Raw genomic sequence first — 56,851 nt, forward strand, 5'->3', positions numbered from 1 at the left:
CGCTTCGCGTGTGGCTGCGACTGCTCCAGGTGTCTGACACCCTGGTGCGATCCACGTCATGCCAAGCGCATCTCCCTAGGGTGTCAGACACCGGCAGAAGAACGAAAACCGTCGCGCATTCCGGTGTCCGGACCCAACTGCAGATAGCGGTCGGCTCGCCATTAAGCGTCACTTGAACTGCAGTGCCCGATGGGGGGGCCGCCCAGGCAAGTCCAGAGCGAAGGCTCCGGGCCGCAATCGTGGGCGATCGTGCCCACGGTGACCGCGGCGTCGGGCGACCCACGAAGAACAACCACCAACATCAAGTCTTCACAGACCGATGCCGACTGATACTCATCATGATCCCAAACGCAATCCCCATCGTGAACAACGCCGTCCCCCCGTAGCTCATGAACGGCAACGGCACCCCCACCACGGGCAAGATCCCCGTCACCATGCCCACGTTCACGAATACGTAGATGAACAGCATCATCGTCAGCGCACCCGCCAGCAACCGGCCGAATTGCGACGCGGCCCGGGATGCGATCGTCAAACCGCGCGCCATCATCAGCCCGTACAGCACCAGGATCGCAATTCCGCCGTACAGGCCAAATTCCTCGGCGTACACGGCAAAGATGAAGTCAGTCGTGCGCTCCGGGATGAAGTCCAGGTGCGTCTGCGTCCCCTTCATGTAGCCTTTGCCGTAGACGCCGCCCGAGCCCACCGCGATCATCGATTGAATCGTGTGAAAGCCCTTGCCCAGCGGGTCCGAACTGGGGTTGAGCAGCGTGCAGACCCGGTGCTTCTGGTATTCGTGCAGCACTACCCAGTCCACGTCCGGCTCGCATAGCTGGTCTTCGTAATAGACCAGCGTGCCGATGGCAATGACGCCGGCCAGCATGACCGGCACCAGCAGTTTGAACGACAGACCCGCGAAATAGATCACGAAAAAGCCCGCGCCGAACACCAGCAGTGCCGTGCCCAGGTCAGGCTGCAACACGATCAGGCCGAAGGGTGCGGCCAGCATCGCGGCGGCGGCCAGGAAGTCGCGCACGCGGACCGCGCCTTCGTGGCGCTGGAAATACCAGGCCAGCATCATCGGCACCGCGATCTTCATCATCTCGGACGGCTGGATGCGGGTCACCCCCAGGTTCAGCCAGCGGGTCGCGCCCTTGCTGGTCTCGCCGAAGAATTCGACGCCCAGCAGCAGCACCACGCCCACCACGTAGAACGGCAACGCCAGCTTCATCAGCAGCTTGGGCGGAATCAGCGCCATCGTCCACATCGCGAAGAACGCGATGATGAAGTTGCGCGACTGTTCCGCGAAGCGCCAGTCAGTGCCGCCGACGGCCGAGTGCATCACCGTCAGGCCAAGCGCCGCGAACATCATCAGGATCGCGAGCAGCGGCCAGTCGAAGGCCGTGAACACACGCAGCAGGATCAGGCCAAGACGTTTCATTGTTGGCGCACCAGGTCGGAGGCGATGTCGTCGACCGTCGCCATGGTGTCCGCGCGCTCGGGCCGGACGATCTTGTCCTGGCGATCCTTGGCCAGCCAGTAATCGAAGACCTTGCGCGCGACCGGAGCCGCCACGCTGGCGCCCCAGCCGGCGTTCTCGACGATCAGCGCCACGGCGATGCGCGGCTGCTCAAGCGGCGCGAAGCCCATGAACAACGCGTGGTCGCGCAGGCGTTCGTCGATCGCGCTGGCGCGGTAATGGCCGCCTCGCAGGCTGAACACCTGCGCGGTGCCGGTCTTGCCGGCGGCCTGGTACGGCGTGTTGGCGAACGCGCGCCGCGCCGTGCCGGCACGCACCACGTCGGCCATGGCGTTCTTGATGACGTCCACGTTGGCCTGCTTGAGTGGAATGCGGTAATCGGGTGGCGCCTCGGTCGGCTTGGCCACGCCCGAGCGCGGATCGCGGACCGCATGCACCAGGTGCGGGCGGCGGTACAGGCCATTGTTGGCCAGTGTGGAGGTGCCCTGCGCCAACTGCAGCAGCGTGAAGGCGTTGTAGCCCTGGCCCACGGCCACGGAAATGGTCTCGCCCGCGTACCAGCGCTGGCGTTCCTTGTCTTTGTAGGCTGCACGCTTCCAGTCGGTGGACGGCAGCACGCCGCGCTTCTCGCCTTCCAGGTCGATGCCGGTGATCTGGCCGAATCCGAACTGCTTGGTGAAATCGTGCAGCGCGTTCACGCCGATTTCCGGTCCAAGGGAGTAGAAATAAGTGTCGGACGACACGACGATGGCCTTGTGCATGTCCGTCATGCCATAGGCTGCGCCGCCCGCGTTGCGGAACTTCTGCCCGCCGAATTCGTAATAGCCCGGGTCCGAGATGCGGTCGGTGGCGCGGCGCTTGCCCAATTCCAGCGCGGCCAGTCCCACGAAGGGCTTGTACGTGGAGCCGATGGGATACGTGCCGTACAGCGGACGGTTGATCAGCGGGTGGTCCGGCGATTCGTTCAGCATGCGCCAGTTGTCGACATCAATGCCGTCCACAAACAGATTGGGATCGAACGACGGCTGCGAGACGAACGCCAGTACTTCACCCGTGTCCGGGTCGATGGCGACGAGCGCGCCACGCTGTCCCTCGAAGGCCTCTTCAGCCACCTTCTGCAGGCCCATGTCGATGGACAGCATGATGTCCGAGCCCGGAACGGGATCGATGCGGCGCAGCGTGCGCATGGGCCGGCCGCCAGCGGTGACCTCGACTTCTTCGAGACCCGTGCGGCCGTGCAGCTGCTCTTCCCAGGTCTTCTCGATGCCCTTCTTGCCGATGACTTCAGTGCCGCGGTAGTTGCCGAGCTGACCGGCGCGGTCCAGCTCCTCGATATCGTTGTCGGCGATGCGGCCAATGTAGCCGACCACGTGCGCGGCCGACACGCCCTGCGGGTATTCGCGCACCCAGCGGGCGCGCAGCTCGACACCCGGAAACTGGAATGCGTGCGCGGCAAACCACGCGGCCTCGGTTTCGTTCAGGTTGTTGCGCAACTGCAGGCTGGCGTAGCGGCTGGATTCGGCCGCACGGCGCTTGAAGCGGCGCTGGTCGGACGGACTGATGTAGACGACTTCGGTCAGGCGCTCGAAGAGTTCGTTCATGTTGCCCGCGTGGGCCGGCACAACTTCGAGCGTGTAGGTACGGTAGTTGCGGGCCAGGACCTCGCCGTTGCGGTCCAAGATCTCGCCGCGGCGCGGCGGAATTGGCACGACCGCGATGCGATTGCGGTCGGCGCGTTCGGACAGGCCCTCGTAGCGGTCGACCTGCAGGTACCAGAAGCGGCCCACCAGCACGCCGAAGCAGACCAGCGCGAAGGCGCCGCCCACCCAGGCGCGCAGGCGAAAGCGCTGCTTCTGCTGCTGGCCGGTTTTCTTGAATTCAAACATGACGCAACGCCGCCGTCAGGCGGACGAAGATTCGGCGTCGTCGACACCGCGTTGCGGCAGGTGCAGCACCCAACCCGCCAGCGGCCACAGCGCAGCCGTCAGCAGCACGCTGATGCCCCAGTCCCAGCCCGGCCATTTTCCGGCCAGCCACGCGTGGATGATCTGGGTGACAAAACGCGCAATGAAGAACACAGGCAGCATGTGCATCGCCTGGCTCCAGAGATCGAAACGCTGCAGCCGGCGGTGCAGGACGACCGCGCCGTAGGCGACGAGCGTGTACGACAGCGCGTGCTCGCCCAGGAGGCCCGCGTCGTGCACGTCCATGAGCACGCCAAAGAAGAACGCGGTGAACAGGCCCACGCGGCGCGGCTCGTGCACGCACCAGAAGGCGATGATGAGCAGCAGCACGTCGGGCGCGCCTTGCCACAGGCGCCACGGCAGTAAAGACACCAGCCAGGCAAGCAGGACGGTGCCCCACACGAAGAAGGCATGCGCGGGACCCGACAGGCGGTCGGGCTGCACGTTGCTGGGCGTGCCGAGGCGGCGCGGCGATTGCCCCGCCGCTTGTTGATTAGTCCGATCCACCGGAATCGACCTCCTGACGGTTGGACTCGGCGCGATCCACATCTACCTGCAGAACCAGGAAGTGGCGATAGCGTTCGGGATGGGCCAGCGGTTCACACACGGCACGCGCGAAACCGGATGCGGTATCACGTTCCACCGAGGTCACTTTGGCCACGGGCAGGCCGGCGGGAAAGAGGCCGCCGACGCCGCTAGTGACAATAGTATCCCCTTCCTTGATGTCCGCATTGGCCGCCAGGTAGCGCACTTCCATCTTGCCGGGCGAATTGCCGCCGAACGCGATGAGGCGCAATCCGTTGCGCAAGAGTTGCACGGGGATGGAGACCTGCTCGTCGGTGACGAGCGCCGCCTCGGCGGTCATGGGCGTCACCCGGACAATCTGGCCGACCACCCCGCCTTCGTCGATGACCGGCATGCCGGGCGCAAGACCGGCCTTGCTGCCCTTGTTGAAAACCAGGCGCTGGGTGAACGCGTTGGTGGGTTCGTACATGACTTCGACCACCACGGCGGACTGCGCCACGGTGTCCGTCACGCCAAGGAGGCGGCGAAGCTGGGAGTTTTCGGCGGCAAGCTGCGCCGCGTGGGACGCGACCTGCGCGAGTTCGATGCGCTGGCGCTGCAGCGCTTCGTTTTCGCTGCGGATGAGGTTGGCCGCGTTAACCCATTCGTTGACTTGCTGGACGAGATCGCGCGGCGCCATGACGGCACGCTGGAACGGATAAAGCCCTACGGCAATCGCGCGGCGCGCCGGCTCCAGCATGCGCCATTGGGAATCCATGACGATCAGGGCCAGGGCAAGGACGACCAGAACGACGAGCCGCACCTCTGCCGGTGGGCCGCGCCTGAATAGGGGAGGAGTCCCTTGTCGTTGCATGAATCTCAGCCCGGGCGCCCGCGTCCGAGGCTCCCGCAGCGGCCGGAGCCAGAATAAAGCGGGGCTCCGGGCTGGCGGGCAATATTAGTCGTTGATGAAGATGGCGCCCAGTTTCTCAAGGTGTTCCAGCGCTTCGCCGCAACCGCGCACGACGCAGGTCAGGGGATCGTCGGCCACCACGACCGGCAGGCCGGTTTCTTCTTGCAGCAGGCGGTCCAGGTCGCGCAGGAGCGCGCCGCCACCGGTCAGGGCGATGCCCTTGTCGGTGATGTCCGCGCCCAGTTCGGGCGGCGTCTGTTCAAGCGCGATCTTGACGGCGGAAACGATCTGATTCAGCGGATCGGTCAGCGATTCCAGGATCTCGTTGGACGAGACCGTGAAGCTGCGCGGCACGCCTTCGGCCAGATTGCGGCCCTTGACTTCGATTTCGCGGACTTCGGAACCCGGGAATGCCGAGCCGATTTCCTTCTTGATCAGTTCGGCCGTGGGTTCACCGATCAGCATGCCGTAGTTGCGCCGGATGTAGTTGACGATGGCCTCGTCGAACTTGTCGCCGCCGACGCGCACGGAACCCTTGTAGACCATGCCGCCCAGCGAGATGACAGCCACTTCGGTGGTGCCGCCGCCGATGTCGACGACCATCGAGCCGCTGGCATCGGACACGGCCAGGCCGGCGCCGATGGCGGCGGCCATGGGTTCTTCGATCAGGAAGACGTGGGAAGCGCCGGCGCCGAGCGCCGATTCGCGGATGGCGCGGCGTTCAACCTGGGTGGAGCCGCAGGGCACGCAGACAATGATCCGCGGGCTGGGCGCCAGCATGTTGCGGGGGTGCACCATGCGGATGAACTGCTTGAGCATCTGCTCGGTGACCGTGAAGTCGGCAATCACGCCGTCCTTCATGGGCCGAATGGCTTCAATGTTGCCGGGGACGCGGCCGAGCATCTGCTTGGCTTCGTGCCCGACGGCTTGAATGATCTTCTTGCCGTGGGGGCCGCCTTCATGACGGATTGCGACCACGGAAGGTTCATCGAGAACGATGCCCTTGCCGCGGACGTAAATCAGCGTATTGGCGGTACCGAGGTCAATCGCCATATCGCTGGAAAAATAACTGCGCAGGAATCCGAACATGGGAGCTCAGCTAAATTCTGGGGGGAATTGGGGTCAGGCCGCGGGGCGTTTGGCCCGTAAAACAACGGGTCCGCCTGTCATCACGGCGATTAAACCGTGAATCATAACTTATAATTTCCCCGGAAATAGCGCATAAATGCAGGCTATTCAAGCTTTGTAACGGGTTTGGCGTATGCATACTGCCCTCTCCCGCCCCTCGGCCTTCGCTTATCGATTTTTGCAATCCCTCATGGCGCTCAACGACAAAGATGTGGCCCGCATTGCCCTGCTGGCCAGAATCGAACTGACCCCCGACCAGCGCACCGTCGCGCAGGCCGAACTCAACGGCATCCTCCATCTGATCGAACGGCTTCAGTCCGTCGATACCCAAGGCGTCGAACCCCTGGCCCATCCCTTGTCCGCCCACGAGGACATCGTATTGCGCCTGCGTGAAGACGCCGTGACCGAAGCCGGTTCGGAAGCCCGCCGCCAGGAATTGCTGGCCAATGCTCCCGATGCCCAGGACGGCCTGTTCCTGGTTCCCAAGGTCCTGGAATAAGTCATGACGAAACCTGCCCTGCACACCCAATTCGAGGGGATCGCCGCTCTGCGTGCGGCCCTCGCGCAACGCGAAGTCAGCGCTGTCGAGCTGGCGCAAAGCGCCTTATCGGCCGCCGAAGCCGCCAGCGGCCTGAATACCTTTTTACATATTGACGCCGAATTGACGCTGGCCGAGGCCCGCGCTGCCGACGCCGCCCTGGCGGCCGGCACCGCCGGTCCGCTGGCTGGCATCCCGATCGCCCACAAGGACGCGTTCGTGACGCGCGGCTGGCGCACCACCGCGGGCAGCAAGATGCTCGAAGGCTACGTCAGCCCGTTCGACGCGACCGTTGTGGAACGTCTGGGCGCGGCCGGCGCGGTCTCGCTGGGCAAGCTGAACTGCGACGAATTCGCCATGGGCTCCGGCAACGAGAACTCGGCTTATGGCGCCGTGAAGAACCCCTGGGATCACGCTGCCGTGCCCGGCGGCTCGTCGGGCGGTTCGGCCGCCGCCGTGGCCGCCCGCCTGGTGGCCGCCGCCACCGGCACCGACACCGGTGGCTCGGTCCGCCAACCCGCCGCGCTGTGTGGCGTCAGCGGCATCAAGCCCACCTACGGCACCGTGTCGCGCTACGGCATGGTGGCCTTCGGCTCCAGCCTGGACCAGGCCGGCCCGCTGGCTCCCAGCAGCCGCGACCTGCTTGAACTCCTGGACGTCATCAGCGGCTTTGATCCGCGCGACGCCACCAGCCTCGAAAAATGCGACGGCGCCGTCAACGAGCCCGGCCGCGTGCGCCGCGACTTCGACGCCGCGCAGGCTCGTTTCGACGCCGCCGGCAGCCAGCCCCTGAAGGGCCTGCGCATCGGCGTGCCCGAAGAATATTTTGGCGACGGCCTGGCCCCCGATGTCGCTGCCGCCGTGCAGGCCGCGCTTGCGCAGTTCGAGGCGCTGGGCGCCGTGCGCGTGCCGGTGTCGCTGCCTCGCACCGAGTTGGCCATTCCGGCCTACTACGTGATCGCCCCCGCCGAAGCGTCCAGCAACCTGGCCCGCTACGACGGCGTGCGCTATGGCCACCGCGCCAAGCAGTACGGCGACCTGAACGAGATGATCAGCCGCTCGCGCGCCGAAGGCTTCGGCGACGAGGTCAAGCGCCGCATCCTGATCGGCACCTACGTGCTGTCCCACGGCTACTACGACGCCTACTACCTGCAGGCCCAGCGCCTGCGCCGCCTGATCGCGCAGGACTTCCAGCGCGCCTACGCGGATCAGTGCGACGTCATCATGGGACCGGTCACGCCCACGGTCGCCAAGAACATCGGCGACAACCGCGACGACCCGACCGCCGACTGGCTGGCCGACGTCTACACGCTGGGCGTCAGCCTGGCCGGCCTGCCCGCCATGTCGATTCCTTGCGGCTTTGGCGGCGAGAACGGCTTGCGCCCCATCGGTCTGCAGATCATCGGCAACTACTTCGACGAAGGCCGCCTGCTGGCCATCGCCGACCGCTACCAACACGAGACGGACTGGCATCAGCGTGCCCCTGTCCAGCAAGGCTGAGAACATGAACTGGGAAATCGTCATCGGCCTGGAAACGCACACGCAGCTTTCCACGGATTCCAAGATTTTTTCGGGCAGCAGCACGCAATTCGGCGCCGCGCCCAACACGCAGGCCAACGAAGTCGACCTGGCCCTGCCGGGCAGCCTGCCGGTCATGAACCGCGGCGCGGCCGAACGCGCCATCCGCTTCGGCCTGGCCGTCGGCGCCAAGATCGCGCCGCGCTCGGTTTTCGCGCGCAAGAACTACTTCTACCCTGACCTGCCCAAGGGCTACCAGATCAGCCAGTACGAGCTGCCGGTGGTGGTGGGCGGTTCGCTGTCGTTCTTCGTCGGCGAAGAAGAAAAGACCGTCAACCTGACGCGCGCCCACCTTGAAGAGGATGCCGGCAAGTCTCTGCACGACGACTTCAACCTGGGCAATGGCAGCCCGGCCAGCGGCATCGACCTGAACCGCGCCGGCACCCCGCTGCTCGAAATCGTGACTGAGCCCGAAATGCGCTCCGCCGCTGAGGCCGTGTCCTACGCGCGCGCGCTGCACAGCCTGGTCGTGTGGCTGGGCATCTGCGACGGCAACATGCAGGAAGGCTCGTTCCGCTGCGACGCCAACGTGTCGGTCCGCCCGGTGGGCCAGAAGGAATTCGGCACCCGCACCGAGATCAAGAACGTCAACTCGTTCCGCTTCCTGGAACGCGCCATCATCTATGAAGCGCGCCGCCAGATCGAACTGATCGAGGACGGCGGCACCGTCGTCCAGGAAACGCGCCTGTACGACGCCGACCGCGACGAAACGCGCAGCATGCGCAGCAAGGAAGACGCGCACGACTACCGCTACTTCCCCGATCCCGACCTGCCCACGCTGGTGATCTCCAGCGCGTGGGTGGACGAGGTCCGCGCCGCCATGCCCGAACTGCCGGCCGCCCAGCGCGCCCGCTTCGAAACGGAATACGGCCTGCCCGCCTACGACGCCGCCCAACTGACCGTCAGCCGCGACCTGGCCGCCTACTTCGAAGCCGTCGCGCACGCGCTGCCGGCAGGCCAGGCCAAGCTCGCGTCCAACTGGGTCATGGGCGAAGTGGCCGCCGTGCTCAACAAGGAAGAAAAGACCATCGCCGAATCGCCCGTCGCGGCGCCGGCGCTGGCGGCCCTCATCGGCCGCATCATCGACGGCACGATCTCCAACAAGATCGCCCGCGAGGTCTTCGGCGCCATGTGGGCCGGCGAGAACGGCGGCGATGCGGATGCCATCATCGAATCGCGCGGCTTGAAGCAGATCAGCGACACGGGCGCCATCGGCGCGATGATCGACGAGGTGCTGGCCGCCAACCCGGCCATCGTCGAGGAGTACCGCGCCGGCAAGCAGAAGGCGTTCAACTCCCTGGTCGGCCAGATCATGAAGGCTGCACGCGGCAAGGCCAACCCGCAGCAGGTGAATGATCTGCTGAAGCAGAAGCTGGATAGTTGATCGGCGCCCGGTTCTCCTCGCGGGGACCGGCGCAATATCAGACTGAATCAAGGGCCGCGGCAGATTGCCGCGGCTTTTTCTTTGGCGAAGAATGGAAGGGTCAAAGTCTGATGGGAAGACGACCATGTCTCCGTACTTCGAAGTGCCTCTGGAACAGATGCCCCAACGTGTAGATTCGCTTATTGAAGCCGCACACCAAGGGGCTCGCATCGTCGTATTGCGCGACGGCAAGCCCTACGCCCAGATCCGTCCAGTTAATCCCATGATGAGCGAAAACGCGCATTGGGCGCTGGAGTCGATAAGGACGTTTCCAGCTGTCCAGCACGACAGCTATGAAAGCTGGTGGGCGGCGGTAAAGCCGGTGCACGAATGAAACTCGTCCTTGACGCCTCGGTGGCCCTCAATTGGCTGGGCCTGCCCAGCCAGCCCTTCCGCGATGCCGCATTTCGCATTCTGGATGGGCTGGACGATTACGCCACCTACGTGCCGACGATCTGGCACTTGGAAGTCGCCCATGGGGCGATGCGTGCGGAGCGCGCTGGAATGGCAAGCGCGGGCCACCGGCGCAACGCTCGCCACCTTCGATCAGAAGCTCTGTGTCGCGGCACAAGCGTGCGGCATACCCGTGCTTGGTCCGCCGCCGCATCTGGCCGAACCGCTGGCGCACTATGGTTCGGCCGCCGTGCGCGGCTTTGGCCGATGTCGGGCAGCCACGCAATGGCGCCCGCGCCCTTACTTCACCCCTTACTTCACCCCTTACTTCACCCCTTACTTCACCCCGTACTTCGTCCGATACGCCAGTACGGCATCCCGGTTCTCGGCAAACGCCGCGTCGTCCTGCAGCAGGGCCAGGATGTCCGTCAGCGAGGCAATCGCGACCACGGGGATGCCATAGGTCTTGGCCACGTCCTGCACGGCCGAGTGCGGCGACAGGGCGTCGTCCGGACCGGCGCGCTCCATGCGGTCCATCGCGATCAGCACGGCGGCCGGTTCAGCGCCGGCGGCGCGGATGATTTCCACAGACTCGCGCACCGAAGTACCGGCCGTGATGACGTCGTCGATGATGACGACCTTGCCCTTGAGCGGCGCGCCGACCAGGGTGCCGCCTTCGCCGTGGTCCTTGGCTTCCTTGCGGTTGTAGGCAAACGGCACGTCGCCGCGGCCCTGCATGTCCGGGTGGCCCGCCAGCGCCACGGCGGTGGCGGTGGATAGCGGGATGCCCTTGTACGCGGGGCCGAACAGCATGTCGAACTCGACGCCGGAATCCAGCAGCGCCTGCGCATAAAACTGCGCCAGCTTGCCGACCGAGCGGCCATTGTTGAACAGGCCCGCATTGAAGAAATAGGGGCTGATGCGGCCCGACTTGACCTTGAAGCTGCCAAAGCGCAGAACGCCCTCGTTCAAGGCGAAACGGACGAAATCCAGGGCGGTGACGGAGGACTGGGCGGCGGGCATGCAGGGAGATCCGGTAGGTGGCAGACCCCGCATTTTATCCGCTGTCGGGGCCGTTCCCGGCTGCCGTTGCAGAGTCGGTTAAATTCCTGGCATTGTCCGCCTCCTCTGCGGCCGAATTTCAGGAGTTTCGCTTTGCTGCGCATCACGTCGATCAACCTCAATGGCATCCGGTCCGCCTTTAAGAAGGGCCTGCAACCGTGGATGGAAAAGCACGCCGCCGACGTGCTGTGCCTTCAGGAAATCAAGATTGCCCACGACGACCTGACCGACGAGCTGCGCCATCCGCCCGGCTACACCGGCCACTTCCACCACGCGGTGAAAAAGGGCTACAGCGGCGTGGGCATCTATTTGCGAGATCCGGCCGAGCGCGTGAACCATGGCCTGGACTGCGAAGAGTTCGACCCCGAAGGCCGAATCATCCGCGCCGACTGGAAGGACCTGTCCGTCATCAGCGCCTACCTGCCTTCCGGCTCCAGCGGCGACGAACGCCAGCAGGCAAAGTATCGTTTCCTCGACCGGTTCGGGCCCTGGATCGATGCCTTGATGCACGAACACAAGACGACAGGCCGTGAATTCGTCATCTGCGGCGACTGGAACATCGCTCACAAGGAAATCGACCTGAAGAACTGGAAGGGCAACATGAAGAACTCGGGCTTTCTGCCCGAAGAGCGCGCGTGGCTCACGGACGTTTTCGACAAGCGCGGGTTTGTGGACGTGTTTCGTACCATCGACGACCGTCCCGACCAGTACACCTGGTGGAGCAACCGGGGCCAGGCCTGGGCCAAGAACGTCGGGTGGCGCATCGACTACCAGATCGCCACGCCGGGCATCGCGGCCAAGGCGCGCAGCGTTGCCATCTACAAGGACGAGCGCTTCTCGGATCACGCACCGCTGACGATCGACTACGACTTCACTCTGCGCGCGTGATTTTTCTCAAGATAAAAATAGGGACGTAACAATGGCGCTTGACCGGCAGCCGCCCCCGCTTGCGGCCGCTGGACGCGCCTGTTGCCTAGGGCGACGCGCCACTTTCCCTATGAGGGCTCATCGAAAACTAACGGGGACATATTAATTTCCCCTGGAAATTCAAGCCTTACCGTTCGAAAGGCATCTTTCCGCCCGGCATCCGCCAGCACATCCAATTAGATACGACCCCAATTATCTACCGGAAAATTCCGTTTGATATCAACGTGATGGCGCGGTTTTTCGCTTTGCGCAGGGCAACATTTTGCCCCTACAATCCCCGCACCATACGGGTGCAGCCATGCACCAAAACAAACTGAACGCGCCCCAATCTGGCGCAATTTCCGCACCTATTCGAAGCACCCCCGAGGAGATCATGGTGAAAGTGCAGAGTCTGGACGACTTCCTGCGTGGCGTCGCCGCGCGCGACCCGCAGCAACCCGAGTTCATGCAAGCCGTCCAGGAGGTGATGCTCAGTTTGTGGCCCTTCGTCGAGAAGCATCCCCATTACGCTGAGCACGCCCTGCTGGAACGCCTGGTTGAACCGGAACGCGTCATCCAGTTCCGCATCTGCTGGACCGACGACCAGGGCCGCGCCCAGGTCAACCGCGGCTTCCGCATCCAGCACAGCTCCGCCATCGGCCCGTTCAAGGGCGGCATGCGCTTTCACCCGTCGGTGAACCTGTCGATCCTGAAATTCCTCGCCTTCGAACAGACCCTGAAAAACTCGCTGACCACCCTGCCCATGGGCGGCGGCAAGGGTGGCTCGGACTTCGACCCCAAAGGCAAGTCCGACGCCGAAGTCATGCGCTTCTGCCAGGCGCTGATGATCGAGCTATATCGCCACCTGGGCCCGGACACCGACGTACCCGCCGGCGACATCGGCGTGGGCGCGCGTGAGGTCGGCTTCATGGCCGGCATGATGAAGAAGCTGTCGAACTCGACGGCCAGCGTCTTCACCGGCAAGGGCCTGACCTTCGGCGGCAGCCTGATCCGCCCCGAGGCCACCGGTTACGGCACCGTCTACTTCGCCGAGGAAATGCTCAAGCGCGTCGGCAAGTCCTTCGACGGCATGCGCGTGTCCGTGTCGGGCTCGGGCAACGTGGCGCAGTACGCCATCGAGAAGGCCATGGCGCTGGGTGCCCGCGTCATCACCGTGTCGGATTCGAACGGCACCGTCGTCGACGAAGCCGGCTTCAACCACGAGAAGCTCGTGGCGCTGATGCACATCAAGAATGACTTGCGCGGCCGCCTGGACACCTATGCCCGCCAGTTCGGCTTGCAGTACGAGGCCGGCAAGCGCCCGTGGCACGTGCCCGTCGACGTCGCGCTGCCCTGCGCCACGCAGAATGAGCTGGAACTGTCGGATGCGCAGACGCTGATCAAGAACGGCGTGCTGGCGGTTGCCGAAGGCGCCAACATGCCCGCCACGCTGGACGCCGCCAAGGCCTTCATTGCCGCGCGCGTGCTGTACGCGCCGGGCAAGGCCAGCAACGCCGGCGGCGTGGCCGTGTCGGGCCTGGAAATGGCTCAGAACTCGGCCCGCCTGTCGTGGACCCGCGAGGAAGTGGACACCCGCCTGCATGCCATCATGCGCGACATCCACGAAAACTGCGTGCGCCACGGCCATTCGGCGCGCGAATACGTGAACTACCTGGACGGCGCCAACATCGCCGGCTTCGTCAAGGTCGCCGACGCCATGCGCCAGCAAGGGCTGTATTGATCGCCGCCTGCTGAACCGCGCGCCGCGCGGGCACAGCATGCAACAGGCCGACTCGGATGAGTCGGCCTGTTGCATTGCGGCGATGACGCGCCGCGGGCTGCCCGATGCCTGCGCCACTGCAGGGGCGCAGACTGGCCGGATGCCGCAAAGATCAGTGCTTCATCGCGCCATGATCGTGGCTCATGCCGGGATTATGCGAAGCCGGCATGACCTTGAACTGCACCGCCACTTCGCCCGCCTTTTCAAACTTGAGCGTGGCGGGCACGGTGGCGCCATCCTTGAACGGCGCCTTCAGTTTGATGAACATGACGTGGTAGCCGCCCGGGCTGAGCTTGACCTCGGTGTCGGCGGGCAGCGCGATGCCGCCTTCGACCTGACGCATCTTGGAGACGCCGTTTTCGGTCTGCACGGTATGCAGCTCGACGCGTTCCGCGGCGTCCGACGACACGGACAGCAGGCGGTCCGGCGCCTTGGCGTCGTTGTCGATATCCATGTACCCCGCGCCGTTGGCCTGTCCGGGCGCGGAAGCGCGGACCCAGAGATCGTCGACTTCGACCTGGCCGACCTTGTAGTCCTTGGCCCACGCCGAACCGGCGGTGCACAGGCCGATCGCGGCAACAACGGCAAACTTGCGGATGTTCATGGGTGTCCTCCTGAGACGTTAGCGGCGCCTGACCAGGCTGCGGGCGGCTGACAACACCGAGTCGGTCAAGGCTTCCATGGCCTCGGAGTTTACCCGCCAATGCTGCCAGTAGAGCGGCACGTCCTCCCAGGCCCGGCCGCGCAGCAGGACGAGTTGACCGGCATCAAGGTGCTCCTGCACGAGCGGCAGCGGGTTCATGGTCCAGCCCAGTCCGCCCAGCGTGGCCTGCACGAAGGCCCGCGTGGACGGCACCCACCAGACCGGCGGTTCCCACGGTGCGGGGTCTGCGATCTTGTGCGCAAAGCGCGCCTGCAGCGCGTCCTTGCGGTTGAAGACGAGGACGGGCGCCTGCGCCAGCGTCTGCGCGTTGACGCCTGAAGCGAAGTAGCGCTTGTGGAAGTCGGGCGTGCAGGTGGCCACGTAGCGCATGCTGCCCAGCGCGTGGATGCGGCAGCCCTGGACCGGATCGGCCAGCGTGGTCACGGCGCCCAGCACGGAGCCATTGCGCAGCAGGGCGGCCGTATGGTCCTGGTCTTCGGACAGCATGTCCAGCGTGGCGCGGGTGCGCGCCGCGAACTGCAGGGCGGCGTCGACGAACCAGGTTTCCAGGCTGTCGTGGTTGACCGCGATGGGAATGCTGGCGTGGGGCACGTCGTCGTCGGCCACGCCCAGCCGGTTCAGCGCGTCGTGCTCGAGCAAGGCGGTCTGCTCGGCCAGCTGCACCAGCACCTGGCCGTCTGCCGTGGCGGCGGCCGGCACCGTGCGCTGGACCAGCAGCCGGCCCATCCGGTCTTCCAGAGCCTTGATCCGTTGCGACACTGCCGATGGCGTGACGCTGAGCGATAGCGCCGCGCGCTCGAAACTGCCTTCGCGCACCACCGCCGCCAGTGCGCGCAGGTTGCCGTGATCGATTTTCATGAGATTAGAAATTCTTAATATAGTGAAGGAAAATTAGCTGTATTTCATATACATGGCAAGGGAAAATGACGCATTGCCGACCGCTCTCAGCGCTCGGCCACCCATCAAAGCGCCGCCACAGGCGTTGCAGTCACAGGTACACCTTCCATGTTCGCCACCTTGTCATCCCCCGCCTTCCTCACCGCCTGGGCCAGCGGCACGGCCACGGGCCTCGGCCTGTTCGCCGTCGTGGGCGCGCAAAGCGCGTTCATCCTGCGCCAGGGCCTCATGCGCGCGCATCTGCTGAGCGTCGTCGCCATCTGCGCGCTGATCGACGCCGTCTTCATCTTCGCCAGCGTGTCCGGCCTGCAGGCGCTGACCGCGTGGTTCCCCTGGCTGACGACCGCCGTGCTGTGGTTCGGCGTGGCCTTCCTGACCTGGTACGCGGCGCAATCCGCGCGCCGCGCCTGGACCGCCACGGGCGGTTTGGCCGCCGCCCGCGACGTGGTGCCGTCGCGCCGCGCCGCCATGCTCGGCGCGCTGGGGTTCTCGCTGCTCAACCCGCACTTCTGGCTGGACATGGTGGTGGTCGGCTCGCTCGCGCACGGCTTCGACGACGCGCGCATGGCCTTCGCGGCCGGCGCCTTCACGGCCAGCCTGCTGTGGTTGGCGGTGCTGGGCATCGGGTCGCGGCTCTTCGCCCCCTTCTTTGCCAGCGCGTCGGCCTGGCGGGCCCTGGACGGCATCATCGCCGTGATCATGGCCGGTTTGGCGATCAGCCTGGCGGTCAAGGGCGTCTGAGGCCCGCAGGCCAACAGTCGATCTTCTCTGGAAGGTGTCTGACGCCCATGAGTAGCCGTCACAAGGTGACCGCCCTCTCACACGGGTGTCAGACACCGTTGCAGATCGCCCAAGTGCTGCGCCAGTATGGGCACGGCGCCCGCACTTTTATAATCGGCGCCTCACCACTTTTCTGTCGGGCGCCGGGCCGGCCCGCCACCGCTCCATGCGCGGACCTTCCCCTTCCAAAGACGTGCGCCTGCCGCCGCTTGCCGCCATCCAGGCGTTCGAAGCGGCCGCGCGGCTGGGTTCCTTCGAGCGTGCCAGCGAAGAGCTCTTCGTCACCGCCAGCGCCATCGGCAAGCGCATCGCCTCGCTGGAAACCCTGCTGGATGTCACGCTGTTCATTCGCAGCAGCCGTGGCGCGACGCTGAGCGCGGCCGGGCGCGAATACCTGGAACAAGTCCGCACAGCGCTCGATCTGCTGTCCGACGCCTCGCTGCACAAGCGCAACGAGCCCAAGCTGGAAACGCTGCGCGTGGTGTCCACGCCCACGTTCGCCCGGCAGGTGCTGATCCCTGCCCTGCCCGGTTTCACCGCGGCGCATCCCGACGTCGAACTCGAAATCATGCTGTCCATTCCGTACCTGGACATCATGCCGCCCAACGCCGACGTCTGGATCCGCTTTGGCAGCGGCAAGTATCCCGGTCTGCATGCGCACCCGCTCACGCATGATCCGGTGTTCGCCGTGTGCGCGCCCGGCTACCAGGCCGCGCGCGGCCCGTTCAAGCGGCCCGTCGACCTGGCGCGCGCCGACCTGCTGCGTTGCCCGATGGAGCCCTGGCGTCCGTGGCTGGCGGCGGCGGGACTGGATTGGCCCGAGCCGTCGCGCGGCGTGTGGCTGGTGGATCTGGGCATGATGCTCGCCGCCGCGCGCGCCGGCCAGGGCGTGGCGCTGACGCGCCGGTCGCTGGCCGCCGAGTGGCTGGACGAAGGCAAGCTCGTTCGCGTACTGGACGTGGAGATCCCCGGCGAGTCGCAGTACTACCTGTGCACCGAAGCCACACGCGCACCGGGCGGCGCGGCCCAGGCGTTTTCCCTATGGCTCACCGAGGTCTGCAAACGCGCAGCTCAATGGCCATGCGGGCCACAGGCCAGTCAGGAATAAATTTCCAGTTATGTACGGAATGAATTTCCGCACGACGCCGCATCCTGATCGCTAGGATGCGGCCAGCGTGACTGCGCGCGTTTCGGGACGCCTTGCGTGGCCGAACGCCGGCGGACGCAGTGCCAACGCATTGCCCACGCGCGCTTAACGCAGCGCCCCTCCATCGCGCCGCATTCAGCAAGCTGAAAGGAACCTTGCATCCGCACTAGGTATTTACGCGGAAAAGCACCGCCGGGTCAGATTCGCGTAAGCGATTAAGCAGACAGTCACGACACGCAACAAAGGAGCGCGCCAACAGAACATCACTCCGCCGACTGGCGCCGGCACACGGCTTTCCACGCAGTTCACCCAATTACAACGGAGACATCCATGGATTTTCGTTTGAAGCTGCTTGCAGGAACCCTTGCATTTGCCGTATCGGCCGCGTCCCACGCCGCCGACCCCATCAAGATCGGCGTGGCCGGCCCCTACACCGGCGGTTCGTCATCCATGGGCGTCAGCATGCGCGACGGCGTGCGCCTCGCCATCGAAGAGATCAACAAGAACGGCGGCGTGCTCGGCCGCCAGCTCGTCGCCGTCGAACGCGATGACGAAGCCAAGAACGAGCGCGGCGTGCAGATCGCGCAGGAACTGATCAACAAGGAACAGGTAACCGCCACCGTCGGCTACATCAATACCGGCGTCGCATTGGCCTCGCAACGGTTCTACCAGGATGCCAAGATCCCGGTGTTCAACAACGTGGCCACCGGCAGCGTGATCACGCATCAGTTCAAGGCGCCGGAATACCCCGACAACTACGTGTTCCGCAATGCGGCCCACGACAGCATCCAGGCCCCGATGATCGTGGAAGAAGCGATCACGCGCCGCGGCTTCAAGAAAGTCGCGATCCTGGCCGACTCCACCAACTACGGCCAGCTCGGCCGCGAGGATCTGGAAAAGGCCCTGGACGCCAAGGGCATCAAGCCGGTGGCCGTCGAAAAGTTCAACATCAAGGACGTCGACATGACGGCCCAGCTGCTCAAGGCCAAAGCCGCGGGCGCCGAGGCCGTGCTGACCTACGGCATCGGTCCCGAGCTCGCCCAGGTTGCCAACGGCATGACCAAGCTGGGCTGGAAGGTGCCGATCATCGGCAGCTGGACGCTGTCCATGGCGAACTACATCGACAACTCCGGCGCCAACGGCGAAGGCGCGCGCATGCCGCAGACCTTCATCCAGGATCCGGACACGCCCAAGCGCAAGGCGTTCATCGACGCCTATCTGGCCAAGTTCAAGCCCAAGAACAACCGCATCGACTCGCCGGTGTCGGCGGCGCAGGGCTATGACTCGATCTTCCTGCTGGCCGCGGCCATCAAGCAGGCGAACTCCACCGACGGTCCCAAGGTGCGCGAAGCGCTGGAAAACCTGCAGACCCCGGTCGAGGGCGTGGTGATGACCTACAACAAGCCCTTCTCGCACGACAACCACGACGCGATCACCGCGAAGGAAGTGGTCATCGGCGAGGTCAAGGGCGGCCGAGTCATCAAGGCCAACTAAATCCCGACAAGCAGGAAGGCGGCGGCTGCCCGGCCGCCGCCGCCCGCGCCCGAAGCTTCGGGCGCGGGGCATGCAGCCGCCTGAAAACAGCGTTCTGCCCAAGGGGGTTGGGACGGAACACAGCGCCTCAAGACACACACCATGATTCTTCTACAGCTCATCTATAGCGGTATCGCGCTAGGCATGATCTATGCGGTCATTGCGTTCGGCTACCAGCTCACCTTTGCCACATCGGGCACCTTGAACTTCGGCCAGGGCGAAGCCCTGATGCTGGGTGCGCTCGTCGGCCTCACGCTCGTCGGCCTCGGCGTGAACTACTGGGTCATGATTCCCATCGTCTGCATCTTCGGCTTTGCGCAGGGCGCGCTGGTCGAGCGCGTGGGCGTGCGGCCCGCCATCAAGACGCGATCGGAATTCGGCTGGATCATGGCCACCATTGCGCTGGGCATCATCTTCAAGAACGTGGCCGAGAACATCTGGGGCCGCGACGACCTGCGCTTTCCCTCGCCGCTGCCCGAGGCGCCCATCCAGGTGCTGGGCGCGAACGTGTTGCCGATGGAACTGCTGGTGGTGTTCGGCGCGCTGGGCATGATGATTTTGGTCGAAATCTTCAACCGCAAATCCATTTACGGCAAAGCCTTCGTCGCCACATCCAACGACCGCGACGCGGCCGGCCTGATGGGCATCAACACCGGCATGGTCATCACGTTCTCGTACGCGCTGTCGTCGCTGACCGCGGCGTTCGCCGGCGTGCTGGTCGCGCCGCTGACGCTGACCGGCGCCACGATGGGCGCGGTGCTTGGCCTGAAGGCGTTTGCCGTCGCGATCATTGGCGGCCTGTCCAGCGGGATGGGCGTCGTGGTGGGCGGGCTGATCCTGGGGATCGCCGAAACGACCACCGGTTTCTATCTATCAACGGGATACAAAGACGTGCCGGGATTGGTATTGCTGCTGCTCGTTCTGACCTTCAAGCCCGCCGGCCTGTTCGGCAAGACCGCGATCAAGAAGGTGTAAGCGATGAAACCCCTGCACCTGCTCCTTTCCATCGTGGCCGTGGCGTGCCTGGCCGCCGTGCCGCTGGGCGTGACCAACACGTATTACCTGCACTTGATTGAAACCATCATGATCTATTCGATCCTGCTGTTCGGGCTCGATATCGTGGTGGGCTACACCGGCCAGGTGTCGCTGGGCCACGCCGGCCTGTTCGGCATCGGCTCGTACGTGGCCGGCGTGCTGGTCTTTCACCTGCAGATTCCCATCTGGCTGACGCTGCCCGCCGCCATCGTCATCGCCGCCGCCTTTGGCGCGGTGCTGGCGCTGCCGGCGCTGCGCGTCACCGGCCCCTATCTGGCGATGGTGACGCTGGCGTTCGGCACGATCATCCAGATCCTGATCAACGAGATGACGTTCCTGACCGAAGGTCCGCTGGGCATCAAGATCGCCAAGCCGTCCATCGCCGGCCACGTGCTGACCAAGGCCGAATACTTCTGGCTGGTCGCCGCGCTGCTGGTGATCTCGCTGATCGTGGTGCACCGGATCCTGAAGTCGCACCTGGGCCGGTCTTTCGAAGCCTTGCGCGACAGCCCGATCGCGTCCGACTGCATGGGCGTGTCGGTGTACCGGCACAAGGTGATCGCCTTCGTCATCAGCGCCGGCTTTGCCGGCCTGGCGGGCGCGCTGTATTCGTATTCGGAGCAGTACATTTCGCCAAACACGTACAACTTCGAACTGACGATCCTGTTCCTGCTGGCGATCATCATGGGCGGACGCAAGAGCCGCACCGGCGCGCTGCTGGGCGCCTCGATCATCGTGCTGCTGCCCAAGATGCTGGACGACATCGGCACGTTCCGCCTGATCGCGCTCGCCGTGGCGATCCTGGTGACGGTGGGTAGCGCCGTGGCCATCTCCAAGGGCCGCACCGAGCCGCGCAAGGTCGCGGTGCCGGTGATCGGCACGATTGTGCTGGCCATCTTCTCGTACTGGCTGGAAGCCGTCACCGACTGGCGCCTGACCATCTTCGGCGCGATGATCCTGTTCGTCGTGTATTACCTGCCTGACGGCATCGTGGGCTTCGTACGCAACCTGTTCTTCTCGACGCGCCGTGCGGCGCTGGCGGTGAAGAAGGACCTGGTTAAGGAACAGGACGCCGTGCCGGACGCGGTGGCGGGCAAGGGCGAAACCTTGCTCGCGGCCAAGAACGTGCTGATGCAGTTCGGCGGGCTGAAGGCGCTGAATGAGGTGGACCTGACCGTCAAGCGCGGCACCATCCACGGCCTGATCGGACCCAACGGGTCGGGCAAGAGCACGATGATGAACGTGCTGACCGGCATCTATGTGCCGACGGCCGGCGCCGTGGAGTTCGGCGGCAAGTCGCTCGTGGGCCTGCCGCCGGCCGACATCGCCGAAGCCGGCATCGCCCGCACGTTCCAGAACGTGCAGCTCTTTGGCGAAATGACCGCTCTGGAGAACGTGCTGGTGGGTCTGCATCACACCTTCACGACGGGTCTGGCGGGCATTGCGCTGCGCACGCCCAAGTGGAAGACCGAAGAACAGGGCGCACGGGCGCGGGCCATGGCGCTGCTGGAGTTCGTTGGCCTGGAATCGCTAGCCAGCGAAGAGGCGCGCAACCTGCCCTACGGCAAGCAGCGCCTGCTGGAGATCGCCCGCGCGCTGGCGCTGGATCCGCAACTGCTACTGCTTGACGAACCGGCCGCGGGCCTGACGGCGCCTGACATCGTGGAGCTGCTGGCGATCATCCGCAAGGTGCGCGACCACGGCATCACGCTGATCCTCATCGAGCACCACATGGACGTGGTGATGGGGGTCTGCGACACCGTATCGGTGCTGGATTTCGGCCAGAAGATTGCCGAGGGCCTGCCTAATGAAGTGCAAAGCAACGCCAAGGTGATCGAGGCGTATCTGGGCGGCGCGCCCGCCTGACGCCAAGGGGACAAGAAGATGCTATCGATCAAGAATCTGGAAGCAGGCTACGGGAAGGTGAAGGTGCTTCACGGCATCAGCATGGAGGTGCCCAAAGCCAAGGTGGTGACGCTGATCGGCTCGAACGGGGCTGGCAAGACAACGACGATGCGGGCGTTGTCGGGGATGATCCGGCCGACGGCGGGAGAGATCACGCTGGGGAGCAAGCGGATCGATGGGATGGAGTCGCATCGCATCGCGCGGCTGGGGTTGGCGCATTCGCCGGAAGGGCGTCGGGTGTTTCCGACGCTGTCGGTGACTGACAACTTGCTGCTGGGCGCTTTTCCGCGTCTGACGGGGAGCCGGCCGAAGGGTGATGTGCAGGCGGATTTGGGGCGGGCGATGGATCTGTTCCCGCGCTTGAAGGAACGGCGCGATCAGCTGGCTGGGACGCTTTCGGGCGGTGAACAGCAAATGCTGGCGATGGCGCGTGCGGTGATGCTGAATCCGGAACTGGTGCTGCTGGACGAGCCGTCGATGGGACTGGCGCCGATTCTGGTGGAAGAGGTGTTCCGGATCATTGCGCGGCTCAAGGAGGAAGGGGTGACGATGTTGCTGGTGGAGCAGTTTGCGGCGGCGGCGTTGAATGTGGCGGATTATGGGTATGTGCTGGAGAACGGGCGGATTTCTGTGCATGGGAGTGCGGAGAAGTTGAAGCATGATCCGGCTGTGGTGGCGGCTTATTTGGGTGGGGGGCATTGAAGGGTGTAGCAGTAAGTCGGGTGGCGGTTTTTGGTGGCCGGGGTTGTGGGTTTGGCGTTGAGTTCTTAAGACGCCCGCCGCAGCGGGGGCCGGGGTGCGCGGGGCTACAATTGCGGTCCGGAGCCTTCGCTCCGGACTTCCCCTTCGTCAACCTCGTCCGCCTTCGGCTCCCTACGGTTTCCCTCGGGCGCATCTACACGCCCCGCGCACCCCGGCCCCCGCTGCGACGAGCTTTTTTGGTTTCAGCTTTACGGGCGGCGGGGCGAATTGGGTTCTTTAGGTTCTTGCCCACGGTGGGGAGAGAGAGAAAAATCTTGCGGGGCCCGCCCCCGGCCGGCCGCGCGGGCGGCCTTTGGGGGCTTACGCGGCGTCTTGCGTCGGAGCGATGACGCTGCGCGTGTGGCTGCTTTATCTCTAGGTGTCTGACACCCTGGTGAGATTCGTTTCATACCCAGTGCATCTCCCAAGGGTGTCAGACACCGGCAGCGGCAGATGCTCTTGGCAGGTTCAGGCGAAGACGGCAGTAATCGTCACTTCAACTCCAGTGCCCGATGGGCGGCGCGTATGGGTCGGGAAGTTGTGGCTGCTCGTCGCCGCGCCGCCCATCATCGCTCTCCCCCGACTGATGAACGCCATTCGCAAACCGATTCCCAACAGCGCGAAGCGCACCCAACAACGACGAACCACGGCTCCGATGCCGATTGCCGCCGCCCGGGCGGCAGCAATTCGGCGGCCCCGCAGATCTCCTGCCCTGATCACAGGTCTTGCAGCGCGCAAACCAAAGACCCTAGCAGCACGGCGTCGCGGTCACCGTGGGTGCGAGCGCCGTCGATGCGCCCGAGGGAATCTGAAGGGAAGGCCGAAGGCCTGGACGAAGATGACGAAGGGGGAGTCCGGAGCGAAGGCTCCGGACCGCAATCGTGGGCGATCGTGCCCACGGTGACCGCGGCGTCGGGCGACCTACGAAGACTTTCGCGGCACGAAGATAGACGACCAACGAAGAATCTGGCGCCAAGAAAATCAACGAGCCATAAAGAACCTGACGCAGCATCAAAAAAAATGGGCCACACAGGCAACCGACCAAATCAGTCTTCACCTGCAAGGCCCACTCTCACCTCACATTGATCTCAATGCGACGTCGATCTCAAACAAATCGTCAACGTCACACTACTCTCAATGCGACGTCAACCTCAAACGATCGTCAGCGTCACGTCAATGTTGCCGCGCGTGGCGTTCGAGTACGGGCACACGATGTGTGCGGCCGCGACCAGCTTTTCGGCTTCTGCGCGGTCCAGGCCCGGCAGCGAGATCTTCAGTTCCGCTTCGATGCCGAACCCCGTCGGGATTGCGCCGATACCAACGATGCCGTTCACGGACACGTCCGCCGGGATTGCGATCTTGTCGCGGTTGGCGACGAATTTCATCGCGCCCAGGAAGCAGGCCGAGTAGCCGACGGCGAACAGTTGTTCCGGGTTCGTGCCAGCGGCGCCAGCGCCGCCCAGTTCGCGCGGGGTGGTCAGCTTGACGTCGAGGTTGCCGTCGTCGCTGACGCCACGGCCTTCGCGGCCTCCGGTGGCGGTGGCGTTGGCGCGGTAGAGGACTTTTTCGATCGACATGGTGTGGTTCCTTTGAATGAGAGTTTGAACTGCTTGCCTTGCGGGACCCTTCCCGTGTTGGCGGTCAACGATGAACTTGCGACTTGCCTGAAACTTTAAATAGTGAACAACAAAATCGTGCGCTACTTATAAAACCGGATGATGACAGTCATCACCCACAACCTCAAAGACTTTCGGCCAGCTTCTCCCGCAACGCGTGCAGCATCTTCGTCATGCCCTGCGCTTCGTCCAGCGAACACTGCGCTGCCGCGCCAACTGCATGCGGCACCGCTTCGGCCTTTTCGCGCAGATCGCGGCCCTGCTTCGTCAGGCCCACGATCACCTGGCGTTCGTCCGCCACGGCGCGCTTGCGCGTTACCAGGCCCGCGGCCTCCAGGCGCTTGAGCAGCGGCGTCAGCGTGGCCGAATCCAGAAACAGGCGGCTGCCGATATCCGTCACCGTAACTTCGTCGCCTTCCCACAGCACCAGCATCACCAGGTATTGCGGGTAGGTCAGGTCCAGCCCGCTCAGCAGCTTGCGGTACACCTTGTTCATCGCCAGCGAGGTCGAGTACAAGGCGAAGCACAGCTGGCTGTCCAGCAGCAGCGGGTTGAAAGCGGCTTTGGTCTTGTTTCTGGATTTCATTGCGCAATATTAAATAGCGCGCGATTTATCGTCAACACATTTTTTTCGATCCCCGTAACGCTTACGCCGCCTGCTCTGCTTCCACCGCGCCGCGGTCCGACCCGTATTGCTTCAGCCCGTCCAGGTCCAACACCCGTACCGCCCCGTATTCCACATTCAGCAACCCCGCCTCCTCCAGCTTGCGCAGCGCCTGGTTCGCACGCTGGCGCGAGACCCTCGCCAGATAGCCGACTTCTTCCTGCGTAATCGTCAGTCGCATCCCCATGCCCGGATACAGCAAAGGATTGAACAGCTCGGCCAGACAGCGGGCCACTCGCGCATCCGGATCCAGCAGACGGTCGTACTCCGCCTTGCCGATGAACTGCGCCACGCGTTCGTTCAATTGATGCAGCAAATATCGGTTGAACGGAATACTGGTATCCAGCAACCAGTCGAACGTCGCACCCGGCAGACGCGCCACCACTGAATCGCGCAGCGCCACGATATCGTACTTGCGGACCTCGCGTTTCAGCAGCGAGCCCTCGCCGATCCAGCCGCCGGCGGGCACACCTGTCAGCGATGCCACCTTGCCTTCCGAATTGCCCACCGATACCTTGACCAATCCCGCCAACACGCCGATCCATGCCTGGGCGAGTTCGCCTTTGCGCTCTATGATCGATCCAGCAACGACCTGCTGCACGGAAAGGTCCCGCTCCACGCGTGCTTGCTGTTCCGCGTTGAGCACGCGGAACCAGGCGGCGGCGAGTTGCAGGGAGTCGGATAGCTGCATCGGGAATACCCTAAAAGGTCCTTGAATGTCGCGATGGTGACAGTTGGTAGCAACCCAACCTTATACCTTAACTCCTGCCGTAAATCTAAAACCAACTGGTCAAGCACGCCGCCGCATCCGCCGCTTCATTGCAGGCACTGCGCGCGATGCGCCCAAACCGGAGGAGACAACGTGGCACATTCATCGCCCGCATCTGCACAGGTGCCGGCGGCGCCGGACACCTTTCCGGCGCTGCTGCTCGCGCATGCCAACGTTCGTGGGTCGCGGCCCGCGATACGAGAGAAAGACCTGGGGATCTGGCAAACCCTGACCTGGTCCGAAGTGGCGGAGCATGTCCGTCACGTCGCGCAGGGTCTTGCATCGCTCGGCATTCTGCCCGGCATGCACGTCGCCGTCATCGGTGAAAACCGCCCGCGTCTCTACATGGCCATGATGGCCGCGCAATCGCTCGGCGCCATTCCTGTTCCGCTCTATCAGGATGCGGTCGCGCAGGAAATGGTTTACGTGCTGCAGGATGCGGAGATCAGCGTTGCGATCGTCGAGGATCAGGAGCAGGTCGACAAGATGATCGAGGTGCGCGAACAGTGCCCTGCGCTCAAGCATGTCGTGTTCGATGATCCGCGCGGCCTGCGGCATTACGCCGATCCCATGCTGCTGTCTTACGAGCAACTGGAAGCGCGGGGCAGCGAGTACGCCGCGAAGCATCCCGACTTCTACGCGCGCGCCGTGGCTGCCGTGCAGCCGCACGACGCCGCGGCCATGTTCTATACGTCCGGCACGACGGGCAAGCCGAAGGGCGTGGTGCTGACGCACCATGCGCTCATCGACCGCGCGCGCGCCGTGTCCGAGATGGAAAAGCTGACCGATCAGGAAGACGTGCTGGCCTATCTGCCGCCCGCCTGGATTGGCCAGAACATGTTTTCGTACACGCAGCTGCTGGTCACGGGCTTCACGGTGAATCATCCCGAGTCGCCCGACACCGTGTCGATCGACATGCGCGATATCGGCCCCACCTATTACTTTGCACCGCCGCGCGTGCTGGAAGGCCTGCTGACGCATGTGATGATCCGCATGGAAGACGCGGGCTATCTCAAGCGCAAGCTGTTCGCGGCCTGCATGAAGCTGGCGCGCCGCGTCGGCACGAAGATTCTGGATGGCGAATCCGTGAATGCCTGGGACCGCATGCGTTACGCGGTGGGCAACGTGCTGATCTACGGTCCGCTGCGCAACGCGCTGGGCATGAGCCGCGTGCGCGTGGCCTATACGGCGGGCGAGGCCATCGGGCCGGACCTCTTTGTGTTCTACCGCTCCATCGGCATCAACCTGAAGCAGTTGTATGGCTCCACCGAGACCTCGGTGTTCGTCTGCGTGCAGCCCGACGGCCAGGTGCGCGACGACACGGTGGGGCCGCCGGTGCCGGGCGTGGAGATTCGCGTGGCCGACAACGGCGAGATCCTGGTCAAGAGCCCGGGGCTCTTCAAGGAGTACTACCGCAATCCGGACGCCACGGCCGAGGCGCGCAGCGCCGACGGATGGTTCCACACGGGCGACGCCGGCTACCTGGATACGGACGGGCAGCTCAAGATCATCGATCGCGCCAAGGACGTGGGCAAGCTGGCCAATGGCAGCCTGTTTGCGCCGAAGTACATCGAGAACAAGCTCAAATTCTTCCAGCACATCAAGGAAGCAGTGGCGTTTGGCGCGAACCGCGAGGACGTGTGCGCGTTCATCAACATCGACCTGGAAGCCGTGGGCAACTGGGCCGAACGCCGCGGCCTGCCCTATGCCGGCTACACCGACCTGGCCGGCAAGGACGAGGTCTACCAGCTGATCGCCGAGTGCGTGGAGCAGGTCAACGCGGATCTCGCGACCGATCCCAAGCTGGCCGCGTCGCAGGTGAGCCGCTTCCTGATCCTGCACAAGGAGCTGGACCCGGACGACGACGAGCTGACCCGCACGCGCAAGGTGCGCCGCGCCTTCATCGCGCAGAAATATGGCGTGCTGATCGACGCGCTCTTTGGCGGCAAGCAATCGCAGTTCATCGAGACCGAAGTGAAATTCGAAGACGGACGCACCGGCAAGATTTCGGCGGATCTGCGGATCCATCCGGTCAAGACGTTTCCCGCCATCACCGCCCGAGCCGCGTAAAGAACATGAGCCATAACGACCGCGACCAGCGTATCGGCGATGTCATGCTGGACATGCAGAACATCTCCCTGTCTTTCGGCGGCGTGAAGGCGCTGACCGACATTTCCTTCAACGTGCGCGAGCACGAGATCCGCGCCATCATCGGACCCAACGGCGCGGGCAAGAGCTCGATGCTCAACGTCATCAACGGCGTGTACACGCCGCAGCAAGGCGGCATCGCGTTCCGCGGCGAGCGGTTTTCGCGAATGAACCCGCGCCGCGCCGCCGAAATGGGCATCGCGCGCACGTTCCAGAACCTGGCGCTGTTCAAGGGCATGAGCGTGCTGGACAACATCATGACCGGCCGCAATCTGCGCATGAAGAGCGGTCTGCTGGCGCAGGCGTTCCGCCTGGGGCCGGCCGAGCGCGAAGAGATGCAGCACCGCGAGTTCGTCGAGAACATCATCGACTTCCTTGAAATTCAGGCCTATCGCAAGACGCCGGTGGGGCGCCTGCCCTACGGCCTGCAAAAGCGCGTCGACCTGGGCCGCGCGCTGGCGATGGAGCCGCGCCTGTTGCTGCTGGACGAGCCGATGGCCGGCATGAACATCGAGGAGAAGCAGGACATGAGCCGCTTCATTCTGGATGTGAACGACGAGTTCGGCACGACCATCGTGCTGATCGAGCACGACATGGGCGTGGTCATGGACATCTCGGATCGCGTGGTCGTGCTGGACTACGGCAAGAAGATCGGCGACGGCAAACCCGACGAAGTTCGGGCGAACGAGGATGTGATCCGCGCCTATCTCGGCGTGTCGCACTAAGCCGGACAACCAAGGCGGAAAGACATGGGATTTTTTCTAGAGACCTTATTCGGCGGCCTGATGAGCGGCATGCTGTACGCGCTGATCGGCCTGGGCTTCGTGCTGATCTTCAAGGCGTCCGGCGTCTTCAACTTCGCGCAGGGCGCGATGGTGCTGGTGGCGGCGCTGTCGATGGCGCGCTTCTCGGAATGGCTGCCGCGCTGGCTGGGCTTTGACAACATGATCCTGGCCAACGTGCTGGCGTTCATCGTCAGCGCGATCGTGATGTTCCTGCTGGCAGTGGCGATCGAGCGCTTCGTGCTGCGCCACCTGGTCAACCAGGAGGCCACGACGCTGTTGATGGCGACGCTGGGCATCAGCTATTTCCTGGATGGATTGGGCCAGATCACGTTCGGCAGCTCGGTGTACTCCATCAACGTCGGCATGCCCAAGGATCCGCTGATGATTCTGGAATCGGTGTTCGAGGGAGGGCTGCTCATCAACCTCGAAGACCTGACAGCCGCGGTCATCGCCGCGCTGCTGGTGGCGACGCTGGCGCTGTTCTTCCAATACACCTCGACCGGCCGCGCGCTGCGGGCCGTGGCCGACGACCACCAGGCCGCGCAGTCGATCGGCATTCCGCTGAACCGCATCTGGGTGATCGTGTGGAGCGTGGCCGGGCTGGTGGCGCTGGTGGCGGGGATCATCTGGGGATCGAAGTTCGGCGTGCAATTCACGCTGTCCACCGCCGCGCTGCGCGCGCTGCCGGTGGTGATCCTGGGCGGCCTGACGTCCGTGCCGGGCGCCATCCTGGGCGGCCTAATCATCGGCGTGGGGGAAAAGCTGTCCGAGGTCTATCTGGGGTCGCTTGTGGGAGGCGGCATCGAAATCTGGTTCGCCTACGTGCTGGCGCTGGTGTTCCTGCTGTTCCGTCCGCAAGGGCTGTTCGGCGAGAAGATCATCGACCGCGTCTAAGCCCGCGGCTCACCAAGGATAAAAAATGTTCTATCGCGAAAACGGCCAATTCAAGACCAGCTATCGCGCTGACCAGCAGATCTTCCCGATCCGCCAGGACCGCGTCTTCATCTGGCTGCTGATGGCGGTGGCGTTCATCGTCGTTCCGGCGATGGCCAGCGACTACCTGCTGCGCGCCATCCTGATTCCGTTCCTGATCCTGGCGCTGGCCGCCGTGGGCCTGAACATCCTGGTCGGCTACTGCGGACAGATCTCGCTGGGCACGGGCGCCTTCATGGCGGTGGGCGCGTATGCCGCCTGGAACTTCGGCGTGCGCTTTCCCGGCATGCCGCTCGTGGTGCAGATCCTCTTGGGCGGCTGCTTTGCCACCATCGTCGGCGTGATCTTCGGCATCCCCAGTTTGCGCATCCGCGGGCTGTATCTGGCGGTGGCGACACTGGCGGCGCAGTTTTTCGTGGACTGGGCGTTCCTGCGCATCCCCTTCTTCACCAACTATTCGCCCTCGGGAAGCGTGTCGGTGCCGCCGCTCACGGCCTTCGGGCTGCCGGTGCAAAGCGCCATGGAGAAGTACCTGTTCGTGCTGATCCTGGTCGTCGTCTTCAGCCTGCTGGCCAAGAATCTGGTGCGAGGCGCCATCGGACGCCAGTGGATGGCGATCCGCGACATGGACGTGGCGGCATCGGTCATCGGCATCCGGCCCATGTACGCCAAGCTGACGGCGTTCGCGGTCAGTTCGTTCATCGTCGGCGTGGCGGGCGCCTTGTGGGGCTACATCCACCTGGGTTCGTGGGAGCCGCTGGCATTTGACCTGGGCCGCTCGTTCCAGCTGCTGTTCATGGTCATCATCGGCGGGTTGGGTTCGATCATCGGCAGCTTCTTCGGCGCGGCGTTCATCGTGCTGGTGCCGGTAGCGCTGTCCAACATCCCGCACATGCTGGGCCTGCCGCTGTCGGTGGACACCGCGGCCCATATCGAGCACATGGTGTTCGGCGCGCTGATCGTGTTCTTCCTGATCGCCGAGCCGCACGGCCTGGCGCGGCTGTGGAGCATCGGCAAGGAGAAGCTCAGGATCTGGCCGTTCCCGCACTGATCGTGTTTCGTTTTGATTTCCGTGGGTCCATCGCAGCACAACCGCGCTGGACCCCCGCCCCGAATACCCGGCTCAAGACCGGGCCAATCCCGGTGTCACAGGGTTGACCGACCCAAACACCACGCAGGAGGTAAATGGAGATGAAGCGTCTTAACCTGAAGTTGGCGGCAGCCTTGATGGCCGCAGCCGGCGCCGCAGGCGCCGTGGCCACGCCGGCAATGGCGGCCGAAGAGCAGTTCGTTCCGTTGCTGGTGTATCGCACGGGATCGTTCGCGCCGCTGGGCATTCCCTGGGCCGACGGCAAGCTGGATTACCTGAAGCTCGTCAACGAGCGCGATGGCGGCGTGAATGGCGTCAAGATCACGTATGAAGAGTGCGAGACCGCCTACGCCACGGACCGCGGCGTGGAATGCTACGAGCGCCTGAAGGGCAAGGGCACCGGCGCATCGGGCTTCGATACCCAGTCCACCGGCATCACGTTTGCGGTCAGCGACAAGGCGATCATCGACAAGGTGCCTGTGGAAACCATGGGCTACGGCCTGTCGCAGTCGGTGGATGGCAGCGTGTTCGAGTGGAACTTCCCGCTCTTGGGCACGTACTGGACCGCCGCCGACGTAATGATCCAGGACATCGCCAAGAAAGAAGGCGGCATGGACAAGCTCAAGGGCAAGAAGATCGCCCTGGTGTATCACGACTCGCCGTACGGCAAGGAGCCGATTCAGCTACTGCAAAAGCGCGCGGCCAAGGAAGGCTTCGAACTGCTGCTCTACCCCGTGACCGCCCCTGGCGTGGAGCAGAAGTCCACCTGGCTGCAGATCCGCCAGGCGCGTCCGAACTACGTGCTGCTGTGGAGTGCGGGCATCATGACGCCCACCGCCATCCGCGAAGCACAGGCCAGCGGCTATCCGCGCGACAAGATGTACGCGATCTGGTGGGCCGGCTCCGAAGGCGACGTCAAGGACCTGGGCGATGTCGCCAAGGGCTACAACGCCATCACCATCCACAACAGCGGCGCCGACAGCGACAAGGTCTACGACGATCTGAAGAAGTACGTCTACGACAAGGGCCAGGGCGCGGACAAGACCGGCAAGACCACGCTGGGCACCATCGCTCACACGCGCGGCATGATGATCTCGATGCTGCAGGTGGAAGCGATCCGCGCCGCGCAGGAGAAGTACGGCAAGGGCAAGGCGCTGACGCCCGAGCAGGTGCGCTGGGGCTTCGAGAATCTGGACCTGACTCAGGAAAAGCTCGACAAGCTGGGCTTTGGCCAGATCATGCGTCCGGTCAAGACCTCGTGCGCGAATCACAAGGGCGACGACTGGGCCCGCATCGTGCAGTGGGACGGTTCCAAGTTCAAGGTCGTTTCCGACTGGTATCAGGCCGACAAGGCGATCCTCGACCCGATGGTCAAGGAATCGGCGGCCAAGTACGCCAAGGAAAAGAACATTACGCCCCGCAAATGTGAGTAATGCTCCTGGAGCGCCCGCGGCGTGTTTGCCGCGGGTGCGCAACGCAGGTTGATATGAACCGGCGGCCGGCTTTCCGGCCGGCCGCCGCCACGCTGCAGGAAGGTTTATGAACGACGCCAATATTGCCGCCGCCGACGCCCCCCAGGTGCTGCTCGATGTGAACGGCATCGAGGTGATCTACAACCACGTGATCCTGGTCCTCAAGGGCGTGTCCCTGCAGGTGCAGGAAGGCAAAATCGTGGCGCTGCTGGGCGCGAACGGCGCGGGCAAGACCACGACGCTTCGCGCCATCTCGAACCTGCTCAAGGGCGAGCGCGGCGACGTCACCAAGGGCAACATCCAGTTCCGCGGCCAACGCATCGAACGCCTGACGCCGGCCGAACTGGTCAAGCGCGGCGTCGTGCAGGTGATGGAAGGCCGGCATTGCTTTGCCCACCTCACCATCGAGGAAAACCTGCTGACGGGCGCCTATACGCGCAGCATGAGCCGGGGCGACACCAGCGCCGCGCTGGAGCGGGTCTACCAGTATTTTCCGCGCCTGAAGCAGCGCCGCACCAGCCAGTCCGGCTACACCTCGGGCGGCGAGCAGCAGATGACCGCGATCGGCCGCGCACTCATGGCCAACCCCAACATGATCCTGCTGGACGAACCGTCGATGGGCCTGGCGCCGCAGATCGTGGAAGAGATCTTCGAGATCGTGCGCGACCTGAACCAGCGCGAGCGCGTGAGCTTCCTGCTGGCTGAGCAGAACACCAACATCGCGCTGCGCTACGCCGATTACGGCTACATCCTGGAAAACGGGCGCGTGATGATGGACGGCGCGGCCGCCGACCTGGCGCAGAACGAGGACGTGAAGGAGTTCTACCTGGGCATTTCCAGCGGCGAACGCAAGAGTTTCCGAGACAACAAGTTCTACCGCCGCCGCAAACGCTGGCTGGCCTGATTCCCGACGCGGGCAAGCCAGCGCTTGCCGCATGGCGCCGGCAACGGCGCCGCAAACCGGCACACGAGAAGGTGCGATTCCATGTCCGAGTTTTTCGATGACCGCGAAACCCGAGCGCCCGAGCAACGCGAGCGCGAACTGATGGCCGCCCTGCCCGGGACGATTGCGCGGGCGATCGCGCGCGCGCCGGCCATCGCCGAGCAACTGCGCGGCGTGGACCCCGCCACGATCACCTCGCGCGAGGCGCTGGCCCGGTTGCCGGTACTGCGCAAACACGAACTGCTGGAACGCCAGCAACACAGCCGCGACGACGGCGCCCGGCCCGCCGGTCCCGAAAAAGCCTTCGGCGGCTTCTCCGCAATCGGCTGGGGCGAAGCGATGCGCGTGTTCGCCTCGCCCGGCCCGATCTACGAACCGGAGAGCGCGCGGTCGGATTACTGGCGCTTCGCGCGCGCCCTGTACGCGGCGGGCTTTCGCGCCGGCGAGCTGGCCTACAACTGCTTTTCGTACCACTTCACGCCGGCCGGCTCGATGATGGAAACCGCCGCCCACGCCGTGGGCTGCACCGTGTTCCCCGGCGGCACCGGGCAGACCGAGCAGCAGGTGCGCGCGATCCAGGACTTGGCGCCCAGCGGCTACACGGGTACGCCGAGCTTCCTGAAGATCATCCTGGAGAAGTCCGATGAATTGGGCGTCAAGCTCGATTCATTGCGGCGCGCGCTGGTCTCCGGCGAGGCCTTCCCGCCTTCGCTGCGCGACTGGCTGGCGGCGCGCGGCATCGACGGCTACCAGGCCTACGGCAGCGCCGACCTGGGCATGATCGCGTTCGAGACGCCCGCCCGCGAAGGGCTGGTGGTGGGCGAGGACATCATTGTCGAGATCGTGCGTCCGGGCACCGGCGAGCCCGTGCCGGCAGGCGAAGTCGGCGAGGTCGTGGTGACCACTCTGAATCCCGATTACCCGCTCGTGCGGTTTGGCACTGGCGACCTGTCGGCGGTGATGTCCGGCATTTCGCCATGCGGGCGCACCAACACGCGCATCAAGGGATGGATGGGACGCGCCGACCAGACCACCAAGGTGCGCGGCATGTTCGTGCATCCGTCGCAGGTGGCGGACGTGGCGCGGCGGCATCCGGAAATCCTGCGCGCGCGGCTCGTCATCAGCGGCAGCACCGGGTCGGACCGGATGGTGCTGAAGGTGGAATCGCGCGAGCAGAACGACGAGCTGGCCCGCCGCATTGCCGATTCGGCGCGCGACGTGACCAAGCTGCGCGCCGACGTGGAATGGGTGGCCGAGGGTGGCCTGCCAAACGACGGCAAGGTCATCGACGACATCCGGACATACGAATAGGCGATCAGGCGCGCGGTTAAGCGTAGCTAGCCGCGCGGGCTCGCGGCGCCGCCCTCACGGCGCGAAGCCCGCGTGATGAAGGCGTGTATGCCCATGCCGGCGATCATCGCCCCAGCGAACACGGCCGCGTCACCGATGCCGGCCGCCGCGGCGACCAGCGCCGGACCGGGGCAGAAACCCGCCAGGCCCCAACCCACCCCGAATGTCAGGCTGCCGGCAGCCAGCCGCGCATCGAGCCGGCTGGCTTGCGGCCAGCGCATGGGCTCGCCGGACAGGCTCGCCCGCCGCCGCCGCACCAGCGCATAGCCGACGCTGGTCGCCAGCACGGCGCCGCCCATCACGAATGCCAGGGTGGGATTCCACAACCCGGCCAGATCCAGAAATCCCAGCACGCGCGCCGGGTCCGCCAAGCCCGAGATGAGCAAGCCCAGCCCGAAGATGAGCCCGGCGACGAAGGCGTAGAGCGCGGCCATTGTCAGACACCCGCCATGTGCCGCAGCACGTAGACCGTGGCGAACCCCGCGGCCATGAAGATCAGCGTCGCCGCCAGCGACCGGCGCGAGCCGCGCGACAGGCCGCACACGCCATGTCCGCTGGTGCAGCCGGACGCGTAGCGCGTGCCGATGCCGACCAGCAGACCCGCGACGATAAGGCGCGGCGTGCTGGCCTCGACCGTGATGGAAGGCAGGTCGGAAAAGAGGCGGAACAACCAGGGCGCGGCGCACAGCCCCAGCAGGAAAGCGATGCGCCAGCCGCCGCCGCGCTCGGGCGCAAGCAACCCGCCCACGATGCCGCTGATGCCCGCGATGCGACCCGCGCCCAGCATCAGCAGCACCGCGCCGGCGCCGATCAGCAGGCCGCCCGCCGTGCCGGCGCCCGGGGTGAAGGCGGACCAGTCCACATTCATTTGAGTGACGCCATGGCGCGTCCGCAGTACAAACTGGATAGCGTTTTCATCACCTGGCTGACCTCGAAACTGGCCATCTGGTAATAGACGTATTTGCCCTCGCGCCGCGTCGCGACCAGACCTTCGTCGCGCAGCACGCCAAGCTGTTGCGAGAGCGTGGGCTGGCGGATGCCAGTCAGCGACTCCAGCTCGCCGACGTTGCGTTCATTCTGGACCAGCTGGCACAAGAGCAGCAAGCGGTCTTCGTTGGCTAGCGCCTTGAGCAGTGCGCAGGCCTGCGTGGCGGACTCGCGCAGGACGGCAACTTCGCAGTCGGTAAGGGGAGCGTTCATGGCTGGGTGTCGGACACGTGGGGATGGCGGCGTCATTATATTTATGAATAAACTATGCGCAAATATTATTTGATTTCGTAAATTGACCTGATCGGTCCGCCTACGCGGCCTTCACGCGAGCCCCCATGAACCCGCATATCCAGGCCTTCTTCGACCCCGTCACTGCCACCATCACCTACGTCGTTCACGAGCCGGCGCCCGGCGGCGCATGCGCCATCATCGATTCGGTGCTGGACTACGATCCCAAATCCGGCCGCAGCAATACGGCCAACGCCGACCGCGTGGTGAACTACGTGCGCGAGCGCAGCCTGCGGACGGTCTGGCTGCTGGAAACCCACGCCCATGCCGATCACCTGTCGGCGGCGCCCTACTTGCAGCGCCAGCTGGGCGGCGTCATCGCCATCGGCCAGAGCATCCGCACCGTGCAGGGCGTCTTCAAGACCATCCTGAATCTGGAGCCGGAATTCCAGCTCGACGGCTCGCAGTTCGGCCACCTGTTCGCCGACGGCGAGACCTTCCAGATCGGGGCGCTGACCGCCACGGCCATCCACGTGCCGGGCCATACACCGGCCGACATGGCCTATCTGATCGGCGATGCGGCATTTGTGGGCGACACGCTGTTCATGCCGGATGTCGGCACGGCGCGCTGCGATTTTCCGGGTGGCAACGCGCATCTGCTGTACCAGTCGATCCAGCGACTGCTGAGCCTGCCTGACGACACGCGGCTGTTCATGTGCCACGACTATCCGCCAGCAGGCCGCGAGGCCGCCTGGGAAACCACCGTGGCCGGCCAGCGCCGGGGCAACATCCACGTGCGCGACGGCATTACCGAAGACGAATTCGTCGCCATGCGCACGCGGCGCGATGCCACGCTGTCGATGCCCACGCTGATCCTGCCCGCGATCCAGGTGAACATCCGCGCGGGCCATTTCCCGCCCCCCGAGGACAACGGCGTGCGTTATCTCAAGATTCCCGTGAACGCGCTCTGACGCCCGGCCGCGGCGTACTTGCGCCGCACGGCCTTATCCCGCAAGATCGCCCGATCGCAGCCACCCGATCCGACGCATCCATGTTCGCCGAAGCCGAAGCCGACCCCACCCTGTCCAAAGACGAATTCAAAGCGCTCGAAGCGCGGCTGCGGGTCGCGCTGCTCAATGCGCAGTACGAACGGCTGCGGCAGGCCGACAAGACGTTGCTTATCGTCGTGGCCGGCATCGACGGCGCCGGCAAGGGCGCCACGATCAATCTGCTGAACGAATGGATGGACCCGCGCCACATCCGCACGCTGGCCTATGGCCCGCGCGAAGGCGACGAGCTCGAGCGGCCGCCGTTGTGGCGCTATTGGCGCGATCTGCCGCCCAAGGGCAGCACGGGCATCGTGTTCGGCTCCTGGTACACGCCGCTCTTGATCGAAGCCGTGCGCAAGAAGCCCAACGCGGACGCGATCGAAGCGCACTCGGCCGCCATCATGCGCTTTGAGACCATGCTGGCCGCCGAAGGCGTGCAGATCATCAAGCTGTGGTTCCACCTGTCCGCCAAGGCGCAGAAGACGCGTACGCAGCGCCTGCTGGCCAACCCCGATACGGCCTGGCAGGTCAGCCCGGTCGACATGAAGGTCAACAAGCGGTACGACCGCATCCGGGCCGGCGCCCACGTCGTCCTCAATCACACGGACTGCGGCCATGCGCCGTGGGTGGTGATTCCCAGCGCCGACGAAAACATGCGCGCCGCGCGCACGGCCGAGGCGGTGCTCGGCGCCCTGCGCCGGCGCGGCGTGCCCCGCCTGCCGCCCGCTTTTGTGGCGCATTCCAGCACGACGCGCATCGTGGACCGGCTGGGCAAGCTGGACTACGACGCAAAGGTGGACAAGGAAGACTACGAGGCCGAACTCGGCCTGCTGCAGGGCCGGCTGGCGCGCGCCGCCAGGTCCGACAAGTTCAGGAATCGCTCCCTGATCCTGGTGTTCGAGGGGCAGGATGCCGCCGGCAAGGGCGGCGCCATCCGCCGCGTCACCCACGCGCTGGACATCCGGCAGGTCGACATCACGCCCATATCCGCGCCCACGACCGAGGAGTTGGCCCGGCCCTATCTGTGGCGTTTCTGGCGCTGCATTCCAAGCCATGGCCGCATCGGCATCTTCGACCGTTCGTGGTACGGACGCGTGCTGGTCGAGCGCGTCGAAAAGCTGACACCGCCCGCCCGCTGGCGCCGCGCGTACGCCGAGATCAACGACTTCGAGGAACAGCTTGCCGCCAGCGGCACGCTGGTGCTGAAGTTCTGGCTGGCCGTCACGCCTGATGAACAGCTCAAGCGCTTTCACGAGCGCGAGAAATCGCCGTTCAAGAACTTCAAGATCACGCCCGACGACTGGCGCAACCGCGACAAGTGGAAAGAATACGCGGCGGCGGCCAACGAGATGATGATGCGCACCGACGTGGCCCACGCGCCGTGGCATCTGGTGTCGGCCAACGACAAGCGTTACGCTCGCCTGCAGGTGCTGCGGCATATCGTCGACGCCATGGAAACCCAACTCTGAAGACCGTCAGGAGGCCTTGCGCCATGAGTACCGCAGAAATCCGTTCCATCGTCGCCACCGACTTCGACGCCTGGTTGCCCCTGTGGAAGGGCTACCAGGATTTCTACCGCGTCAGCATCGACGACGCCGTCACGCGCAACACCTGGGCGCGCTTCCTGGATCCCGCCGAGCCCATGCACGCGGCGCTGGTCTATGAAAGCGGCCGCGCCGTCGGCATGGTGCACTGGATCTTTCATCGCTCCACCTGGACCGCCGGCGACTACTGCTACCTGCAGGACCTTTACGTGGACCAGGACGCGCGCGGCACGGGCGCGGGCCGCAAGCTGATTGAACACGTCTACGCCGAAGCCGTCGCAGCCAACTGCGCCCGCGTCTATTGGCTGACGCACGAAACCAACGCGACCGCCATGCAGCTCTACGACCGCATCGCCGACCGGTCCGGCTTCATCCAGTACCGCAAGGTGATGACTTGAGCGCGCGCGATCCCAACTGCCCGCTGTGCCAGGAAGACGGCGGCACGCTGCTATGGCGCGGACCGCATCTGCGCATCATCGAGGTTGAGGACGCCGACTATCCGGGCTTCACGCGCGTGATCTGGAACGGTCACCTGGCCGAGATGACCAGCCTGTCGACGCACGGGCGCGACCTGCTCATGCGGGCGGTGTATGTCGTCGAGGAAACGCAGCAGGCGATCCTGACGCCGGACAAGATCAACCTGGCGTCGCTGGGCAACATGGTGCCGCATCTGCATTGGCACGTGATCCCGCGCTGGCGCGGCGACCGGCACTTTCCGGACCCGATCTGGGCGGCGCCGCGCATTGCGCCAGGCGCCGAGCCGGATTCCTGGAAGGACCGGCAGGAGCAGGTGCGAGCGCTGCTACCCCGTTACCGCGACCGTCTGGTCGAAGCCATGAACGCGCTGCTGTGGCATTGAGCCTGGCCGGTCATTGAGCCTGGCAGGACATCGATCCTGTCAGGACATTGAGCCGCTAGGCGTGGCGGGGGCCGGCCCGCGACGTTCACCCAGCCAGCGCGCGTACACCGACTCGACCAACTGCGCCGTGCGATCGACGCTGAACAGGCCCTGGCCGCGAATGAATTCACGGCCCGCCTCGCCCATGCGGCGGCGGCGTTCGGGATCGGCCAGCAGGCTTTCCAGCGCCGCGGCCAGCGCGGCCGGGTCTCGCGGCGGCACCAGCAGACCGGTCACGCCGGCCTGCATGGTTTCAGGCACGCCGCCCACGTCGGTGCCGATCACGGGCACCCCCATGGCGGCGGCTTCGACAAATGCCGTGCCAAAGGCTTCGCGGTGGGTCGGCAAGGCAAACACGTCGAACGCCTGCAATACGTTGCCGATATCATGACGCCGGCCCAGAAAGTGCACGCGCGACGCCAGCCCCAGCGATTCCACCTGCGCCTTCAGGCGCTCGAACACCGGCATGCCGTCTCCGGCAAGCACCAGATGGGCTTGCGGAAACGTCGCCTGGATCTGGTGGAAGGCGTCGATCAGGTCGGCGTGGCCCTTTTCAGCGCGCATGACGGCCACGCAGCCCACCACGAGGGCATTGTCAGGCAATCCGAGCTCTTGCCGGACACTGCACTGGCCATCGCTTTCGGGCAGCACGATCGGGGAATGGATGGTGGCGACGGACTTGGGCGGCGCGCCCCCATCCAGCAGTTGGCGGTGCACGTGCCGGCTCACGGCGATGACGCGGTGGGCCAGCCAGGTGTAGGCGTACAGCGAGTTGATCGGCTTGGCCAGGTGGCGGGTACGCACGATGAGCGGCGTGCGCGCCAGGCGCGCGCCCATCGCGGCGCGCACCGTGTCGCAGCGGCTGTGCGTGTTGACCACGTCGAACCGGCCACGGGCCGCCACGCGCCGCACGAACGCCACGCTGCGCATGAAGTTCACGGGGCCGTCCATGTTGACGGTGTGCACGGTGAACCCGGCATCGCGCAAACGCTGCGTCAGTTCCGCGTGCGGCTGGCAAACGGCTTCCAGGTGATGGCCGCGCTCGCGCATGGCGACCATCTCCTTATAAATACAGAATTCCTGGCCGCCGAATGCCGTGGCCGCTTCGGTATGCAGAATGCGCAGGCGGCCGCACGTTCCAGCGTGCATCTCGGAGAGATCGGCGGAACTCAGCATGGGCGGCGGCGCTGGCGGTCGGGCGCGGCTTGCGCGATGCCCTCGCGTGGGCGGCTGGAAGTGCCGGCGTGGCCGGGCGAGGGGTGCAGGAGTGAAAAGTGATGTGGCGGCATGACGGCGAAGGGCGCCAGGCGGCCTGGCGAAGCCACGACAGGATCGTGGGTTCAAAAAAGGCCGACGGTGTCGGCCTGCATAGGGTTGTTACACAGAGATTAAGTGAATGTAATCCAGAACAAGGCGGCGCGACAAGCGTCTCAACGGGCTGTTTTTGGCGCATAAAGCGCAGATAACGCGACTTCCCCTGATGTTAGCGGCAGTTCCCCGAAATAGCGGCGCATATTCAGGTCGTTCAGTTAACATTCAGGTTTACCCCCGCGAGCCAGAATGTCGTCCATGCATCACACTCCTGACGGGCTCGAGCCCACCCCTCCCGGCCGCGCTCCCTCCTTCCTGCAAGCGTTCCTCCGATCGGAAGCCCTGGGCGGCTACGTCTTGATGCTGGCGGCGCTGGCCGCCCTGGTGGTAGCCAACAGCGGCGCGGCGCAAACCTACTTCGATCTGCTCGGCGCCAAGGTGGGCTTTCAGGCGGGACCCATCGTGCTGAAGGAAACCGTGCTCCACTGGATCAACGACGGCCTGATGGCCGTGTTTTTCCTGCTGGTGGGACTGGAGATCAAGCGCGAGATGCTGGACGGCCAGTTGCGGGGCGCCGGCCGCATCGTATTGCCGGGCATCGCGGCCGTGGGCGGCATGGCGGTGCCGGCGCTGATCTATGTGCTGGTCAACCTGGGCAGTCCCGAGACCTTGCGTGGCTGGGCCATCCCTGCCGCGACGGATATCGCCTTCGCGCTGGGCATTCTGGCGCTGCTGGGCAGCCGGGTGCCGACGTCGCTCAAGATCTTCCTGACCGCGCTGGCCATCCTGGACGACCTGGGCGCGATCGTCATCATCGCGCTCTTTTACACGTCGGAGCTCAACCTGTTCGCGCTGGGTATGGCGGGCGCGCTGCTGGTCTGCCTGGTCTGCCTGAACCGCACCGGCGTCCTGCGGCTGGCCCCGTACCTGCTGCTGGGCGCGGTGCTCTGGTATTTCGTCTTGAAGTCGGGCGTCCACGCGACGCTGGCGGGCGTGGCGCTGGCGCTCACCATTCCCTTGCGCCCGCAGCACCAGGGCGGCGCCCACGTCCATTCGCCGCTGCACGCGCTGGAGCATGCGCTGCACAAGCCCGTGGCGCTGCTGATCGTGCCGGTATTCGGCTTTGCCAACGCGGGCGTGTCCTTTGCGGGGATGGGGCTGGCCAGCCTGGCCCAACCCGTGCCGATGGGCGTGGCGCTTGGCCTTTTCCTGGGCAAACAGCTGGGCGTGTTCGGCTTTGCCTGGCTCGCCATCAAGTCGGGCATCGCCAGCCTGCCGCGGCACGCCACGTTTACCCAGCTATACGGCGTGGCGCTGCTATGCGGCATCGGCTTCACGATGAGCCTTTTCATCGGCGCGCTGGCCTTCACCGATCCCGCCGCCGTCGACGCCACCAAGATCGGCGTGCTGACGGGCTCGCTGGCGTCCGCGCTGGCTGGCTTCGCCCTGCTGCGCGCCGCCGGTGCGCGAAATCAAGCTTCCGGCGCGCGCTGACCCGCCGCGTGGCAGGGGGTGCAGTAGACTGGCTGCACCCTCAGTCGCAGGAGCCGGCATGAAATCGTCCAGCGTCATCGTGCAGCGCGTCTATGAAGGCACGGGTCCGCAAGGACACTACCTTGCCCTGGTGGACCGCATGTGGCCGCGCGGGCTGCGCCGCGCAGACCTGGGCCTGGACGAATGGGCCCGCGACATCGCGCCCAGCGCCGAACTCTGCAAATGGTTCAGCCACATCGAGGAACGCTGGGACGACTTCCACGCCAAGTACCTGGCCGAACTGGCCACGCCCGAACAGCAATCGCGCATGGCGGCCCTGCTGGACGCCGCGGGCGACCGTCCCCTGACCCTGCTTTTCGGCGCGCGCAATACCGAGCACAACCAGGCGGTGGTGCTGCGCGACGCCCTTCTCGACTACGCCCGTCATCACCGCAAGCGCGCGGCGTAAACGCCCCGCTTGTTACCCTTACGCCCGCCAACGGCCCGCACCCCGCGCGCGCCGCACGATTACGTCCAAGAGGAATTTCATGGCTTTCAGCTCCGACGCCTGGGCCCGCAACGCCGCGCTCTATGAAAAGACGCGCGACATGCCTTTCAACCGCGAACTGGCCAGCGGCCAGCTCGCCGAGGACGCGTTCAAGCACTACATGATCCAGGACGCGCACTATCTGGTGGCGTTCGGACGGGCCCTGGCGATTGCCGCCGCCAAGGCCGACGATGCCGACGGTGTGGTGCAGTTTGCCGAGGCCGCCAAGGGCGCCGTCGTCGCCGAGCGCAGCCTGCACGCGGGCTTCATGCAGCAGTTCGGCATCGACACCACCACCTTCGAAGCCACACCGCTGACGCCGGCGAGCCATCACTACACCAGCTTTTTGATTGCCACCGCCTGGAGCGCGCCCTACCCGGTCGCCCTGGCCGCCCTGCTTCCGTGCTTCTGGATCTACGCCGAGATCGGCCGCGACATCCACGCGCGCGCCGTTCGGCCCAATCCGTACGCCGCGTGGATCGACACCTACGCCGGCGACGATTTCCACGCGCTGGTCCGCGCCGTGATCGCCAGCGTGGACCGCGCGGCAGACACGGCCTCGGCGCAGACCGTGGACGCGATGCACCAGGCCTACACCCATGCCGCCCAACTCGAATGGATGTTCTGGGATTCGGCGCACCGGCAGGCCGGCTGGCCGGTCTGAGCGGGATGGCCCGCTGTCCGGTCTGACCGGGTTGGTGTGCCAAAATCGCGCCCATGCCGATCGACAACCGCCTCACGTCCAACGCCCTGGCCGCCCAGGCCGCGCAACTGCCCGCCGCCTGGCAGGCCGCCCTATCCGCCGACCCCGCCGTCGCCGCCGCGCTGGCTGCCGCCACCGCGCATGTGGAAGCGCGCCTCGCGCAAGGCGCCGTGGTGTATCCCGCCACGCCCTTCCGCGCGCTGCATGGGCTGGCGCCGTCGGACGTGCGCGTCGTGATTCTGGGCCAGGATCCCTACCATGGCCCCGGCCAGGCGCAGGGCCTGGCGTTTTCGGTGCCGGACGACTGCAAGCGCCCGCCCAGCCTGCGCAACATCTTCAACGAGATCGCGCGCGACTATCCGGACTTGAGCGTGCCGGCGGGCAACGACCTGAGCCCCTGGGCCGACCAGGGCGTGCTGCTGCTCAACACGGCGCTCACGGTAGAGGATGGCCAGCCCGCCTCGCACGCCAAGCGCGGCTGGGAAACGGTGACGGATGCCCTGATCGCGCACGTCGCGCGCGACTCCTCGCCCAAGGTCTTCATGCTGTGGGGCGCTCACGCGCAGGCCAAGCGACTGTTGCTTCCGCCCGACAGTGGCCACCTCGTCCTGATGTCCAATCATCCCTCCCCCCTGTCCGCCCGCCGCCCGCCTGTGCCGTTCCTTGGGTGCGGCCATTTCCGGGCCACCAATGACTGGCTGCGGGACCAAGGGAAAAACCCTATTGATTGGGGACTGGACAAAAAAATAATTCCATTGCAGGGCGAATTCAGGTTATGATCGCCGCACTGCACAAAACGAGTTCGGCATTTACCGCCTTGATTTAGCGGAATTTTTTGCAGTCTGCCGGGAAGCCTATCCCCGGCCCCATGCCGAACTATCATCGATTCCTGACCCCTTTCCTTTCGCCCTGCGTTCCATCAGTACAAGAGAACGCGCCACGCGCATGGTTGATCCGGTCGGCACGATGCTCCATCAACCGTCGCCTGGATCCGGCCGCCTAATCCCCTGGCCCGACCAAGCACTGCGTCGCATTGTTTGCGGCAAGGGAAAGTAATGTCTTTCGAATCCCTGGGTCTCGCGCCCGCCCTTTTGTCGGCCGTTCAAGAAGCTGGCTTCACCACCCCCACCTCCGTTCAAGCCGCCGCCATTCCGCAAGCATTGGCCGGCCATGACCTGATGGTGTCCTCGCAGACCGGCAGCGGCAAGACCGCCGCCTTCATGCTGCCCGCCCTGCACCGCATCGCCCAGATGCCCGCCAACAAGGGCGTCGGCGTGCAAGTGCTGGTGCTGACCCCGACCCGCGAACTGGCCCTGCAAGTCACGGACGCCACCGCCACCTACGGCCGCAAGCTGGCCGACCTGCGCACCGCGACCGTCGTGGGCGGCATGCCCTACGGCGCGCAACTGAAGGCGCTGTCGCGCCGCGTTGACGTGCTGGTCGCCACCCCCGGCCGCCTGATCGACCACCTGCAATCCGGCCGCGTCAAGCTGAACACCGTGCACACGCTGGTGCTGGACGAAGCCGACCGCATGCTGGACATGGGCTTCATCGAAGATATCGAGACCATCGTCGAGCGTCTGCCTGAAGACCGCCAGACGCTGCTGTTCTCGGCCACGCTGGACGGCACCGTTGCCAAGCTGGCGTCGCGCATGATGCGCGAGCCGCAGCGCATCGAGATCGCCGGCGCCAAGGAAAAGCACACCAACATCACGCAAAGCCTGCTGTACGCGGACGATGCCAGCCACAAGATGCAACTGCTGGATCACGTGCTGCGCGACGCCTCGCTGGATCAAGCCATCGTCTTCACGTCGACCAAGCGCGGCGCGGACGACCTGGCCGACCGCCTGGCCGACCAAGGCTTTGCTGCCGCTGCCCTGCACGGCGACATGAACCAGCGCCAACGCACCCGCACGCTGTCGCAACTGCAGCGCGGCCAACTGCGCATCCTGGTCGCCACCGACGTGGCGGCCCGTGGCATCGACGTGCAAGGCATCAGCCACGCCGTCAACTTCGACCTGCCGATGCAAGCCGAAGACTACGTGCACCGTATCGGCCGCACGGGCCGCGCCGGCCGCAACGGCCTGGCATTCACGCTGGCCACGCATTCGGAGCGCCACAAGGTCCGTCGCATCGAACACTACATCGGCCAGTCCATCACCCCTGAAGTGATCGCCGGTCTGGAACCCAAGCGCACCCCGCGTCCGTCCACCGGCGGCGGCGGCGGCGGCAAGCCGTTTGGCAAGCCTTTCGGCAAGCGTCCCGGCGGTTTCGGCGGTTCGCGTCATTCGGGCGGCTTTGCGGGCAACCGCGACGGCGCACCGCGTGATGGCGCCCCCCGTGAAGGCCGTTCCTTCGGCGGCCCGCGTGGCGAATTCAAGCCGCGCGAAGGCGGCTACCAGGGCAACCGCCCGTTCGAGGACCGTCCGTTCGCCGATCGTCCCCAGCGTTCCTTCGGTGACCGTCCCAGCTTCGGCGATCGTCCCCAGCGCGAAGGCGGCTACCAAGGCAATCGTCCCTTCGGCGACCGCCCCCAGCGTGAAGGCGGCTTCCGTGGCGGCGACCGCGATTCGCGTCCCAGCTTCGGCGACCGTCCCAGCTATGGCGACCGTCCCCAGCGCGATGCCCGCCCGTTCAGCGAGCGTGCCCCGCGTGAAGGCGGCTTCCGCGGTGGCGATCGCGACGCGCGTCCCAGCTTTGGCGACCGCCCCAGCTTCGGCGACCGTCCCCAGCGCGAAGGCGGCTTCCGCGGCGGTGATCGCCCCGAAGGCGGCTTCCGTGGCAAGCCCTCGTTCGACAAGCGTCCTGGCGCCCCCGCCAAGCGCTTCGGCAAGTCGAACGATCGCCGCGGCTGATCCTCGCGCCTGATTCAAAAAGCCCCGCGGCCATGCCGCGGGGCTTTTTTTTTGACGTTGGCGCGGTTTCGCTTGTGAACCCGGTGTCAGACACCCCGCAGCGCCGTAACTGATTGACGGTCGACTCGTGGGGGTGTCAGACACCTGGCCGTGTTGCCGCAAACCGAGGTGTCTGACACCCGGCCGTGTCGCCGCAAACCGGAGGGGGGGGCTGACACCGGCCATGTTGCCGCAAACCGAGGTGTCTGACACCCCGCAGAGACGCCGTCCATGCTGCATCAGCGCAGCATGGGTGTCTGACACCGTCCAGGAATGTCTACGCCAGTTCCAACAAAAATCTCCCGCCAGTTCAGGACGGAGGCTTTTTTGGGACAATGCCGTTTTGCCCACGTTTCCTGCGCCCATGCAACGCCCCGCCCCCGCCAATCTGCCCACGCTCCCCCCCGCCGCGCTTGAACACAGCGAGGCCGCTGCCGCGCATCTGCGCGCGGCGATCGCCACCAACGGCGGCTGGCTGCCCTTCGATCACTGGATGGCGGAAGCCCTGTATGCGCCCGGGCTAGGCTATTACGCGGCGGGCAACGTCAAGCTGGCCGACGCGGCCGACGACGGCAAGACGCCCGCGGGCGACTTTGTGACCGCCCCCCAGCTCACGCCGCTGTTTGCACGCACCCTCGCGCGCCAGACGGCCGAGGTGCTACGCCAGACGGGCACGCACGACGTGTTGGAGTTCGGCGCCGGCACCGGCGCACTGGCCGAAGGCGTGCTGCGCGAACTGGATGCGCTGGGCCTGCCCGGCACGCGCTACCGGATCCTGGAGGTGTCGGCGGACTTGCGCTCGCGCCAAGCCGAAAGGCTGGCGCCCTTCGGCGACCGGGTGGAGTGGCTGGACTCGTTGCCCCACGCGTTTTCGGGCTGCGTGCTGGCCAACGAAGTGCTGGACGCAATGCCCGTCTCGCTCTTTGCCTGGAGCGATGCGGGCCAGGTGCAGGAACGCGGCGTGGCCCTGGATGCGGACGGCGGGTTCAAGTGGGAAGACCGGCCGGCCCCCGCGGCCCTGGCGGCCGCGGTCGCGGCGCGCATGCCCGCGCTGCCGGGCTACGTGTCCGAAATCAATCTGCAGGGCGAGGCCTGGATTGCCGCCATGGGCAGCTGGCTCGAGCGTGGCACGGCCCTGCTGGTGGACTACGGTTTTCCGCGCAGCGAGTATTACCATCCGCAGCGCGCGGGCGGCACGCTGATGTGCCACCTGCGCCACCATGCGCATGGCGACCCCTTCACCGCGCCGGGCCTGCAGGACATCACCGCGCACGTGGATTTCACGGCCATGGCGGACGCCGCGCTGACGGCGGGCCTGCAGGTGCTGGGCTATACGTCGCAGGCCCGCTTCTTGATGAACGCCGGATTGATGGATCTGCTGGCCGGGCTGGATCCGTCCGATGCCCAGGCCTACGCGCAAGCCGTGGCGCCGGTGCAGAAGCTGCTGTCCGAGGCCGAGATGGGCGAATTGTTCAAGGTGCTGGCCATCGGCCGCGGCATGACGGCGCCGTTGTCCGGGTTCTCGCGCGGCGACCGGCTGGGCAAGCTGTAAACGACGAATAGCGGACAACCGCGGTAAGCGGCCGCGGCGCGTATCTGCGGCAAGCGGCTGCGAAGTAGCTGCGGCGCGCGCCACAGCGGCCGGCCGGATCAGCCTGCCTGCATATCCACCAAACGCGCCAGACGCGCCTGGCGCACACTTTCCTTGATGCGTGCCGGCTCGCCCGCGCATGCCTTGGCGATGGCGCCCGCGTCCACGCCGCGCACCGCCGCCGCCCGCGCCTGCCAGGCAGGCACATCCACCGCGCGCAAGACCGCCGCGGCATCCAGCAGTTCAAAAAAGCGTTCGGGCTTGCGCAAGGCGTCCGCGCGCTCCATCAGCGCAAGTTCGGCATCCGGGCCTTCCGGCTTGCCGTCCACCGCATCAAGGGCATCAAGCGCATCGAGCATGTCAGGCAAGAGGCGCGCATAGTCGTTGCATTCCGTGGGCACACGCATCCGGCGGCCAAGCGCCTCGCGCTCGGGTGTCAGGCGGCACATCAGTGCGTAGCGGCTGGCCAGCGGCAAGCCCTGTTGCGCGGCGCGGTCCACCTGCGGACCGACTTCCTCCACGCCCTGCAATTCGGGCATCACGCGCGCCAGCGCACCGGATTCGGCCAGCACGCCCAGCATGCGCGAAGGCGTATGCGCCATCAGCCCGCGCGACAGTTCCTTCCAGACGCGCTCGGCCACCAACGCATCGGCCTCCCCGGCCGCCACCATACGGCGGCACAGTTCCAGGGTTTCCGGGGCCACGCTGAAATCGCCAAACCGCGCCGCAAAGCGGGCGAGGCGCAGAATGCGCACGGGATCTTCCTCGAATGCCTCGCCCACGTGCCGGAATACACGGGCGCGCAGGTCGACCGCGCCATTCAACGGGTCCACGAGCTGGCCGTTTTCGTCCTGCGCAATGGCGTTGACCGTGAGGTCGCGGCGGCGCAGGTCTTCTTCCAACGTAACGTCCGTGCCCGTATAAAAGGTGAAGCCCTTGTAGCCGCGCCCGGACTTGCGTTCGGTGCGCGCCAGCGCGTATTCCTCTTTGGTGCGGGGATGCAGGAAGACGGGAAAATCGCCACCGACCGGAATGAAGCCGCGGCGCGTCATGTCCTCGGGGGTGGCGCCCACCACGACCCAATCGTGATCGCCGGCCGGCAGGCCCAGCAGCGCATCGCGCACGGCGCCGCCGACGACATAGGCGCGCAGGCCCTCGGTGGCCGGATCGCGCGTCATTGCGCCGCGGCGGTTTCGGTGCCCACCGGCACGATGCTGCCCAGGCGCTCCTTCAGCGATTGCGGCTGGCCGGTGAACATCGCCGCGTAGTACGTGGCGTTGGACATCACGTTCTTGACGTACGTGCGGGTTTCCGTGAACGGAATGGTCTCGGCAAAGATGGCGCCTTCGACCGGATGCGTGAACGTCGAGCGCCAGTTGCGGGGCCGGCCCGGCCCGGCGTTGTAGCCCGCGCTGGCCAGCATCTGCGAGCCGTTCAGGTCGCGCAGCACGATGTTCAGGTAGTTGGTGCCCAGTTCGGTATTGGTGTCGAAATCGTTGACACTGCCCGGCGTGAAGTCGCTCATGCCGATCTTGCCGGCGACCCACTTGGCCGTGGCGGGCATGAGCTGCATCAGACCCGAGGCGCCCACGTGCGAACGCGCATCCATGATGAAGCGCGATTCCTGGCGGATCAGGCCGTACACCCACGCCGGATCCAGTGCGATGGCGTTGGCCTTGGCCGTGACGCGGCCCTCGAATGGCGCGATGAAGCGCTGGCTGAAGTCGAATTCCTTCTCGGTGCGGTCCGACGTGTTGACCACGCGGTCGTAGATGTTTTCGGCGCGGGCCAGCTCGGCGGCGGCCATGAGCTGACGGTCGTTCATGCCGCGCAGGGTGAAGTTCCACTCGGGCACGGCTTCGGCACGCCAGCCCAGGCGGAACAGCAGCACGGCGCGCTGCAGGCCCGGATTGGCGCGCGCCTCGGCGATCTCGCGGTCGCTGATGGGCGCGGGGCGCGGTGGCACGTTGATGCGGCGGCCAAGTTCTTCAGCCGCAAGCTGGCCGTAGAAGTCGAAGCGGTCGGCGATGCTGACGTAGGCGGCGTGAGCCTTTTCCTTGTGACCCAGCGCGGCCTGGCCGCGCGCCTTCCAGTACACCCATGCGGTCTCTGCCTGCTGCGAGGCCGGCATTTCGTCGATGGATTCGATGATCCACTTCCAGTCGATCTTGGGCTGGCGCAGCGCCGCACGCACCTTCCAGCCGGCGTTGTATTCAGTCATGCGGATGTGGCCGGCTTCGCGGTACCAGTCGTTGGCGCGGCTGTCCAAGCCCAGCGCGGCGGCCAGCGCATACTGGCCGCGCACCCAGGCCAGGTTCGACTTGGACATCGACTTGGCCCACTCGCGGCGCAGGTAGGAATCGGCGACGCTGACGTCCGATCGCGCCAGGCGGGCAAGCGCCAGCGTGACCAGTTCCTTTTCGTTGCGGCCAACGGGCATGCGGTCCTGCCGCGTGAGCCACTTCATGGGGTCCTTCATCAGGACGTCGTAGGTCTTCACGTCGCGCGGCTCGAACATGTACTGCACGAACTTGCGCGCGTCAGTGGTCTTGTTGGCCTCGATGGCGTCGCGCAACTGCGGTTCGAGCTGCTCCCAACCCAAGATGCCATCGGCCACGAGCTGGTCGTAGAGCGCCCAGCATGCGCCGCCAGGCGCGAAGACGGCCATCGCTTGCGCGGCCGTGGCGCGCTGGCCGGTCATGTGCTTGCCGTCCAGAATGGCGCATTCGATCTGCGCGTTGCTGTTCCTCACGGGCGCGAGCTTGCGCACCGTTTCGAAGTCGCCGCTGCGGGCGGCGGCCAGCAGCCAGTCGCCGCGCAGGCGGTCGGCCAGGTAGGCGTCGCCGTTGCTGTTGATGAACTGCTGCAGGGCCGCGACGGGACGGCCCGAGGCGGGCGGCGTCCAGAGCTGGTACCGCAGCAACCAGTATTCGGGGTACATGCCCAGCGGGTCGCCCTTGGCCTGCGGCACGAGCACGCCCAGGACGGACCACTGCTTGCGGTTCATGGCCTCGCGCGCGGCAACCACGGCGGCCAGCGCGGGGGTCTCGGCGGTGGGCGGCAAGCCCGCCAGCGCCACGGGCGGCACCGCGATCATCGGCTGGGCGGCCTGCACGGCAGGCTGAGGCTGGGGATTGACGGCGGCGCTGCGCTGCTGCGCATCGACAGGCGCACAGGCTGCCGTGAACAGCGCCACCAGCGGGAGCCAGCGGTGCAGCCCGGAGCGGGCGCCAGCCGCTGGCGACGACGAATTCTGATACCGTGGGGGCTGCTGGGCGCCTGTCTCTCGACGCACCCGCATGCTGAGCCTACGCAAATTCGTCTTCAGCATGTTTGCCTTCATCTTCAACCCCCCGGTTACAGCCACAGCATGACTACGCAAAATACTCAAGAGGATACCGCAGTCCAGGAGCGCACGCGATTGCGAAAATTGCGCGCCGACCTGCCTGACGACCAGCGCAGCCGAGGCGCTTTGCTCATGCGCGCGCGCCTTTTCACGTGGCTGAATGTCGCCCGCGACCAGGCCGTGCAGGCGGGCCATCCGGCCCCCACAACCGTCGCCGCGTTCTGGCCGATGGCCGACGAGCCCGATCTGCGCCCCCTGCTGACGCAATGGGCCGAAGCCGGCATGACCGTCGCCCTGCCCGTGGTGCGCGAGCGCAACGCGCCGCTCGCGTTCCTGCCCTGGACGCCCGAGGCCGAACTGCGCGCCGGCCCGTACGGCATCCAGGAACCCGTGGCCGGCCCCGAATTGCTGCCCGACGTGGTCCTGGTGCCCACCCTCGGTTACACGGAACAGGGCGACCGCCTGGGTTATGGCGGCGGCTACTACGACCGCACGCTGGCCGCCCTGCGTGAACGCGGCCACGCCTTCACCGCCATCGGCATCGCGTGGAGCTGCGGCGAGCTGTATCCGGGATATGTCCCCGCCCCGCACGACGTCCGGCTGGACGCGGTGCTGACCCAGGACGGCTGGGTGCCGCACGCCCCGCTTGAGGAAGGCAAGACCGGCGGATCGGTCCTGCACTCGTATCGGATGAACTGACGCACCAGTTTCGTCCGGCGTGGCGCACCAGCGTGGTGCGCCCGCCAACGCCCCGGCGCCCGCCGCGGCGCGGCCCGTCCCCCGATTTCTTCTTCGTCCGCCATGGGGATGGCAATTCCCCCGTCCCCAGCGCATATTGACGCCGTGGCGCCCGCCTGCCGCCAAAGCTGGCATGCGGGTTGCTTGTAGATATGTATCTGCACCGGAGGAGCCATGAAGCACCCACCCGCCCGTCCATCCGCCTATGACGAAATGCGCGATGGCGAGAACCGCATCCGCGCCCACTACCAGGCGTTCGAGCGCTGGCACACCGAGCAGTCGGACGAAGCCATGTCCGTGCGCCGGCTGGAGGCCGACCTGAGCTTTCGCCGCGTCGGCATCACGTTCTCGGTTGCAGGCGACGCCGCCGGCACCGAACGCCTCATCCCGTTCGACCTTATCCCCCGCATCATCCCCGCCGACGAATGGCGGCTTCTGGAAGCCGGCCTGAAGCAGCGCGTGCGCGCGCTGAACCTGTTCATCCGCGACATCTATCACGGCCACGACATCGTGCGCGCCGGCATCGTGCCCGCCGAGCAGGTCTTCCTGAACGCGCAATACCGCCCCGAGATGCAGGACGTCGCCGTGGCCGAGGACATCTACTGCCACATCGCCGGCGTGGACATCGTGCGGGCGGGCGCGGGCGAGTTCTACGTGCTGGAGGACAACCTGCGCGTGCCGTCGGGCGTGTCGTACATGCTGGAGAACCGCAAGATGTCGATGCGGCTCATGCCCGATGCCTTCGGCCGCATCAAGGTCGAACCGGTGGCGCACTATCCCGACCTGCTGCTGGACAACCTGCGCGAGGTCGCGCCGCATGGCGGCGACGATCCCACCGTGGTGGTGCTGACGCCGGGCATGTACAACTCTGCCTACTTCGAGCACGCATTTCTGGCGCAGCAGATGGGCGTGGAGCTGGTCGAAGGGCAGGACCTGTTCGTCGAGCAGAACACCGTCTACATGCGCACCACGCGCGGGCCGCGCAAGGTGGACGTGATCTACCGCAGGCTGGACGACGATTTTCTGGATCCGCTGGCGTTTCGCGCCGATTCCGCGCTGGGCGTGCCGGGCCTCTTGTCGGTGTATCGCGCCGGTCGCGTCACGCTGGCCAACGCCATCGGCACCGGCATCGCCGACGACAAGTCCACGTATCTGTACGTGCCCGACATGATCCGCTTCTACCTGGGCGAAGAACCCCTCCTGTCGAACGTGCCCACCTGGCGCTGCGGCCGGCCGGACGAACTGTCCCACGTGCTGGCCAACATGCACGAGCTGGTGGTCAAGGAAGTGCATGGCGCGGGCGGCTACGGCATGCTGGTCGGGCCGTCCGCCTCGCGTGCCGACGTGGAAGCATTCAAGGACCGCGTGCGCGCCAATCCCGCCAACTACATCGCGCAGCCCACGCTGGCCCTGTCGACCACCCCCACCTACGTGGAATCGGGCATCGCGCCGCGCCACGTGGACCTGCGTCCGTACGTGCTGTGCGGCAAGGAGATCCGCACCGTGCCGGGCGGCCTGTGCCGCGTGGCGTTGACAGAAGGATCGCTGGTGGTCAACAGCAGCCAGGGCGGCGGCACGAAGGACACCTGGGTGCTGGAGGACTGACCATGCTGAGCCGAACCGCCGACAACCTGTTCTGGATGTGCCGCTACACCGAGCGTGCCGAAAACACCGCCCGCATGCTGGACGTGAACCTGCAGATGTCGCTGCTGCCGCAGGATACGCAGACGCGCGAGGGCTCGTGGCTGGGCGTGCTGCGCATCTCCGAGCTGCAGGGGCTGTATCAAAGCAAGTACGCATCGATCTCGCCGCACGATGTGCTGCAGTACATGGTGCGCGACCCGGCGAATTCCTCGTCGATCTATTCCTGCATGCGCGCCGCCCGGGAAAACGCGCGCGCCGTGCGCGGCAGCCTCACGACGGAGGTCTGGGAAACCTACAACACCACGTGGCTCGAACTGCTCAAGCATCTGCACACCGGACTGCTGGAGCGCAATCCGGGCGAGTTCTTCGAATGGGTGAAATTCCGCTCGCACCTGGCGCGCGGTGTCACGATCGCCACCATGCTGGAAGACGAGGCGCTGTACTTCATGCGCATTGGCATGCACCTGGAACGCGCGGACAACACCGCGCGCATGCTGGACGTGAAGTTTCACGAACGCGGCGGCGCGGGCACGCAGGACAGCCGCGCGGAACCGGCCGGCGCAGCCGCCGTGCAAAGCGAGTTCTACCGCTGGTCGGCGCTGCTCAGTTCCGTGTCCGGCCTGGAGATCTACCGGAAGGTGTACCGTGATGTCATCACGCCCGACCGCGTGGCCGAGCTGCTGATCCTGCATGGCGACATGCCGCGATCGCTGCTGGCCTCGATGCGGGCGATGGCCGACGACCTGGCGCGCGTCTCGAATCAGCGCTCGACCGAAACCGAGCGGCGTGCGGGCATGCTGTGTGCTGAACTGCAGTACGGGCGCGTCGAAGACATTCTGGCGAGCGGACTGCACCGCTACCTGGACCGCTTCCTGGACCGCATCAACGACCTGGGCAACCGGATCAGTCAGGATTTCCTGGTGCCGCTGTCGGCCTAACTCGGAGCAGGCAATGAAGCAGATCATCACGCACGTCACGCATTACCGCTACACGGCGCCGGTCAACTACAGCATCCAGACCCTGCGTCTGACGCCGCGCGACGACGAGCACCAGCGCGTGCTGCGGTGGAACATCGAGGCGCCCGGCCAACTGGACAAGCAGGTCGACGCCTACGGCAACATCACGCACACCCTGACGCTGAACCAGCCGCACAGCGACATCGAACTGCGCGTGTCCGGCCAGGTGCTGGTGGCGCCACTGACGCGGGGCGTGCTGGGCAGCGAAGACAGCCGCCTGCCGGTGCATGCCTATTGCGTGCCCACGCAGCTGACCCAAGCGGACGAGACCATTCTGGCGTTTGCGCGCTCGGTGCTGCCGAACGGGCTGTCGACCTCCGACGACATCCTGAATCTGGCCGCGGCGATCCATGCCCGCGTGGCCTACGTGCCCGGCACCACGGATGTCACAACCGCCGCCGATCAGGTGCTGGCCCTGGGCCTGGGTGTGTGCCAGGACCACGCCCACCTGTTCCTGGCCTGCGTGCGCGGCCTGGCCGTGCCTGCGCGCTACGTCAGCGGCTACCTGTACACCACCGCCGAGCATGCGGCCAGCCACGCGTGGGCGGACGTCTGGCTGCCCGACGTGGGCTGGACCAGCGTGGACATCACCAACAACCAGTTCGCCTCGGAGTGCCATTGCCGGCTGGCGGTGGGCCGGGATTACGACTCGGCCTCGCCCGTGCGGGGCGTGCGCACCGGCGGCGGCGAGGAATCCATGGAAATCAGCGTCCAGGTCCAGGCCGGGGCGCAGCGGTAAGCCGTAACATCTGCCCCGCCGCGCCGCAATACAATGCGTGGTGGTTTTTCCCTCTTTCCGATCATGACCTACTGCGTAGCCGCCCGCCTCGACGCCGGCCTGGTGTTTCTCTCCGACTCCCGTACCAACGCGGGCGTCGACCAGATCAGCGTCTTTCGCAAGATGACCGTGTTCGAACTGCCGGGCGAGCGCGTCATGGTCCTGATGACCTCCGGCAACCTGGCGGTCAGCCAGGCCGTGCTGAACGTGCTGACCCGTCAGCGCGAAGAAGGCGCCGACACCCTCTGGAACGCGCCCGACATGTTCGCGGCCACGCGGCTGGTGGGCGCGGCGGTGCGCGAGGTCTACCGCAGCGAGGCCGCGGCCCTGCACGAGCAGGGCGTGGATTTCAACGTCAGCATGATCTTCGGCGGCCAGATCGGCACCGAGCAATGCCGTCTGTTCCAGCTGTATTCGGCGGGCAACTTCATCGAGGCCGGCCAGGAATGCCCGTATTTCCAGATCGGCGAGGCCAAGTACGGCAAACCCATCCTGGACCGCGTGCTGCAACCGGACACCTCGCTGGACGAGGCCGCCAAGTGCGCGCTGATCTCCATGGACTCCACGCTGCGCTCCAATATCTCGGTGGGCGTGCCGCTGGACCTGTTGGTGTACAGCGCCAATTCGTTGCGCGTGACGCACTTTGCCAGCATCGACGAGCACAACGAATACTTCCGCATGATCCGCGGCTCCTGGGGTGAACGCCTGCGCCAGGTCTTCGCGGAGATCCCGGATCCGTCTTGGACCAATCCCGACGCGCCCGGCTCGCTGGTGCCGCCATCGCGCGTGCACCAGCCGCTGCGCATGGAGCCTGTCAACACGGCCCACGCCCCCTACGTGACGCCCCAGGTGCTCGCCGAAGACCCCGGCAAGGACCAGCCCAACTAAGGCGCGTGACGGTCGCAGAAGGATGGGGCCACAGCCCACCGTCTATCGCGGCCCGCGTCCGCTTGCCCAGGCCAGGATCTCGTCCCGATTTCCATCCAGCTCGGGCACCGCTGCCGGCTGCACCGGTAGCGGCTTGGAAAACTTGACCGGAAACGCCACGCGGGGCCCGTCCGCCGTCTCGGCAACCACGCCACGATGCCGTACGTGCGGGTCGTCGAAGACCTCGTCATGTAGAAGCACGGGCGCCCAGGGAATATCACGGCCGCGGAACACGCCTTCCCAATATGCCAGGCTGCGGCTGGCAAACAACGTGCGCAGCCGGTCGTTCAGCGCCCGCTTGTCGCCCAGCCTTCCTGCCCGCGTCCGGTAAATCTCCGTGGTCAGTTCGGGACAGTCCGGCGCGAGTGCCTCGCACAGGTTTTGCCAGAAGGCCTCCTCCAGTATGCCGAGCGCAAGATGCCGTCCATCGGCCGTCTCGAACACGTCGTTGTCGGGCATGATATGCGGCAGGTTGTCGAGGCCCGCGCCGTGGGACCGGGTCATCGCCTGCAGGGCCGGCGCCATCCACGCGGTCAGCGCATCATGGATGGACACATCCAGATGCTGGCCCACGCCAGAGACACGCGCGTCATCGACAGCGGCCAGGATCGCCAAGGCGGCGTGCATGGCCGCGCAATAGTCCGACAGCCGCAAACGCGGGCGCCCCATCACGTCGCGCACCTGCGATGGAACGGCCCAATAGCCGGACAGGGCCAGGTAGTTCACATCGTGGCCGGGACGCTGCGCGTAAGGGCCTGTCTGACCAAAGCCCGAAATTGAACACATCACGATGCGTGGATTGGCTCGCGCCAGACGGGTGTAGTCCAACCCCATCCTGGCCATGACACCGGGCCGGAAGCCTTCGATCAGCACGTCGCTGCGCGCGGCCAGCTGCAGGAGGGTGCTCCGGTCTTCCTCGCGCGTGAAGTCCAGGCTGATGGATCGCTTGCCGCGGTTGTACTTGGCAAACGTTTCCGCGCCGAGCTGACGCGCCGTGTCGCCCTGCGGCTTTTCCACCTTGATCACGGTGGCGCCA

52 protein-coding genes (1 of these 52 only partly in view) are annotated in these 56,851 nt (G+C 65.7%); 34 read left to right on the forward strand and 18 right to left on the reverse strand.

The features are described 5' to 3' along the window. Positions 1-301: 301 nt before the first annotated feature. From rodA to ASD71_RS04580, 5 genes are all read right to left on the reverse strand, one after another. Positions 302-1,438 (reverse strand): rod shape-determining protein RodA, encoded by a 1,137-nt coding sequence (rodA, locus tag ASD71_RS04560; protein WP_056560313.1) that lies wholly within the window; start codon positions 1,436-1,438, stop codon positions 302-304. Further along, complete coding sequence (mrdA, locus tag ASD71_RS04565) at positions 1,435-3,363, reverse strand: penicillin-binding protein 2 (RefSeq protein WP_056560316.1); 1,929 nt, start codon at positions 3,361-3,363, stop codon at positions 1,435-1,437. Before mrdA ends, rodA begins: the two co-directional genes overlap by 4 nt. Before the next feature lie 15 nt (positions 3,364-3,378). Continuing rightward, positions 3,379-3,885: a rod shape-determining protein MreD gene (gene mreD, locus ASD71_RS04570; protein WP_156395171.1), complete on the reverse strand. Its 507-nt coding sequence runs from the start codon at positions 3,883-3,885 to the stop codon at positions 3,379-3,381. A gap of 49 nt (positions 3,886-3,934) precedes the next feature. Next, positions 3,935-4,819: a rod shape-determining protein MreC gene (mreC, locus tag ASD71_RS04575; protein ID WP_056560320.1), complete on the reverse strand. Its 885-nt coding sequence runs from the start codon at positions 4,817-4,819 to the stop codon at positions 3,935-3,937. Between the two features lie 84 nt (positions 4,820-4,903). Next, positions 4,904-5,947 carry a rod shape-determining protein gene (locus ASD71_RS04580; protein ID WP_006216320.1) on the reverse strand — a complete coding sequence of 348 codons (1,044 nt, stop codon included), beginning with the start codon at positions 5,945-5,947 and terminating at the stop codon, positions 4,904-4,906. 229 nt (positions 5,948-6,176) lie between these two features. Here ASD71_RS04580 and gatC point away from each other — a divergent pair, with 229 nt between their 5' ends. From gatC to ASD71_RS04600, 4 genes are all read left to right on the forward strand, one after another. Then, positions 6,177-6,485, forward strand: coding sequence for an Asp-tRNA(Asn)/Glu-tRNA(Gln) amidotransferase subunit GatC (gene gatC, locus ASD71_RS04585; RefSeq protein WP_056560324.1), 309 nt, complete (start codon positions 6,177-6,179; stop codon positions 6,483-6,485). A 3-nt stretch (positions 6,486-6,488) separates the two neighbouring features. Beyond that, positions 6,489-8,024 carry an Asp-tRNA(Asn)/Glu-tRNA(Gln) amidotransferase subunit GatA gene (gene gatA, locus ASD71_RS04590; protein WP_056560327.1) on the forward strand — a complete coding sequence of 512 codons (1,536 nt, stop codon included), beginning with the start codon at positions 6,489-6,491 and terminating at the stop codon, positions 8,022-8,024. 4 nt (positions 8,025-8,028) lie between these two features. Beyond that, positions 8,029-9,486, forward strand: coding sequence for an Asp-tRNA(Asn)/Glu-tRNA(Gln) amidotransferase subunit GatB (gatB, locus tag ASD71_RS04595; protein ID WP_056566405.1), 1,458 nt, complete (start codon positions 8,029-8,031; stop codon positions 9,484-9,486). Positions 9,487-9,610: 124 nt separating this feature from the next. Continuing rightward, on the forward strand, positions 9,611-9,859 hold the full coding sequence (locus ASD71_RS04600; protein ID WP_156395079.1) for a type II toxin-antitoxin system Phd/YefM family antitoxin: 249 nt from the start codon (positions 9,611-9,613) through the stop codon (positions 9,857-9,859). Between the two features lie 395 nt (positions 9,860-10,254). On the opposite strand, the gene pyrE is transcribed toward ASD71_RS04600, so the two are convergent. Beyond that, positions 10,255-10,941 (reverse strand): orotate phosphoribosyltransferase, encoded by a 687-nt coding sequence (gene pyrE / locus ASD71_RS04605; RefSeq protein ID WP_056560333.1) that lies wholly within the window; start codon positions 10,939-10,941, stop codon positions 10,255-10,257. A 132-nt stretch (positions 10,942-11,073) separates the two neighbouring features. Between pyrE and ASD71_RS04610 the strand changes: the two genes are divergently transcribed. Beyond that, positions 11,074-11,868 carry an exodeoxyribonuclease III gene (locus ASD71_RS04610; RefSeq protein ID WP_056560336.1) on the forward strand — a complete coding sequence of 265 codons (795 nt, stop codon included), beginning with the start codon at positions 11,074-11,076 and terminating at the stop codon, positions 11,866-11,868. Between the two features lie 412 nt (positions 11,869-12,280). After that, positions 12,281-13,627: an NADP-specific glutamate dehydrogenase gene (gene gdhA, locus ASD71_RS04615; protein WP_056560339.1), complete on the forward strand. Its 1,347-nt coding sequence runs from the start codon at positions 12,281-12,283 to the stop codon at positions 13,625-13,627. A 151-nt stretch (positions 13,628-13,778) separates the two neighbouring features. Here the strand turns inward: gdhA and ASD71_RS04620 are convergent, their stop codons facing one another. Further along, complete coding sequence (locus tag ASD71_RS04620; RefSeq protein WP_056560342.1) at positions 13,779-14,270, reverse strand: copper chaperone PCu(A)C; 492 nt, start codon at positions 14,268-14,270, stop codon at positions 13,779-13,781. Between the two features lie 18 nt (positions 14,271-14,288). Next, positions 14,289-15,188, reverse strand: coding sequence for a LysR family transcriptional regulator ArgP (locus ASD71_RS04625; protein WP_056560345.1), 900 nt, complete (start codon positions 15,186-15,188; stop codon positions 14,289-14,291). Positions 15,189-15,335: 147 nt separating this feature from the next. Here ASD71_RS04625 and ASD71_RS04630 point away from each other — a divergent pair, with 147 nt between their 5' ends. The 6 genes from ASD71_RS04630 (at position 15,336) to ASD71_RS04655 (ending at position 22,329) form a co-directional block, all read left to right on the forward strand. Beyond that, positions 15,336-15,968, forward strand: a complete 633-nt coding sequence (locus tag ASD71_RS04630; protein ID WP_056560348.1) for a LysE/ArgO family amino acid transporter — start codon at positions 15,336-15,338, stop codon at positions 15,966-15,968. Positions 15,969-16,173: 205 nt separating this feature from the next. Next, on the forward strand, positions 16,174-17,115 hold the full coding sequence (locus ASD71_RS04635; protein WP_056560351.1) for a LysR substrate-binding domain-containing protein: 942 nt from the start codon (positions 16,174-16,176) through the stop codon (positions 17,113-17,115). Between the two features lie 369 nt (positions 17,116-17,484). Next, positions 17,485-18,648, forward strand: coding sequence for an ABC transporter substrate-binding protein (locus ASD71_RS04640; RefSeq protein ID WP_056560352.1), 1,164 nt, complete (start codon positions 17,485-17,487; stop codon positions 18,646-18,648). 141 nt (positions 18,649-18,789) lie between these two features. After that, the gene (locus tag ASD71_RS04645; RefSeq protein WP_006216335.1) at positions 18,790-19,662 is read left to right on the forward strand and encodes a branched-chain amino acid ABC transporter permease; all 873 of its coding nucleotides are present in this window, start codon (positions 18,790-18,792) and stop codon (positions 19,660-19,662) included. Positions 19,663-19,665: 3 nt separating this feature from the next. Next, positions 19,666-21,588 carry a branched-chain amino acid ABC transporter ATP-binding protein/permease gene (locus ASD71_RS04650; RefSeq protein WP_056560355.1) on the forward strand — a complete coding sequence of 641 codons (1,923 nt, stop codon included), beginning with the start codon at positions 19,666-19,668 and terminating at the stop codon, positions 21,586-21,588. Positions 21,589-21,606: 18 nt separating this feature from the next. After that, the gene (locus ASD71_RS04655; RefSeq protein WP_056560356.1) at positions 21,607-22,329 is read left to right on the forward strand and encodes an ABC transporter ATP-binding protein; all 723 of its coding nucleotides are present in this window, start codon (positions 21,607-21,609) and stop codon (positions 22,327-22,329) included. Between the two features lie 1,190 nt (positions 22,330-23,519). Here the strand turns inward: ASD71_RS04655 and ASD71_RS04660 are convergent. The 3 genes from ASD71_RS04660 to ASD71_RS04670 all read right to left on the reverse strand — a co-directional run bounded on the left by ASD71_RS04660 (position 23,520) and on the right by ASD71_RS04670 (position 25,339). Continuing rightward, positions 23,520-23,945 carry an organic hydroperoxide resistance protein gene (locus ASD71_RS04660; protein WP_056560358.1) on the reverse strand — a complete coding sequence of 142 codons (426 nt, stop codon included), beginning with the start codon at positions 23,943-23,945 and terminating at the stop codon, positions 23,520-23,522. 163 nt (positions 23,946-24,108) lie between these two features. Next, positions 24,109-24,570 (reverse strand): MarR family winged helix-turn-helix transcriptional regulator, encoded by a 462-nt coding sequence (locus ASD71_RS04665; RefSeq protein ID WP_056560361.1) that lies wholly within the window; start codon positions 24,568-24,570, stop codon positions 24,109-24,111. A 61-nt stretch (positions 24,571-24,631) separates the two neighbouring features. Continuing rightward, a complete protein-coding gene (locus tag ASD71_RS04670; protein ID WP_056560363.1) occupies positions 24,632-25,339 on the reverse strand; it encodes a Crp/Fnr family transcriptional regulator in 708 nt (235 codons plus the stop codon). A 171-nt stretch (positions 25,340-25,510) separates the two neighbouring features. Here ASD71_RS04670 and ASD71_RS04675 point away from each other — a divergent pair, with 171 nt between their 5' ends. The 7 genes from ASD71_RS04675 to ASD71_RS04705 all read left to right on the forward strand — a co-directional run bounded on the left by ASD71_RS04675 (position 25,511) and on the right by ASD71_RS04705 (position 34,099). After that, positions 25,511-27,487: a long-chain fatty acid--CoA ligase gene (locus tag ASD71_RS04675; RefSeq protein WP_056560366.1), complete on the forward strand. Its 1,977-nt coding sequence runs from the start codon at positions 25,511-25,513 to the stop codon at positions 27,485-27,487. A gap of 5 nt (positions 27,488-27,492) precedes the next feature. Further along, positions 27,493-28,290, forward strand: a complete 798-nt coding sequence (locus ASD71_RS04680; protein WP_056560369.1) for an ABC transporter ATP-binding protein — start codon at positions 27,493-27,495, stop codon at positions 28,288-28,290. A gap of 24 nt (positions 28,291-28,314) precedes the next feature. Beyond that, entirely contained in the window at positions 28,315-29,244 is a 930-nt protein-coding gene (locus ASD71_RS04685; RefSeq protein WP_056560372.1) for a branched-chain amino acid ABC transporter permease, read from the forward strand. Positions 29,245-29,269: 25 nt separating this feature from the next. Next, positions 29,270-30,334, forward strand: a complete 1,065-nt coding sequence (locus ASD71_RS04690; RefSeq protein WP_056560374.1) for a branched-chain amino acid ABC transporter permease — start codon at positions 29,270-29,272, stop codon at positions 30,332-30,334. Positions 30,335-30,468: 134 nt separating this feature from the next. Continuing rightward, on the forward strand, positions 30,469-31,806 hold the full coding sequence (locus ASD71_RS04695; RefSeq protein ID WP_082578797.1) for an ABC transporter substrate-binding protein: 1,338 nt from the start codon (positions 30,469-30,471) through the stop codon (positions 31,804-31,806). Positions 31,807-31,912: 106 nt separating this feature from the next. Next, positions 31,913-32,749, forward strand: coding sequence for an ABC transporter ATP-binding protein (locus ASD71_RS04700; RefSeq protein ID WP_056560377.1), 837 nt, complete (start codon positions 31,913-31,915; stop codon positions 32,747-32,749). Between the two features lie 81 nt (positions 32,750-32,830). Beyond that, positions 32,831-34,099, forward strand: coding sequence for a phenylacetate--CoA ligase family protein (locus ASD71_RS04705; RefSeq protein ID WP_056560379.1), 1,269 nt, complete (start codon positions 32,831-32,833; stop codon positions 34,097-34,099). Positions 34,100-34,125: 26 nt separating this feature from the next. On the opposite strand, the gene ASD71_RS04710 is transcribed toward ASD71_RS04705, so the two are convergent. From ASD71_RS04710 to ASD71_RS04720, 3 genes are read right to left on the reverse strand one after another with little or no spacing between them, the layout of a single operon-like run. Continuing rightward, the gene (locus ASD71_RS04710; protein WP_056560382.1) at positions 34,126-34,572 is read right to left on the reverse strand and encodes a DUF6691 family protein; all 447 of its coding nucleotides are present in this window, start codon (positions 34,570-34,572) and stop codon (positions 34,126-34,128) included. A 2-nt stretch (positions 34,573-34,574) separates the two neighbouring features. Then, the gene (locus ASD71_RS04715) at positions 34,575-35,006 is read right to left on the reverse strand and encodes a YeeE/YedE family protein (RefSeq protein WP_056560386.1); all 432 of its coding nucleotides are present in this window, start codon (positions 35,004-35,006) and stop codon (positions 34,575-34,577) included. Continuing rightward, positions 35,003-35,338, reverse strand: a complete 336-nt coding sequence (locus ASD71_RS04720; RefSeq protein ID WP_056560389.1) for a helix-turn-helix transcriptional regulator — start codon at positions 35,336-35,338, stop codon at positions 35,003-35,005. The genes ASD71_RS04715 and ASD71_RS04720 overlap by 4 nt, the downstream gene beginning before the upstream one ends. Before the next feature lie 125 nt (positions 35,339-35,463). On the opposite strand from ASD71_RS04720, the gene ASD71_RS04725 reads away from it, so the two are divergent. From ASD71_RS04725 to ASD71_RS04740, 4 genes are all read left to right on the forward strand, one after another. Next, complete coding sequence (locus ASD71_RS04725; protein ID WP_056560392.1) at positions 35,464-36,327, forward strand: MBL fold metallo-hydrolase; 864 nt, start codon at positions 35,464-35,466, stop codon at positions 36,325-36,327. A gap of 80 nt (positions 36,328-36,407) precedes the next feature. Next, positions 36,408-37,874, forward strand: a complete 1,467-nt coding sequence (gene pap, locus ASD71_RS04730) for a polyphosphate:AMP phosphotransferase (RefSeq protein ID WP_056560397.1) — start codon at positions 36,408-36,410, stop codon at positions 37,872-37,874. 23 nt (positions 37,875-37,897) lie between these two features. Beyond that, on the forward strand, positions 37,898-38,347 hold the full coding sequence (locus ASD71_RS04735) for a GNAT family N-acetyltransferase (protein ID WP_056560400.1): 450 nt from the start codon (positions 37,898-37,900) through the stop codon (positions 38,345-38,347). Continuing rightward, entirely contained in the window at positions 38,344-38,808 is a 465-nt protein-coding gene (locus ASD71_RS04740; RefSeq protein WP_056560403.1) for an HIT family protein, read from the forward strand. The genes ASD71_RS04735 and ASD71_RS04740 overlap by 4 nt, the downstream gene beginning before the upstream one ends. Before the next feature lie 39 nt (positions 38,809-38,847). On the opposite strand, the gene ASD71_RS04745 is transcribed toward ASD71_RS04740, so the two are convergent. Beyond that, positions 38,848-40,023 carry a glycosyltransferase gene (locus ASD71_RS04745; RefSeq protein ID WP_082578798.1) on the reverse strand — a complete coding sequence of 392 codons (1,176 nt, stop codon included), beginning with the start codon at positions 40,021-40,023 and terminating at the stop codon, positions 38,848-38,850. Between the two features lie 393 nt (positions 40,024-40,416). Here ASD71_RS04745 and nhaA point away from each other — a divergent pair, with 393 nt between their 5' ends. From nhaA to ASD71_RS04775, 6 genes are all read left to right on the forward strand, one after another. Further along, positions 40,417-41,652 carry a Na+/H+ antiporter NhaA gene (nhaA, locus tag ASD71_RS04750; protein WP_056566415.1) on the forward strand — a complete coding sequence of 412 codons (1,236 nt, stop codon included), beginning with the start codon at positions 40,417-40,419 and terminating at the stop codon, positions 41,650-41,652. Positions 41,653-41,710: 58 nt separating this feature from the next. Continuing rightward, positions 41,711-42,100, forward strand: coding sequence for a DUF488 domain-containing protein (locus ASD71_RS04755; RefSeq protein WP_056560406.1), 390 nt, complete (start codon positions 41,711-41,713; stop codon positions 42,098-42,100). A 79-nt stretch (positions 42,101-42,179) separates the two neighbouring features. Continuing rightward, a complete protein-coding gene (gene tenA, locus ASD71_RS04760; protein WP_056560408.1) occupies positions 42,180-42,842 on the forward strand; it encodes a thiaminase II in 663 nt (220 codons plus the stop codon). A gap of 53 nt (positions 42,843-42,895) precedes the next feature. Next, positions 42,896-43,660, forward strand: coding sequence for a uracil-DNA glycosylase (locus tag ASD71_RS04765; protein ID WP_056560411.1), 765 nt, complete (start codon positions 42,896-42,898; stop codon positions 43,658-43,660). A 276-nt stretch (positions 43,661-43,936) separates the two neighbouring features. Beyond that, complete coding sequence (locus tag ASD71_RS04770) at positions 43,937-45,736, forward strand: DEAD/DEAH box helicase (protein WP_056560414.1); 1,800 nt, start codon at positions 43,937-43,939, stop codon at positions 45,734-45,736. A 403-nt stretch (positions 45,737-46,139) separates the two neighbouring features. After that, on the forward strand, positions 46,140-47,327 hold the full coding sequence (locus ASD71_RS04775) for a class I SAM-dependent methyltransferase (RefSeq protein ID WP_056566418.1): 1,188 nt from the start codon (positions 46,140-46,142) through the stop codon (positions 47,325-47,327). A gap of 98 nt (positions 47,328-47,425) precedes the next feature. Here ASD71_RS04775 and ASD71_RS04780 read toward each other — a convergent pair whose 3' ends face one another. Next, positions 47,426-48,544 carry a tRNA CCA-pyrophosphorylase gene (locus tag ASD71_RS04780; RefSeq protein ID WP_056560417.1) on the reverse strand — a complete coding sequence of 373 codons (1,119 nt, stop codon included), beginning with the start codon at positions 48,542-48,544 and terminating at the stop codon, positions 47,426-47,428. After that, positions 48,541-50,583, reverse strand: a complete 2,043-nt coding sequence (locus ASD71_RS04785; RefSeq protein ID WP_162253564.1) for a lytic transglycosylase domain-containing protein — start codon at positions 50,581-50,583, stop codon at positions 48,541-48,543. The genes ASD71_RS04780 and ASD71_RS04785 overlap by 4 nt, the downstream gene beginning before the upstream one ends. Before the next feature lie 153 nt (positions 50,584-50,736). Here ASD71_RS04785 and ASD71_RS04790 point away from each other — a divergent pair, with 153 nt between their 5' ends. From ASD71_RS04790 to ASD71_RS04810, 5 genes are all read left to right on the forward strand, one after another. After that, on the forward strand, positions 50,737-51,411 hold the full coding sequence (locus ASD71_RS04790; RefSeq protein WP_056560419.1) for a 5-formyltetrahydrofolate cyclo-ligase: 675 nt from the start codon (positions 50,737-50,739) through the stop codon (positions 51,409-51,411). A 213-nt stretch (positions 51,412-51,624) separates the two neighbouring features. After that, a complete protein-coding gene (locus ASD71_RS04795) occupies positions 51,625-53,055 on the forward strand; it encodes a circularly permuted type 2 ATP-grasp protein (RefSeq protein ID WP_056560422.1) in 1,431 nt (476 codons plus the stop codon). A gap of 2 nt (positions 53,056-53,057) precedes the next feature. Then, complete coding sequence (locus tag ASD71_RS04800; RefSeq protein ID WP_056560425.1) at positions 53,058-54,032, forward strand: alpha-E domain-containing protein; 975 nt, start codon at positions 53,058-53,060, stop codon at positions 54,030-54,032. Positions 54,033-54,045: 13 nt separating this feature from the next. Continuing rightward, positions 54,046-54,849 (forward strand): transglutaminase family protein, encoded by an 804-nt coding sequence (locus ASD71_RS04805; RefSeq protein WP_056560427.1) that lies wholly within the window; start codon positions 54,046-54,048, stop codon positions 54,847-54,849. A 63-nt stretch (positions 54,850-54,912) separates the two neighbouring features. Next, positions 54,913-55,776: a proteasome-type protease gene (locus ASD71_RS04810; protein WP_056560432.1), complete on the forward strand. Its 864-nt coding sequence runs from the start codon at positions 54,913-54,915 to the stop codon at positions 55,774-55,776. Positions 55,777-55,818: 42 nt separating this feature from the next. Here the strand turns inward: ASD71_RS04810 and ASD71_RS04815 are convergent, their stop codons facing one another. Beyond that, positions 55,819-56,851: the 3' portion of a CaiB/BaiF CoA-transferase family protein gene (locus ASD71_RS04815; protein ID WP_056560434.1), read on the reverse strand. Its footprint extends 95 nt past the window's final position; the window shows 1,033 of its 1,128 coding nt (coding positions 96-1,128); its start codon lies beyond the right edge, outside the window; it ends in the stop codon at positions 55,819-55,821.

Source organism: Achromobacter sp. Root565, from assembly GCF_001427425.1.
GTDB classification, from domain to species: Bacteria; Pseudomonadota; Gammaproteobacteria; order Burkholderiales; family Burkholderiaceae_B; genus Achromobacter; species Achromobacter spanius_D.

Excerpts from the sequence above, each read along its gene's own strand:
- ASD71_RS04755 (WP_056560406.1), top strand. The coding sequence starts at position 41,711 with ATGAAATCGTCCAGCGTCATCGTGCAGCGCGTCTATGAAGGCACGGGT.
- nhaA (WP_056566415.1), top strand. The coding sequence starts at position 40,417 with ATGCATCACACTCCTGACGGGCTCGAGCCCACCCCTCCCGGCCGCGCT.
- tenA (WP_056560408.1), top strand. The coding sequence starts at position 42,180 with ATGGCTTTCAGCTCCGACGCCTGGGCCCGCAACGCCGCGCTCTATGAA.
- ASD71_RS04690 (WP_056560374.1), top strand. The coding sequence starts at position 29,270 with ATGTTCTATCGCGAAAACGGCCAATTCAAGACCAGCTATCGCGCTGAC.
- ASD71_RS04625 (WP_056560345.1), bottom strand. The coding sequence starts at position 15,188 with ATGAAAATCGATCACGGCAACCTGCGCGCACTGGCGGCGGTGGTGCGC.
- ASD71_RS04800 (WP_056560425.1), top strand. The coding sequence starts at position 53,058 with ATGCTGAGCCGAACCGCCGACAACCTGTTCTGGATGTGCCGCTACACC.
- ASD71_RS04770 (WP_056560414.1), top strand. The coding sequence starts at position 43,937 with ATGTCTTTCGAATCCCTGGGTCTCGCGCCCGCCCTTTTGTCGGCCGTT.
- gatC (WP_056560324.1), top strand. The coding sequence starts at position 6,177 with ATGGCGCTCAACGACAAAGATGTGGCCCGCATTGCCCTGCTGGCCAGA.
- ASD71_RS04810 (WP_056560432.1), top strand. The coding sequence starts at position 54,913 with ATGACCTACTGCGTAGCCGCCCGCCTCGACGCCGGCCTGGTGTTTCTC.
- pap (WP_056560397.1), top strand. The coding sequence starts at position 36,408 with ATGTTCGCCGAAGCCGAAGCCGACCCCACCCTGTCCAAAGACGAATTC.
- ASD71_RS04700 (WP_056560377.1), top strand. The coding sequence starts at position 31,913 with ATGAACGACGCCAATATTGCCGCCGCCGACGCCCCCCAGGTGCTGCTC.
- ASD71_RS04715 (WP_056560386.1), bottom strand. The coding sequence starts at position 35,006 with ATGAATGTGGACTGGTCCGCCTTCACCCCGGGCGCCGGCACGGCGGGC.
- ASD71_RS04630 (WP_056560348.1), top strand. The coding sequence starts at position 15,336 with ATGTTCGCCACCTTGTCATCCCCCGCCTTCCTCACCGCCTGGGCCAGC.
- ASD71_RS04795 (WP_056560422.1), top strand. The coding sequence starts at position 51,625 with ATGAAGCACCCACCCGCCCGTCCATCCGCCTATGACGAAATGCGCGAT.
- gdhA (WP_056560339.1), top strand. The coding sequence starts at position 12,281 with ATGGTGAAAGTGCAGAGTCTGGACGACTTCCTGCGTGGCGTCGCCGCG.
- pyrE (WP_056560333.1), bottom strand. The coding sequence starts at position 10,941 with ATGCCCGCCGCCCAGTCCTCCGTCACCGCCCTGGATTTCGTCCGTTTC.
- ASD71_RS04655 (WP_056560356.1), top strand. The coding sequence starts at position 21,607 with ATGCTATCGATCAAGAATCTGGAAGCAGGCTACGGGAAGGTGAAGGTG.
- gatA (WP_056560327.1), top strand. The coding sequence starts at position 6,489 with ATGACGAAACCTGCCCTGCACACCCAATTCGAGGGGATCGCCGCTCTG.
- ASD71_RS04705 (WP_056560379.1), top strand. The coding sequence starts at position 32,831 with ATGTCCGAGTTTTTCGATGACCGCGAAACCCGAGCGCCCGAGCAACGC.
- ASD71_RS04665 (WP_056560361.1), bottom strand. The coding sequence starts at position 24,570 with ATGAAATCCAGAAACAAGACCAAAGCCGCTTTCAACCCGCTGCTGCTG.
- ASD71_RS04745 (WP_082578798.1), bottom strand. The coding sequence starts at position 40,023 with ATGCTGAGTTCCGCCGATCTCTCCGAGATGCACGCTGGAACGTGCGGC.
- ASD71_RS04685 (WP_056560372.1), top strand. The coding sequence starts at position 28,315 with ATGGGATTTTTTCTAGAGACCTTATTCGGCGGCCTGATGAGCGGCATG.
- ASD71_RS04635 (WP_056560351.1), top strand. The coding sequence starts at position 16,174 with ATGCGCGGACCTTCCCCTTCCAAAGACGTGCGCCTGCCGCCGCTTGCC.
- ASD71_RS04620 (WP_056560342.1), bottom strand. The coding sequence starts at position 14,270 with ATGAACATCCGCAAGTTTGCCGTTGTTGCCGCGATCGGCCTGTGCACC.
- mrdA (WP_056560316.1), bottom strand. The coding sequence starts at position 3,363 with ATGTTTGAATTCAAGAAAACCGGCCAGCAGCAGAAGCAGCGCTTTCGC.
- ASD71_RS04765 (WP_056560411.1), top strand. The coding sequence starts at position 42,896 with ATGCCGATCGACAACCGCCTCACGTCCAACGCCCTGGCCGCCCAGGCC.
- ASD71_RS04775 (WP_056566418.1), top strand. The coding sequence starts at position 46,140 with ATGCAACGCCCCGCCCCCGCCAATCTGCCCACGCTCCCCCCCGCCGCG.
- ASD71_RS04680 (WP_056560369.1), top strand. The coding sequence starts at position 27,493 with ATGAGCCATAACGACCGCGACCAGCGTATCGGCGATGTCATGCTGGAC.
- ASD71_RS04640 (WP_056560352.1), top strand. The coding sequence starts at position 17,485 with ATGGATTTTCGTTTGAAGCTGCTTGCAGGAACCCTTGCATTTGCCGTA.
- ASD71_RS04600 (WP_156395079.1), top strand. The coding sequence starts at position 9,611 with ATGTCTCCGTACTTCGAAGTGCCTCTGGAACAGATGCCCCAACGTGTA.
- ASD71_RS04645 (WP_006216335.1), top strand. The coding sequence starts at position 18,790 with ATGATTCTTCTACAGCTCATCTATAGCGGTATCGCGCTAGGCATGATC.
- mreC (WP_056560320.1), bottom strand. The coding sequence starts at position 4,819 with ATGCAACGACAAGGGACTCCTCCCCTATTCAGGCGCGGCCCACCGGCA.
- ASD71_RS04720 (WP_056560389.1), bottom strand. The coding sequence starts at position 35,338 with ATGAACGCTCCCCTTACCGACTGCGAAGTTGCCGTCCTGCGCGAGTCC.
- ASD71_RS04670 (WP_056560363.1), bottom strand. The coding sequence starts at position 25,339 with ATGCAGCTATCCGACTCCCTGCAACTCGCCGCCGCCTGGTTCCGCGTG.
- ASD71_RS04805 (WP_056560427.1), top strand. The coding sequence starts at position 54,046 with ATGAAGCAGATCATCACGCACGTCACGCATTACCGCTACACGGCGCCG.
- ASD71_RS04650 (WP_056560355.1), top strand. The coding sequence starts at position 19,666 with ATGAAACCCCTGCACCTGCTCCTTTCCATCGTGGCCGTGGCGTGCCTG.
- rodA (WP_056560313.1), bottom strand. The coding sequence starts at position 1,438 with ATGAAACGTCTTGGCCTGATCCTGCTGCGTGTGTTCACGGCCTTCGAC.
- ASD71_RS04710 (WP_056560382.1), bottom strand. The coding sequence starts at position 34,572 with ATGGCCGCGCTCTACGCCTTCGTCGCCGGGCTCATCTTCGGGCTGGGC.
- gatB (WP_056566405.1), top strand. The coding sequence starts at position 8,029 with ATGAACTGGGAAATCGTCATCGGCCTGGAAACGCACACGCAGCTTTCC.
- ASD71_RS04790 (WP_056560419.1), top strand. The coding sequence starts at position 50,737 with ATGACTACGCAAAATACTCAAGAGGATACCGCAGTCCAGGAGCGCACG.
- ASD71_RS04580 (WP_006216320.1), bottom strand. The coding sequence starts at position 5,947 with ATGTTCGGATTCCTGCGCAGTTATTTTTCCAGCGATATGGCGATTGAC.
- ASD71_RS04660 (WP_056560358.1), bottom strand. The coding sequence starts at position 23,945 with ATGTCGATCGAAAAAGTCCTCTACCGCGCCAACGCCACCGCCACCGGA.
- ASD71_RS04780 (WP_056560417.1), bottom strand. The coding sequence starts at position 48,544 with ATGACGCGCGATCCGGCCACCGAGGGCCTGCGCGCCTATGTCGTCGGC.
- ASD71_RS04735 (WP_056560400.1), top strand. The coding sequence starts at position 37,898 with ATGAGTACCGCAGAAATCCGTTCCATCGTCGCCACCGACTTCGACGCC.
- ASD71_RS04695 (WP_082578797.1), top strand. The coding sequence starts at position 30,469 with ATGGAGATGAAGCGTCTTAACCTGAAGTTGGCGGCAGCCTTGATGGCC.
- ASD71_RS04725 (WP_056560392.1), top strand. The coding sequence starts at position 35,464 with ATGAACCCGCATATCCAGGCCTTCTTCGACCCCGTCACTGCCACCATC.